Source organism: Streptomyces sp. NPDC049954 (genome assembly GCF_040656295.1).
In the GTDB taxonomy this organism is placed as follows: Bacteria; Actinomycetota; Actinomycetes; order Streptomycetales; family Streptomycetaceae; genus Streptomyces.
Map to the genome: position 1 here is coordinate 309,601 of NZ_JBFALS010000001.1, position 56,411 is coordinate 366,011.

Below are 56,411 nucleotides of genomic sequence, written 5' to 3' on the forward strand. Positions count from 1 at the left end.
GGACGAGGTGCGGTGAACGCTGGAGGACCTTCGTCTGCAGGGCCCACAGCTCCTGCCGGTCCTCGAAGGCGTCGAGTTCGGCGGCGATGGCCGCGTGGACGATGTCGAGCGGGGCCCGGTCGGTGGGGGCCGAGCGCACGAACCGCCTGATCCGGGCGCCGACCTCGTCGTCGATCATGATGAACGCGTCGTCGTGGCCGCTGAAGTAGTTGAAGAAGGTGCGCGGGGAGACGCCCGCGGCCTCACTGATGGCCTCGACCGTGACGTTCTCCGCCCCGTGCTCGGCGGCGAGCCGCACGGCGGCCTCGGCGATGGCATGGCGGGTGGCCTGCTTCTTGCGCTCCCGCAGCCCCGGCCGCGTCTCGGTGTTCGTCACGTGTTGCATCGTAGGCAAAAATGCATGTTCTGCAAACTTCACCTCGTCACGCCGCTGCGGGACGGCGCTGCGGGACGGCGCTGCGACACCGCCGCACAGCACCGGGTTCAGAGCGGGGCGGGTCCATTGCCCGTCGCGCGGGCCGAATCGCCGGTGTCGCCGCCGACCCAGTCGACGAGCACCTCGCCCTCGCCGCCGTCGGGCAGCCGGAGGAACAGGGCGCGGCCGGCCAGTCCCGACAGGGCGCCACTGCCCGTCGCGGACTCCAGGGTCGCGCTCCAGGGCTCCCCCTCGCCCTCCGCGCCGTCCAGCGGCTCCCGCACGGTGACCACGACGACGACGTCGATCTCGGTCGCGTCCGGACCGGCACCCTCCGCCACGAGCAGGGCGGGACCTTCGTACTGACGCATGGACCTCAACGCTCCCCTGGGCGTGCGCGCGAGGCGTACACCCTGATCCTCGCCCGCCGCGCGAACGCGTGCGGGGCCGGCCGCCCGGCCTGCACTGTCCAGGCTCCGCCGACGCGCCCGCGAGCGCATCCCGAGCGCGTCCCGGCGAGCCGCCGCACGGCCCGGGCCCGGCGCGGCGTACGGCTGTTCTCAGCGTTTGACATGGTTTCCACCGGTGAGAGGCTGGAGCGAGGCTCGAACAGCCACCCGCACGCCCACCGTGCGCACCCCCAGGAGGCCACCGATGTCCAAGCACCATCGCGAGCAGCCCCACACCAATGAGGGCACGCGCGGGATGCCGCCCAAGCCCGACGACGACCGCCTCGCCGAGCGCACCGAGGACGAGCGGGTCGTCGAGGGGCTCGACGCCTACAACCCCTCGCAGGTGCCGCCGGCCACCGATACGCGCCCCCGTACGCGCCTGACCGACAGCGAGCAGTACCGCGAGGAGAAGGCGGAGGTGGACAAGGAGGTCAGGAAGGGCGAGCTGACACCCGACCAGCTCCAGGCCCGCAAGGACCGTTCGCCCTACCCGCCCACGCACTACGACGAGTAGCCCGCCTGGCGGGCCGGGGAGCCGTGCGGCGCACACCGCACGGCTCCGCCGCGTCCCAGAGGCCACTGAAGAGCCCTCGCGCAGGGCGAGTTCGGCCCGGCGGCGAACCGGGACCCGTCGGGGGCGGGCGAGGTGCGGCACCGCGTAGCGACATCCCGGGGCGAGGGGCGAGGAGCACGTAGGCCCCGGGGACACACCGCAATGTCGGCCGGGACCTCCCGCGCCGCCAGGCGCGGGCGACGCACCCAGGCGCCGGCACCCCACCGCCTCGGCGGCCTTCACCACCAGGCGAACGGCTCCCCCGGGCGCGTGACCGAGCGGCGTCCGCCCGGCCCGCGAGCCCGCGAGCCAAGACTGTGTTGACGACGTCCGCCGAGTCGAGCAGGTGCCGCAGCACGGTGTGCTCCGGGCGCAGGCACATCCCCTTGACGTCGACTTGACGTCGACGCCGTAGCACCGGTCCAACTCGGCTTCTGGGAAAGCCTCGTGGGCCGCTTCGCGGGAGCGGGCCGGCCATCGAGGGCCCGTCCGGCAGTTGACGTCTGTGGTGCGGCGCCCTGCACGCACTCTCGTCGCACCGGCCCAGGCCCGAGTACGTCCAGCACGAGGCCCTGGAGCCGGCACGTCGAGGGCACACGCCCGGGGGCGTCTCCCGACCGAGGCCGAAGGAGCCGCACACCCCTCCGGGCAACGACGTGAAGGGCCGGACGGGCCCGAGCAAGACCCGCACGTCGCCGCGTCCGCGGCGCTCGGCGATGCCCCCCGGGGGCGGGGCGGACGGGAACCGTGCCGGTCACGTCGCGGGCCGCCGGGCTCCGCCCGCCCGGCGCGGGCGTGCACGGCGTGTTCCGGGGCCCGGCCACGCTGGGTCCGACCGGAGCGCCGGGGGCGAACCAGCGCCCCTCCCCTCCGACGGGCACGCGGTCCCGGCCCCACGCCCGTCGGCGGCCGCGCGTCCTTCAGGTGCGTCCACCCCTACGGACGCCTTGCGTCCCCGCACCCTCAACCCGTCGGTATCCGTTCGGGAGCCAGTCGATCGCCACCCCGAGGCGGGGAGGCGAAATCCGGCCGGGCGGGGCTCAAACCTCGTGGTCTATGCGCGTAGCGTGCCGCCCCGCGCGGACGAAGCGGAACAGCGGGGCAAGTGGGGGTCTTTTTTGTCGCGGGCGTATTGCAGGTTCATGTCATGACCCCCCAAGTCGGCGCACTTCGGGCGCCGGGTGGCGTGGACTCTTTCCCAAGTCTTTTCCCGACATGGGTCCGTATAGCGGTGGCCGGCGTTCGGGAGACGAACAGAATCCGCCAACCTTATGAAGCGCACCTGACAAGTACCTCGGCGGGCTGCCACTCTTCCCTCGGCCACGACGGGGGCCTTCGTCCCACTGCCCCGCTCGCGGCCTGGTCATCCCCCGCCGGCCGCTTGCCCGCGGCCCGTAGAAGGAGTCCTTCCTTGAGACGAACCTCCCCGAGACGCGCGGCCGCCACCGGTGGCGCCCTGCTCGCCGTCTCCGCCCTGCTCACCGCCGCCGTGCAGACAGGGGTCGCCTCGGCCGCCCCCGCGCCCGCCGCGCAGCCGGTGGCGGGCAAGGTCCACCCCGGCGCCCTGCCCGCGCAGCTGACGCCCGCCCAGCGTGCCCAACTGCTGCGCGAGGCCGGCTCGAAGACGGCGCAGACCGCCGACGGACTGGGCCTCGGTGCCAAGGAGAAGCTCGTCGTCCGCGACGTGGTCAAGGACCGCGACGGGACGCTGCACACCCGCTACGAGCGCACCTACGACGGTCTGCCGGTGCTCGGCGGCGACCTCGTGGTGGCCACCTCGCCGGCCGGGAGGACCGAGGCCGTCAGCCGCGCCTCGCGTGCCCGGCTGACCGGAGTGAACACCACGGCCGAGGTGAAGCCGGCCACCGCGCAGAAGCAGGCGCTGAGCGCCGCCACGTCGAAGGGCGCCGAGAAGGCGGTCACCGACCAGGCGCCCCGCAAGGTCGTCTGGCTGGCCGAGGGCACCCCGACCCTCGCCTACGAGACGGTCGTCGGCGGCCTCCAGGAGGACGGCACCCCCAACGAGCTGCACGTCGTGACGGACGCCGCGACCGGCAAGAAGCTCTGGGAGTACCAGGCCATCGAGAACGGCACCGGCAACACGCAGTACAGCGGTACCGTGACGCTCACCACGACGAAGTCCGGCTCGACGTACAACCTGACGGACGGCTCGCGCGGCAACCACAAGACGTACAACCTGGCCAACAAGACCTCGGGCACCGGGACCCTGTTCTCCGGGCCGGACGACGTCTGGGGCAACGGCGTCGGCACCAACGTGGAGACCGCGGCGGCCGACGCGGCCTACGGCGCCCAGGAGACCTGGGACTTCTACAAGAACACCTTCGGGCGCAGCGGTATCCGGGGCGACGGGGTGGCCGCGTACTCGCGGGTGCACTACGGCAACAACTACGTCAACGCGTTCTGGGACGACAGCTGCTTCTGCATGACGTACGGCGACGGTGCGGGCAACGCCGCGCCGCTGACGGCCCTGGACGTGGCCGGGCACGAGATGAGCCACGGCGTCACCTCCGAGACCGCCGGGCTCAACTACAGCGGGGAGTCCGGGGGCCTCAACGAGGCCACCTCCGACATCTTCGGCACGGGCGTGGAGTTCTACTCCAACACCACCACCGACCCGGGTGACTACCTGATCGGTGAGAAGATCAACATCAACGGCGACGGCACGCCGCTGCGTTACATGGACAAGCCGAGCAAGGACGGGGCCTCCAAGGACTCCTGGTCCTCCTCCCTCGGCGGGCTGGACGTGCACTACTCCTCCGGGCCGGCCAACCACTTCTTCTACCTGCTGTCCGAGGGCAGCGGCGCGAAGGTGGTCAACGGGGTCAGCTACAACTCGCCGACCTCCGACGGGCTCCCGGTCACCGGGATCGGCCGCGACAAGGCGCTCCAGATCTGGTACAAGGCGCTGACCACGCAGTTCACCTCGACCACCAACTACGCCTCGGCGCGCACCGGGACGCTCGCGGCGGCCTCCTCGCTCTACGGGGCGGCCTCCGCCGAGTACAAGGCCGTCCAGGACGCCTGGGCGGGCATCAACGTCGGGGCGCGTTCGGGCGGTGGCGGTGGTGGCACCGGCACGGTGTTCTCCAGCACCACCAAGGTCGCGGTGCCGGACGCGGGTGCGGCGGTCACCTCCTCGATAGCGGTCACCGGACGCACCGGCAACGCCCCCTCGAACCTCCAGGTCTCGGTGGACATCGCGCACACCTACCGGGGTGACCTGGTGGTCGACCTGGTCGCGCCGAACGGCACGAGCTACCGGCTGAAGAACTCCAGTTCCTCGGACTCGGCCGACAACGTCACCGGCACGTACACCGTGAACGCCTCGGCGGTCGCGGCGAACGGCACCTGGAAGCTCAAGGTCCAGGACGTCTACTCGGGCGACAAGGGCACGATCAACGGCTGGTCGCTGACCTTCCCGTAAACCCTCCCCCGGCGAGCCCTCACAGGCCGCCCCCGCCCGTGGCGCTCGCCGCGGACGGGGGCGGCCTCGCCGTGCGCTCCCCGGCGCCCCGGGGTTTGCTGGACTCGGCGTGGCGAGCGGTGCGGGAGGAGCGGACGATGTCGGTGTCGGTGCGCGAGGCGACCCTGGTGGACGTGCCCGTCGTGGTGCGGCTGCTGGCCGCGGAGACGGAGCGGCGCCGGGGCGGAACCCCCACCGAGGCCCATCAGAGCGCTCTACGGCTGCTTCTGGCCCATTACGCGCTGGAGGCGGGCATGGTGTGGATGGCGCGTGGGAGAGGCGGGGTGCCGCTCGGCGTCGCCGTGTGCCGTCCGCCGGGCGCGCGCCCGGACCGCGGTGCCCACCAGGGGCTGCTGCTGCGCGAGCTGGGGCATCTGCCGGCCCCCGGCGAGCAGGAGGCCCTGGACCGGGCCGCACTGCGCTCGGCCGTCCCCCGGGTGGAAGAGGTCTGGCTGCTCGTGCTGACGCTCGCCGAGGACGACGGCGGCCCCTCCCCCGTCCTGGCGCCTCTCCTGGAGGCGGCCCTGCGCGCGGCCTCCGGTGCGCCCGTGGTCACCGTGGTGGCCTCACCGGCGGAGCGGGACCGCCTCGCGCCGTTCGGCTTCCGGCCCCTGCACGAGCAGGTGCTGCCCTCGGGTGCCAGGGCCTGGACCGTCGTACGGGAGCCGGCGAACGCCTGACCTCCGCCCGGGCCGGGCACGGGCTCGGCCACCGGGGAGTTCCGGCCGACCGGCCGGAGCGGGTGACCGGGCGGGCGGCCGGAGCGGGTGACCGGGCGGCGCTCGGCGGGGGCCGGGCGTTCGCGAGGTGTCCGGCGGGAGCACGCCCCGCTCAGAGCAGGCCGAGTTCCCCGATCTCGCCCGGTTCCTTGGTGACGGCGCGCTGCCGTTCGGCGGGGCTGCCCCGGGTGAGCAGGTCCTCGGCCGCCGCCGTGACCCGTTCCCGGTCGCCCGCCGAGTCCAGGGCGGGCCCCACGTGGTCGAGCAGGGCGCGCACCACTTCGGCGGCGGGGACGGGGGTGCCGCTCACCGGGTGGACCAGCGGTCCGCCGAGACCGTAGCGGGCGGCGGTCCACAGGGACGCGGCCACCTCGTGGTCCGGCACCCGGGGCGCCCGTGTGCCGGCGGCCTCGGCCCGCAGGGCGGTCGTCACCAGGGCACGGACGAGGCCCGCCTGGAGGACGACCTCCTCGACCGTCGGCATGACGTCGGCGACCCGGATCTCCAGGGTCGGCACGTGCGAGGAGGGCCGGGCCAGCCAGTAGGCGTTGGTGGCGCGGACGGGCAGCACCCCGGTGCCGTACAGCGTCGCGTAGGTCGCGTCGTAGTGCTCCGCGGACTCGAAGTACGGCGGGATCTGGGTGGTGGGCCAGCGCGAGAGGACCATCGTGCGCCAGCTCGCGAAGCCGGTGTCGACGCCGTGTTCGTACGGCGAGTTGGCCGAGAGCGCGAGCAGGACGGGCAGCCAGGGACGCAGGTGGTTGAGCGCGGTGACGGCGGCGGAGCGGTCCACGACGCCGACGTGGACGTGGCAGCCGCAGGTCTCGGTTCCCCGGGCCAGCAGCCGGTACAGGTCGGCGACGTTGCGGTAGTGCGGCGCCTCGCTCTCGGGGCGCGGTGGGGCGGGGCGCGGGGAGGTGCCGTTGGCCAGTACGCGGGCCCCGGCCTTCTCGGCGGCCTCCACCAGGCGGGCCCGGGCCGCGGCGGTCTCGGCGCCCAGAGAGCGCAGATCCGGGCAGACCGGGGTGGTCGTCTCGATCATGCTGGTCAGCAGTTCGCGCTGCGGGGCGGTGGCCGCCTCGTCGGGGTGCAGTCTGCGGTGGGCGGTGAGCAGGTCGGCGGCGCCCTCGACCGGGACGAGGGTGTCCGGGTCCACGAGGAGGAACTCCTCCTCGACCCCTAGGGTCGGCGGCGCGTCGGCCGGGGCGCTCATCGCGGGCCGCCCGGGTGGCGGTGGAGCATGAACACTTCTTCACTGATCATGCGTGGTCCTCCGGGTGGGGAGCGGGTGGACGGGCCCGGGCGCGGGGCGCCGGGGCTGGGGGCGGGTTGCGGTCGCTGAACGGGACTGCGGTGCGGGCAGGGCGTACGCGGGGACGGTGCGGGGCGGCGGCCTCGTGCCGGTGTTCCGGGCCGGCTTCGTGCCGGGGGCCCGGGCGGCGCGGACAGTGCCTTCCACTGTCCCGCGCGCCGTGCGTGCGGGACAGAGCGCATCCCGGGCGCCCCGGCGCACGGAATCCTCACCTCCGGGCACCGGGTGCACGACCGGAAATCGCGTAGCGGCAGGGGCCGCGAGGCCGTGTCCGGGGTGGTCACGACGCCCCGGCCGTCCCACCCGTCCCACCGGCGGCCGTGGGTCAGGCGTTACGCTTGCCCGCGTACCGGACACGGGGTGCCCCGCTCGGGGGCTGAGATCACACCCGTCGAACCTGAACCAGCTCGTACTGGCGGAGGGATGTCTTTCATGTCGTTGCCGCACGTCTCCGACGGCTCCTCGCAGCAGCACACCACCGCGGAACGCTCCGTCTTCGACGGCCGGATGCCCTCCGCGCCGGGCGATCTGCGGATGGAGGCGCGCGGGATCACGCCGGTCCCCGAATCGCACCGCTACGGCGGGCCCGGCCGGCTGTTCACCGTGTGGTTCGCGCCCAATCTGACGATGACCGGGGTGTTCACCGGCACGCTGGGCGCGGTGCTCGGCCTCGACGTCGCCACCGCGCTGGCCGCCGTCGTGTTCGGCACCCTGCTCGGCGCGGTGCCCGCGGCCTGGCTCGGGACCTGGGGCAGCCGGACCGGGGCGGGTCAACTCCCCTTGTCGACGCTGGCCTTCGGGAAGGCGGTCGCCCTGCCCGGGATACTCCAGTGGCTGTCCTCGGTGGCCTGGGACGCCCTGATCGGCCTGTTCGGCGGTGACGCGCTCGCGCGGCTGCTGGGCTGGCCGTTCTGGATCGGGGTGCTGGTCATGATGGCGGGCCAGGGACTGGTCGGGGCGCTCGGGTACGAGGCGATCCACCGCCTCCAGAGAGTCATGTCCTTCGCGCTCGCGGTGGCCTTCGTGGTGCTCGCGGTGAAGCTGCTCGACGGGGCCGATCCGGTGACCACGAGCGGCGTGCACGGCATGGACCGCTTCGGGGCGATCGTGCTCACCTCGACGGTCGCGCTGAGCCTGTCCCTGTCCTGGGCGCCGTACGCGAGCGACTTCAGCCGCTACCTTCCGCGCGAGACCTCCCGGCCGCGCATGTTCTGGTTCACGCTGCTCGGGATCGGGCTGTCCTTCGTCGCGGTGCAGTCGCTCGGGCTGTGGGGTGCCTCGGTGTTCACCGACCAGACCGCGAAGGGCGTGGACGAACTGCTGGGCGGCGGCGCGCTCAGCGCTTTCGGGCTGCTCGCGGTGGCGCTCGCCGCGCTGTGCAGCAACGCGATGAACGACTACAGCGGTTCCCTCGCCCTCCAGACGGTGGGGGTGCGCATCCCGCGCCCGCTCGCGGCGGTCCTCGCGGCGGCGCTCGGGTTCCCGCTGGTGCTGTGGATGCACGCGGCGGACACGGCGGCCCGCTTCCAGAACGTCCTGCTGTTCGTCGGGTACTGGATTCCCGGCTTCGTCGCCGTCGTGGCCGTCGACTGGCTCGTCCGGGCGCGGGAACGCGGCGGCGCCCCGGTGGACCTGGCGGCCGAGACGGCGCGTCCGCAGCCGTCCTGGCCGGCCCCGCTGGCCTTCGTCGTGGCCTTCGCCGCCGCCGTCCCCTTCATGAACACCTCGCTGTACGTCGGTCCCGTCGCCGAGGCGCTGCACGGTGCGGACCTCGCCTACTACGTGGCCTTCGTCGTCGCCCTGCTCGTCTACGTGCCGCTGCGGTCGCGCCGCCCGGGCCGTGCCTGAACCACCGAACGACCGGAGAGTCCCCATGCCTTCGCCGAGCCCCGCCGACCTGCTCCCCTTCACCCGCGAGGCCCTCGACCGGGTGCGCGCCCGGGAGCCGCTCGTGCAGTGCCTGACCAACACGGTCGTCACCAACTTCACCGCCAACGCGCTGCTCGCGCTCGGCGCGGCGCCCGCGATGGTCGACATCCCGGTGGAGGCGGGGGCCTTCGCGCGGGTCGCCTCCGGTGTCCTCGTCAATCTCGGCACGGTCCACGCCGAGCAGCGCACGGCGATGACCGAGGCGGCGCACGCGGCGCGCGCGGCGGGTACGCCGTGGGTCCTGGACCCGGTCGCGATCGGCGCCCTGCCGGTGCGTACGGCGCTCGCGCACGAGCTGCTGGCCCTGCGGCCGGCCGTGGTGCGGGGCAACGCCTCGGAGATCATCGCGCTCGCCGGGGCGGGCGGGGGCGGGCGCGGCGTGGACTCGGCGCAGGACGTCGAGGCGGCGGCGGACGCGGCCCGTGAGCTGGCCCGTTCCTCGGGCGCGGTCGTCGCGGTGTCCGGGGCGGTGGACCTCGTCACCGACGGCGAGCGCACCGCCCGGGTGGCCAACGGCGACGCGTTGCTGACCCGGGTGACCGGTGGCGGCTGCGCGCTGGGCGCGGTGATGGCCGCGTACGCCTCGGTGGACGGGGACCGGTTCGCGACGACGGTCGCGGCGGTCGCCGCGTACACGGTGGCCGCCGAGATCGCGGTGCCCCGGTCGGCGGGCCCGGGTTCCTTCGCGGTGTCCTTCCTCGACGCCCTGGCGGGGCTGACCGGGGCGGACCTCGACCGCCGGGCGGAGCTGTCGTGACCGGGCCGGGCGGGGGCGTGGCAGGGCGGCCGCCGGTGGACCTCTCGGTGTATCTCGTGACGGACGCGGCGCAGTGCGCGGCCCGTGGCCGGAGTGTCGCCGCGACCGTGGCGCTCGCCGTGGCGGGCGGGGTGACGGCGGTGCAGGTCCGTGAGAAGAACGCGGCGGGGCGGGCGTTCCTCGACACCGTGCTGGCGGTCGCGGCCGTCCTGCCGGAGCGCGTCGCGCTGATCGTCAACGACCGTGTCGACGTGTTCCTCGCGGCGCGTGCGGCGGGCGCCCGGGTCACCGGCGTGCACGTCGGCCAGTCGGACCTGCCGCCCGAGTCGGTGCGGGCGCTGGTGGGCGAGGAGGCGGTGCTCGGGCTGAGCGCGGCGACCCCGGCGCAGCTGCGGGCCGCCGCCGCGAGTACGGCCGGTGTCGACCACGTGGGCGTCGGGGCGCTGCACGTGACCGCCACGAAGGCGGACGCGCCGCCCGCCCTCGGCCACGAGGGCTTCGCTCGGCTCGTGGCGCTCGGCGCACCGCCCGCCGTGGCCATCGGCGGTGTCCTCCCGGCCGATCTGCCGCCGCTGCGGGCGGCGGGGGCGGCGGGTGCGGCGGTGGTGTCGGGGATCTGCGCGGCAGCCGACCCGCGCGCCGCCGCCGAGGAGTACGCGCGGGCCTGGGCGTGCGGGACGGCGACGGGCGGCGGCTGAACGGGGGAACTCCGCGCGCCCCGCCCGTGCGGCCGGTGCGGGAGCGAGGTGTGGGCGGCCGGGCCGGGGGCACAGGGAGCGGAATGCGAAGGACTTCCGCTGTTCCCCTTTCCGGGACGTCCGCCGGTTCCCCTTCCTCCGGAAGGATCGCCGGGGCCGCGGGCGCGGTGGCGGCGACGGCTGTCGCGGGCTCGCTCGCGGTGGACACGGGCAGCGCCTGGTACCGCGGGCTGAGCCTGCCGGCCTGGCAGCCGCCGGGCCCCGTGTTCGGTGCCGTGTGGACGCCGCTGTACGCGTCCCTGGCCTGGTCCGTCTCCCGCGCCCTCGACCGCACGGAGCACGGGCGGGACAGAAGGCGGACCGCCGCGGCCTTCGGGGCGAACCTGGTGCTGAACGCCGGCTGGAACGTTCTCTTCTTCCGGGCGCACCGCCCGGTGGCGGCGACGGCGGGCGCCGGACTGCTCGCACTGTCCTCGGCGGATCTGGCGCGCCGCGCCCACCGGACCGATCCCGTCGCCGGGGCCGCCCTCGTGCCGTACGCCGCGTGGTGCGCCTTCGCCACGGCCCTGACGGCGCGGATCGCCCGGCTCAATCGTTGAGTCCCGTCCCGCTCCCCCACCGGTACGGGAGCGGGACGGGACTCGGCTGAGGGATGTCCGGCCGGTCCGGTGACGGCCCTAATCGGCGGCCGGGTCCGTGATTCCGGGGTCGGCGTTCTTCACGAGCATGGCGAACTGGTCGTGGAACCAGTGGCCGGCCAGCGGCGCGTCCGGCAGGGCACCGGTCTTGTTGCCGCCCGACTCGGGGTCGCTGTAGTCCGGATCGCACATCGGGTCGGGCTGCTTGCCCTCCTCGTTGTCGATGTCCTCGCTCGCCCCGTCGGACTCCCCGGGCGGTTTGCCCCAGACGTAGGCGTCGAGTCCGGCGGCGGGCGCGGCCTGCGGCGGGGCGCCGAGGCCGGCCCCGGACACGTTGCACCACAGCCCCCGGTGGGCGCGGCGGTCCGTCTTCGACTCGTCGACGTAGGTGTCGACGTCGGTGCTGGTGCTCTGCGCCGTCGGCCGGTCCTCCCCGTTCCAGCCGTTGCGTGAGGTGTCGATGAGCATGCCGGTGCTCTCCGGCCGGCCCTGGGCGAGGAGTTCGCGTCTGACGGCGGTGGTGAAGGTGGCCTCGTCGAAGTTCGGGTTGTACTCGTAGAACCGGCCGCCCTTGACCTGTTGGCCGCCCACTGTCGCGTCCGGGTCGGGGAGGAAGGGCTCGGTGGTGGGCGTGTAGTTGGAGACGTTCGTGACGAGTCCGTCGACGCTCGCGGGGCCGGACTCGGTCCCCCGCACCACGTCGGTGTACAGCTCCACGGTCTGCTGGAGGTTGTTGTCCCAGCCGAGCCAGCCGCGGGCAGTGCCTGGCCCGCGCCGCACAGGGCGAGCGCGGTCACCGCGGCGAGCAGGGCGGGGCGGGCGCGGAAAATGGGTAAGCCGCGCCGTCCTGTCGTCTCACGTGTCATCGGGCTTCCTCACGTCGTGGGGCTGGACGTGGTACGCGGGGCCCGGGGCGCGCGCCTGTCCGGGCGGGGCCGCGCGGCGGGGGCGCGGACTCAGTTCACGTCCACCGAGAAGGAGTTGGTCCGCAGCCCGGTGCCGCCCTGCCAGGGTTCGAAACCGGCCTGGACGCTGTTGAGGTACCACTCCCGCTGGATGGAGCCGCGAGCGGCGGCGTCATCGGCGAAGGCGCGCAGATCGAGACCGGTCACGCTGTCCGCGGGGCTGGTGCGGACATAACTGATCACGCTCCAGCCGATGTTGCCGGTCCACACGTCGTAGGTGGCGCCGCCGATCGCCACCCCCGAAGCGGTCTGCGTCCCGATCGGCTGGACGGGTCCCTGGTGCTTCTGCCAGATCATCAGCTCCCCGGCGTTCTGCCCGTCGGCCTGCGCGGTGGGGTCGAACCACAGGTCGTACGAGACGTTGTAACTGCCTTCGGCCGGGGAGGAGGTGGACCAGCTGCTGGTGACGGAGTTCATCGCGTCCACACGCAGCGGCAGTCCGCTGCCGGTGGTGCAGTTGCCGTAGTGGCAGCCGGCGTAGACGGAGGGATAGCCGGCCGGGGCGCCGTTGGTGGGGTTGGCGTGCTCGGCCCTCGTGACCTCGAAGGACGTACCGTCGACCGAGATGCACTGCGGGGTGGACGCGCCCCACACGTTGTTCTGCACGATGTAGCGGCCCCCGTCGACCTGTGTCGAGTCGAAGGTGCCGCACAGTTCGGTCGCCGCGGGGGCCGCGACGGCCGCGGGAGCACCGGCCGTGACGAGCCCGGCGCAGGCGAGGAGCGCCGCGAACGCCGTACGACGGGCTGCGGGGCGGCGCCCGGAGCGGGACGCGGCGGGAAGGGGCGTGGGGGGACGGACGGTCATGGGACCACCTCTCTGGGAGCGCTCCCAGACCGCACGGGGTGGGGCCCGTGCGGGGGAACGGGAAAAGGGTGCACCCGAACCCGGGCCGACCAGGCATCGGGCGCCGTACACCGGCCGTCGGGACCGGCGTTGCCGAAACCGTGGCAGCTTGTCATAGGCCTGTCAACGGTTTCGTTTATGTTTCGTTCTGATCGCCGATGATGGATTCCCGGGGCACGGATGCCGGGGCTCGTCACCTCACGCCCATGCCCTGCGAGAACTCGCGAGGCGGATCGGCTCGTCAAGTCGGCGCGCACGAGGAGTCGTAGCGAGGGAAGGGACTGCAACCGGAGTTCTCCCGGCCCCGGTTGACGTCTCCCGGATCCCACGGATCGTACGGATCCCACAGATCCCCCAGGCCCCCCAGGCCCCCCAGGCCTTACGGATCTCACGGATCTCACGGATCTCACGGAAAGCGAGTGACAGCTCGGCCCGCGGGGGCCAGGCTGACCGGCATGACCTCAAGGATCAGCCGCCTCAATCCGGATCAGTTGCACCCCACCCCCGGCTATCACCACGTCACCGTGGCGGAGAGCGGGCGCACGGCCTACCTGGCGGGCCAGTGCCCTCTCGACCGGGACGGTCGGCTGGTCGGTCCCGGAGCGCTGGAACTCCAGATCGACCAGGTGGTGGCGAACGCGCTCATCGCCCTGTCGGCGGTGAGCGCGCGGCCCGCTCAGGTGGTGCGCTCGGTGATCTATGTCCGCAGCGACACCACGGAGGTGCTGGGCACCGCGTGGCGCAGGCTCACCGGCTCGGCGCTGGGGCCGGCCTTCACCAGCGCCAGTACGCTCCTGGGCGTCGCGCAACTCGGCTTCGCCGGTCAGCTCGTCGAGGTGGACCTCACGGTCGCGCTGCCGGACTGAGGAGGAGAGAGCGGACCTCCCGGCGGAGGCGTGCCGACGCGCCCTCAGGAGCCCTGCGGGAACGCCGGGTACGTCTCCGCTCCAGGGGCGCGGGGGCGGGCGCCCGGGCGGAACGGTCGGCCTGCCCGGGCGTGGGGGGGGTGACGTGCGGACGGCCCTCACGGAGGCGGTGCCGGGGGATGCCCGGCACCGCGCCCCGATCACTTGCCGAGCGGCGTGGGCGGCGCGACGCCGCCGGTCCGGCCGTACGCGGTGCCGCCGTCCACCGCGACCGGTCCGCCGACGGCGGGCGGGGTGCCCGCGCGGGTGGCGCGAGGGGCCCACAGCCCGCCCAGCGAGAGCGCCCCGGGGCCGGTGAACACCAGCAGGAGCAGCGCCCAGCAGAACATCACCGAGGGCTCTCCGCCGTTCTGCAACGGCAGCAGGGCGTGCGGCTGGTGCACGTGGAAGTACGCGAAGGCCATGGAGCCGGAGGCGATGAACGCGGCGGTCCGGGTGCCGAGGCCCGTCAGCACCAGGAGGCCGCCGACGAGCTGGATGACGGCCGCGTACCAGCCGGGCCATTCGCCCAGCGGGACGGTCCCGGCCCCCTCCCGGCCGCCGGGGAAGCCGAACAGCGAGGCGCTTCCGTGACAGGCGAAGAGGAGACCGACGACGATTCTGAACAGCCCGAGGGCGTAGGGCTGGGCGCGGTGCAGCGGATGCGGGGGCATGGGGGGTGCTCCTCCGGGTGGGGGACCGAACGGAGATCACAACTTAGGCACGCCTAAATAGTGCTTGCAAGTTCAACATTCAGCCATGGGATGCACCGCCCGGCCCCTCGTACGTCGCCCTCGTCGGCCGTCGTCCGCCCTCGGGCCGGGACGCGCCTGGCCACCGCCCTGTCCGTCGCTTCCCGGCAGCACGGGGAGGGCGGAGGCGGCGCGGCGCGCACTGTCCGGGTCACCCAGCCTTTTCGGCCGGATCACGTGGACGCCGCGCGCCGGCCACCCGGGCGTTCGTGGTCCTCAGCCCCTCGGGCGGTCGAGGTCTTTGCCGTTCACCGCGTCGGCCGCCCGGCTGTGCCTGTTGGCGGGAACGGGCAGACCGAGGTTGCCGCGCAGGGTGTCCGCCTCGTACTCGGTGCGGAACAGGCCGCGCTTGCGCAGGAGCGGCACGACACCCTCGACGAAGCGGCCGAGGTCCTCGTCGTTGCGGAAGGCGAGGTTGAGACCGTCGAAGGCGCCGGCACCGAACCACTCCTCGATGGTGTCGGCCACGGTCTGCGGCGCTCCGACGAACGGCGACCGGCGCGACTCGCCTGCCAGTGCGGCGACTTGGCGCAAGGTCAGCCCCTCCGCCCGGGCGCGTTCGACGATCTTCGCGGCGCCGGTCCTGCCGCCCTTCTCGGCCAGGTGCCCGACCTCGGGAAAGGGGGCGTCCAGATCGTGCTCACTGAAGTCGTAGGCTCCGAAGGACCGGCCGAGGAGGGCGAGGTCGCGCTCGAAGTCCCGGTCCTCCTCGCGGATCTCCTGTTCGCGACGCCCGGCCTTCTCGTCGGTCGGGCGCACGATCGGGTCGGCGTGGACGAAGATCTTGATGTGCTCGGGATCTCGCCCGTGGGAGGCGGTGCGCCGCTTGATGTCGGCGTAGTACTCACGCGCCTGCCGCAACGAGCCTCCGGGGGCGTAGACGCCCTCGGCGACCCGGGCGGCGAGGGCGCGCCCCTCCTCGGAGACCCCGGCCTGGAAGATCACGGGCCGGCCCTGCGGGGAGCGGGAGAGGTTGAGCGGGCCCGCGACGCGGAAGTGCTCGCCGACGTGGTCGAGGGTGTGCAGTCTGGTGGGGTCGAGGAAGACGCCGCGCTCGACGTCGGCCGGGAACGCGTCGTCCTCGTAGGAGTCCCACAATCCGCGGGCCACCTCAACGAATTCGAGGGCCCGGCCGTAGCGGGTGGCGTAGTCGAGGTGGGCGTCCAGACCGAAGTTCCCGGCTGTTCCGGTGTCGAAGCTGGTGACGACGTTCCAGCCGGCCCGGCCCGCGCTGATGTGGTCGAGCGAGGCGAGGCGACGGGCGAGGTTGAAGGGCGAGTTGTACGTCGAACTGGCCGTGGCCACCAGGCCGATGCGGCGGGTGTGGGTGGCGACGGCGGACAACAGGGTGAGGGGTTCGAGGCGGTTGAGGTAGTGGGCCGGGTAGGTGGCGTTGATGAACTGGCTGTCGACGATGAAGAAGGCGTCGAACAGGGCTTGTTCGGCCGCCTGCGCCTGACCGATGTAGTAGTTGATGTCGACGCCGGCGTTCTTCGCGACCGTCGGGTCCTTCCAGAGACCGTGCTGGCCGGGGCCGCCGACACCGTACGGGTGCAGAGCGAGGTGGAGCTTGCGGGGCATGGGTGTCCTCTCGGCGACGGGTTGACGAGGAGCGGCGACGCCCCTTCGGCCCACCGCCCATGGGCGCGCCCGGGCGGGCGCGGTCCGGTCCGCACGGCGAGACGGGGCGGGAGCGGCCGGACGGCGGCCGGTGCGACCCGGACGACCGGTGCCGCAGGACGCCGGGCCACGACCGGTCCCGGCGGTCGCCGCCTCCGCGAGGCCCGGTCGCGGCCTTCGCGAGGCCCAGTCGTGTCCTCCGCGAGGTCAGCGACAGCGGGTGCTGGAGGTGCGGCGCGGGCCGACGTGAGGGCACACCACTGCGGAAGGCGTCGTGAGCATGGGCACATCCTGGGGGCCGGAAAGAAGGCCTGTCAATGGACACCTGTCAGTGTCTTATGTGGGGGACACCCCTCAGGGCCCGCGTTGCGGGAACATTGCCGCAGGTGAACGGGAATGGACACCTCTTGACACCCTTTCCGGGACCAGCCTAGCGTCGCCGTCATGAGCGAGCAGTTGACGACGCCCGGCGAGGGCTTCCACCCCCACCTCCACGGCGCCCCGGCCGGTGGTGCGGTACCACTGCGCAACCGTCTGCACCACGTCCGCTCGGACGCACTGGACGGCGATACGGCGCAGACGGGCGGCATGCGCCGGTTCGCCGCGATCAGCGGCAGGACGGTGGGCTCGGAGAAGCTGTGGATGGGCCAGACCCACGTCGCCCCGCTGACCTCCTCCTCGGACCACCACCACGGTGCGTCGGAGACCGCCATCTACGTGGTGAGCGGGCACCCCGAGTTCGTCTTCCTGGACGACTCCGGGGAGGTGTCCGAGGAGATCCGCCTGCGTACCTCCCCCGGCGACTACGTCTTCGTCCCGCCGTTCGTCCCGCACCGCGAGGAGAACCCGCACGCCGACGAGGAGGCCGTCGTGGTGATCGGCCGCAGCACTCAGGAGGCGATCGTGGTCAACCTGCCGGGCCTGTACGCCTTGCCGGCCGACGTGGACTGACATCCATCCGGAGGCCGCGGCCCCGGCGGACGAGGTCCGGCGCTCTCGCCGCGCACGGCGGCCCGGCGGCCCGTCGCCGCCGGGCGGCTCACCACTCGCTCTGCGACGGGTGGGCGGCCAGGTGGCGTTCGGCGTCGAGGGCCGCCGCGCAGCCGCTGGCCGCGGCGGTGACGGCCTGCCGGTAGGTGTGGTCGACGGCGTCGCCGGCGGCGAAGACGCCGGGCACACCGGTACGGGTGGTGGGGGCGGCGACCTTGATGTAACCGGCGTCGTCCAGGTCGAGCTGGCCCTTGACCAGCTCGGTGCGCGGATCGTGGCCGATCGCGACGAACAGGCCCGTGACCGCGAGGGGGCGCGGTTTTCCCGTCCGGGTGTCGCGGAGGGTCAGTCCGCTCAGGCGGTCCTCCCCGTGGATCTCGGCGACCTCGCTGTGCCAGGCGAAGGTGATCTTCGGGTCGTTGACGGCGCGCGCCTCCATGGCCTTGGAGGCGCGCAGGCTGCCGCGGCGGTGCACGATCGTGACCGAGCGGGCGAAGCGCGTGAGGAAGGTCGCCTCCTCCATCGCGGTGTCACCGCCGCCGACGACGGCGATGTCCCGGTCCTTGAAGAAGAAGCCGTCGCAGGTGGCGCAGGAGGAGACGCCCCGGCCGCCGAGTTCGTCCTCGCCGGGCAGGTGCAGCTTGCGGTGCTGCGAGCCGGTGGCGACGATCACGGTGCGGGCCCGGTGGACGGCGCCGGTGGTGTCGGTGACGGTCTTCACCTCGCCGGTGAGATCGACGGCGGTGACGTCGTCGTCGACGAGGTCGGCGCCGAACCGCTCGGCCTGTTCCCGCATCCGGTCCATCAGATCGGGGCCCGGCACGCCCTCGGGGAAGCCGGGGAAGTTCTCGACCTCGGTGGTGGTGGTCAGGGCCCCGCCGACCAGGAGGGAACCGGCGAAGACGAGCGGGGAGAGCTGGGCGCGGGCGGTGTAGAGGGCGGCGGTGTAGCCGGCCGGGCCGGAGCCGATGACGATGACGTCGTGCACGTGGTCGCCGGTGCGGGTCACGGGAGGTCCTTCGGGTCTGGGGGCGCGGGTCAGTCGACGGACTGGGCGAAGCGGAAGAAGCGGGCGGGATCGTAGGCGCGCTTGACGGCCCGCAGGCGGCGGAGGTTGCGGCCGTAGTACGCCCGGCGCCAGTCGGCCAGGGCCGGGTCCATGTAGTTCTGGTAGGACTCGTGGCTGGAGTGGGCGTCCATGGTGGTGTGGGCGGCGTCGACCCAGGCGCGGGCGTGGTCGCGGTCCTCGCCGGCGGGGTCGGCCGTGGGCAGGGTGACGGAGTAGCCGGCGTTGAACACCGCGTCGCGGTGGACGAAGGCGGTGGCGGTGGGGTCCACCTCGTTGATCCGGCCGCCGTACGGGAAGAGCCCGAGGAAGCGGAACTGGCCGGGCCGGGGGTCGGCGGTGAGGGCGTCCAGGGCGCTCTGGACGGCGGCGGACGTCCAGGGCCGGGAGAAGTACAGGTTGCGCTGGGTGGTGTGGGCGTCGCGCGGCAGCTGGGCCTCGGGGGTGAAGCCGATGCGGTGGCACTCGCCGACGGTCAGGTCGCCGCAGCCGTAGACCTGCGCCATGGCCCGGTCGTACGGGAGTTCGCTGCTGGTGCGGCTGGTGCCCGGGTGGCCGACGGCGCTGGTGAGGCGGTCCAGGAGCCGGTCGCAGTCGGCCTTCGCGCCCTGGAGGGCGCCGGTGAGGACGACGGTGGGCTCGGTGCCCGCGGGGGCGTCGGTCGAGTGCAGGAACATCAGCTCGCAGCCGAGTTCACGCGGTGCGGCGGCGATCCAGTCCTGCCAGGCGAGGATCAGCTGACGGGCGTCGCCGTAGCGGAAGTTGAGGTTGAAGAGGGTCAGCCGCGGAACGCTCACGGGGGTGACCTCGTAGGCGGTGACCACGCCGAAGTTGCCGCCACCCCCGCCGCGCAGCGCCCAGAACAGGTCGGGGTGCTCGGTGGCGCTCGCACGGACGGCGCGGCCGTCGGCGAGGACGACCCGGGCGGAGACGAGGCGGTCGGAGCCCATGCCGTACTTGCGGGCCGAGTAGCCGAAGCCACCGCCCTGGACCCAGCCGCCCATGGCCACGGTGGGACACGTGCCGCCGGCGATCTGGACACCTCGCGCGGCCAGGGCGTTCACGGCGTCGGCGCCCTGGGTGCCGGGGCCGAGGTGGACGGTGGCGCCGTCGGTGCTCACGGCGGCCAGGCGGGAGACGTCGATGACCAGGCCCGGGGTGGTGGAGTAGCCGGCGGCGCTGTGGCCGCCGCTGCGGACCGCGGTGGCCAGGCCGTTGTCCTGGGCGAAGCGGACGCAGGCGGCGACGTCGCTCTCGGTGGCGCAGTAGGCGAGGGCCTGGGGGTGGACGGCGTCGAACTGGGCGAGCTGGAGCTGCCGGGCGGTGTCGTAGGCCGGGTCGGCGGGCAGGACGAGGCGGCCGGTGAGGCCGTCGCCGAGAGTGCCCCAGGGGACGGCGGCCGGTGCGGCGGCGAGGACGAGGCCGCCGGCGCCGGCGGTCAGGGCGGCCGCGGCGCCGGTGGCGGCCGTGGCGCGTATCAGTGAGCGTCTGCTGAGCATGTCGGTTCAACTCTCCGTCGCGGGAAGGATCGAGGGCGGGAAACGGGTGACGTCCGTGGCGGCGGCGGCCCCGGGGGCCGCCGTGTCGCGCAGGACGAGGGAGTGGGCGGGGATGCGGCAGCCGTCGCCGACGGTGACCGGTCCGAGGACGGAGGCGCCGGTGCCGATCAGCACCCGGTCGCCGAGGACGGGGTGCCTGCGGGTGCCGTCGGCGCCGTCGCGCAGCCAGCCCCGGGAGCCGAGGGTGACCCCGTGGTAGAGCGTCACGTCGTCGCCGATCACCGCGGTCGCGCCGATGACGACGCCGAAGCCGTGGTCGATGAAGGCGCGCCGTCCGACGCGGGCGCCGGGGTGGATCTCCATGCCGGTCAGCAGACGGGCGAGGCGGGTGAGGAGAGCGCCTCGCAGCCGGTGTCCGCGCGTGTGGTGGCGGTGGGCGAGCCGGTACAGCGCCAGTCCCTGCCAGCCGGCGTGCAGCAGCGCCTCCCGGCGTCCGGAGCAGGAGGGGTCGCGGTCGAGGACGGCGTGCAGGTCCTCCCGCACCAGGCGCAGCAGCGACGGGCCGCCGGACGGCGCGGGCGGCGGCCCGACCGGCTCGGCCCGGGTGTGCGGGGCGCCCTGCGCGCGGGCCGCCGGACGGGGGCCGAGCACGTGTCCGGGACAGTGGGCACGGGCGGTCGTGCCCTTCGGCGCCCGGACGGGCGAGGGGCGGGCCTCGGAGCCGTTCACCGGGCCGGAGCCGTTCACCGGGCCGGAGCCGTTCACCGGGCCGGAGCCGTTCATCGGGCCGGGACCGCGGCCGGCGGGGCGTCCAGGCGGCGGATGCGGTACATGGTGCGCTGGAACAGTTCGTCGGCGGTCAGGGTCGCGAACCGCTGCGGTCCCTCCTCGGCGCCGGGCACCCGCAGCGGCGTGAGGGTCGTCCAGGGCGCCGGGTGGCAGAACTGGACGATGGACAGGCGCCCTTCGTGCTGGCCGGGGCGGGCCACCACGCGGTGCACGGCCGCCCGGGCCAGCCCGTTGGTGAGCCGGTCGAGCACCATCCCGACGTTGACGACGGCGTGGCCGGGCGGCGCGTCGACGGCCACCCACTCGCCGTCGACCAGTACCTCCAGACCGCCGGCCGTCGCCCGGGGCAGGGCGGTGATCAGGTCGAAGTCCTGGTGCTCCACGGCCCACACGTGACGTGCGGAGGGGGCCTGGTCCATCGGCGGGTACCAGGTGGCGCGGTTGACGACGGGGCCGTCCTCCAGCAGGTCGGTGAAGTAGTCGGGGTGCACGCCGATGGCTTCGGCGAGCGTGCCCACGACCTCGTGCTGGAAGCGCAGCATGCGGGTGTGCAGCTCACGCAGGGCCGATCCGATGCCGGGTACCAGGTGGTCGGGGAAAACGGGGTCGGGGTAGCGGGCGGGGTACCGGCGGCGCAGCGGGTGGTGGGCGGGCAGGGGCGCGCCCCAGTGGAAGAGTTCCTTCCAGTCCGGGACGGCGCCCTTCTCGGCGTGCTCCACCAGCGGCGGGGTGTAGCCGGACTGCCCGTTGCTGCCGGGTACGCGGCACGCCTGCTTGGCGTCGGCGTCCAGGGCGAAGAAGGCGCGCAGGAACCCGTAGGCCTCGTCCAGCAGACTCTCGGGCACGGTGTTGCGGACGAGGAAGAACCCGTCGTGCAGTGCGGCCCGCAGGTGTGCGTGGCTGCCTGGCCGGTCCAGGTCGATGTCCTTGAACATGAGTGGTCCCTTCACGGGTGACGGCGTCTCATCCGTCGGTCTTGCGGAAGGAGAGCGCCAGGTAGGAGAGCCGGTGGCCGCGGTACTCGAAGTCCCGGTCGATCACCAGGCGCTCGCGGCGGACGAGTCCGGCCCCGGCGTACAGATCGGTGACGGCGTGTTCGGTGAGCCACCAGTTCAGCCGGCCGTCCTCCAGCGGGAGGTCGGTGATCGCGCCGTCCGGGCTGAGGAACACGCTGACGACGAGGACGCCGCCGGGGCGCAGCAGCCGCGCTCCGTGGGCCGCCCAGGCGGGCCAGTCGGCGCGGCGCTGGTGGTGCAGGCAGCCGTTGTCGACCAGGAGGTCGACCGGGGCGCCCTCGGCCCCGGTGGCGCCGTACTCCAGGAAGTCGGTGAGCCGCACCCGGGCGCTGCCGCGGGCGGGCGGCGGGGCGTCCCACACGTCGACCAGGTCGAGCCCCGTGGCCTCGGCGTCGAGCCGCTCGGCCAGCGCGACGGTCTGGTGTCCTCGCCCGCAGCCGACGTCCAGGAGACGGCGGCGCGCTCCGGGTCCCGCCGCCGAGGCCTGCTCGCACACGAAGGCGGTGACCCGGTCGTTGGTGCCGGCCCCGGTCCAGGAGTCGCGTCCCCCGGCGTACCAGGTGCGGAAGGAGTCGGCGACCACGCTCCGGTAGGCGGTGTAGTCCGGGGTGGTGTCAGGGATGGTGGTGTCAGTGGTCGGCGGCATCGGCCCACTCCTCCGTGGTTCCGCGGCCCGCGGCGACGGCCACGGCGTGGCGGCCGCGCGGGCCCTCGTCGAGAGCGCGGGAGGCGGTCAGCCAGGCGCCGGCGGCGCTGCTGGAGACCGCGACCCGCTGGGTGCGGCGCAGCAGCCGCATCGCGTCCAGGGCCTGCGGGTAGGTCACGTCGGCGAAGGCGAAGTCGGCCTCGTAGGGGACGAGCAGCGGTTGCCGCAGGCCGTGGCCGAGGCCGCCGGTGCCGTTCATCCGGGGGGCGCCGGTGGGTGCCCCGGGGTCGCCGTAGGGGGCCTCGGCCGGGAAGACGGCGTACGCCGCGCAGTCGGGCCGGCGCAGGCGCAGGGCCTGGGCGACGCCGACGAGGGTGCCGGCGGAGCCGACCGACGCGGCGAACACGTCCGGCCGTACGTGTTCGCGGGCGAGGCGGGTGGTGATCTCCGCGCCGGTGCGCTCGCGGTGGACGGCGACGGCCTCGGGGGCGCAGTGCTGGAGCAGCAGGTACCGGTCCTCGTCCTCGGCGATCCGGGCGGCCTCGTCCATCGCGCCGAGGAAGCCGGTGCCCTCGCGGCCCCGGGTGACGCGGGCTCCGTCGTGGCGCAGTGCGGCCACGAGCCGGTCGGGCGCGCCGTGCGGGACGGCGAGGTGCAGGTCGAGCCCGAGGGTCGCGCACAGGTGCGCGAGGGCGACGGCGAGGGAGCCGCCCGAGTACTCCACGAGCCGGACGCGCGCGGTGCCGGCCCGCGCCACCGCGGCGCAGAGCAGGGCGTAGGCGGTACGGGCCTTGACGGTGCCGGTGAGGTTGGCGGCCTCGGCCTTGAGCCACACCGTGCCGCGTCCGGCGCGGCTGGGCACCGGCACGAGCGGGGTGTCCCCGAGGGCCGGCCGCAGCGCGGCGAGGCCGGGCAGCAGGTCGTGGGCGGTCCGTTCCAGCGGGGCGAACGGCGCGTCGACGGCCTCGCGTGCGGGCCGGCGGTCCGCCATCGCCCGTTCGATGTGCGGCAGCAGGTGGGCGGAGGGGGCCGTGTCGTCGGCCGGCGCCGGGGCGAGGCCGGCGGGCGAGGGCGTCATGACGGACGCTCGCTGGTGGCGAGGCGCAGACCCACGGGGTAGAGCGGTCCGGGGAAGGGGCCGTGGCGGCGGCGGGTGCGGGTGAGGTCGCCGAAGCGGGCGAAGCTGCCGCCGCGGGCGACGCGGTAGCCGCCCATCGTCTGGGTGAGGTGGTCGTCCACGGCGACGCCGCCCGGGTAGGGGGCGTAGTCGTCGGCGGTGAACTCCTCGACGTTGCCGCCCATGTCGTGGACGCCGAACGGGGACCGCCCGCCGGGGAAGGCGCCCACCGGGGTGGTGGTGTGCACGCCCGACTCCCGGGTGTTGGCGGCGTCCGGGTCGAAGCCGCCCGCCCACGGATAGGGGCGGCCTTCCGGGCCCTTGGCGGCGTACTCCCACTCCGCCTCGGTGGGCAGCCGCCAGGGGTGCCCGGTGCGGTCGCCGAGCCAGCGCGCGTAGTGGTCGGCGTGCTCGGCGCGGACACCGGCGACGGGGTGGTTGGAGCGGTCCCACGGATAGGCGCCGAGGTACCAGGTGCTCGGCCGGGCGTCGAGGCCGGTGTCGGCGAGGAAGTCGCGCCACTCCCCGTTGGTGACCGGGTAGCGGGCGATCCAGAAGTCCTCGACGCGCACGGGGTGTTCGGGTGTCTCCTTGACGATCCAGGACTCCTCCACACCCTTGTCGGCCCAGTACCGGGTGACCTGGGCGACCTCCTCGGCGGGCAGGCCGACGGGGAGCGTGGCGCCGGGGACGAAGCAGGTGGCGGGCACGGTCGTCAGGCGCGGGTCGCCGAGCAGGGCCAGCATGACCCCGGCGGCGAGCCGTTCGGCCAGGGGCAGCGCCGGGTCCTCGACCGCGGCGGCCAGCCGGTGCCGGTCGGCGGTCGCGGGCCGCGGCCCCGGTGCCGGATGTACCCGGGCGGGGTCGGTGAGTTCCGCCTGTTCCCTGAAGTGCGGGGAGCGGGCGACGTCGTCGAGGTTCATGCGGTCGTCTCCCTCTGCAGAGTCAGGGTGTGGCCGCTGCCCGCTTTGGCGGCCAGATAACGGGCGTTGTGCTCGGTCAGGTGGACGCCGGTGGGCACGACGGCGTCGACCTGGATGCCGAGGTCACGCAACTGGGCGACCTTGTCGGGGTTGTTGGTGAGCAGCCGGATGCGGGTGAGGCCGAGGGCGCGGAGCATCGCGGCGGCGGCCCGGTAGTCGCGCTCGTCCTCGCCGCGGCCGATGATCCGGTTGGCCCGGAAGGTGTCGATGTCCTGGTCCTGGAGGACGTAGGTGTCGAGCTTGTTGAACAGCCCGATGCCGCGCCCCTCCTGGCGGAGGTAGAGCAGGACCCCGCCCTGTTCGGCCATGGCGGCGAGCGCCTCGTCGAGCTGGGGCCCGCAGTCGCAGCGGGCGGAGCCGAACACGTCGCCGGTCATGCACTCGCTGTGCAGCCGTACCAGGGGCACGGTCTGCGGGGCGTACGGCAGGACGCAGGCGAGGTGTTCGAGGGCGTCGGGCAGGTCGTGGAAGGTGACGAGCTGAGCGGTGCGGCCGGCCGCCCGGTCGAGGGTGACGGGGACGCGGGCACGGACGGAGGCGGTGCGCTGCGGTGCGGCGAGGGTGTTCATGCGGCTCTGCTTTCCGTCGTGGCGGCGGCCGGGGCGGCGGCCGTGAGGGCGGCGGGCGTGAGGGCGGCGGGCGTGTTGTCCGCCGAGGGGGCCGCCGTCAGGTCGGCCAGGTGCCAGGAGCGCCGCACGACGGGCCGGCCGGCCGCGTCGAGGCCGACCTGGAGGAGGCGGCCGTCCCAGCCGGCGACGGCGACCGTGCCGTCGGCGAGGCCGGCCATGCAGGACAGGCCCTGGTCGAACTCGGCGAGCAGCCGGCCCGAGGCGAGGGTGGCGGCGGAGTCGTCCCAGTCGACCTGCCAGGCGTAGAGGCCGAAGTCGTAGGAACCGGCCAGGACGACGGGGCCTTCGGCGCTGCCCAGCAGGGCCACGCATTTGACGGACTCGTCGGGGCCGAGGAGGGTCTGCACGTCCTCGGCGTGCCAGGTACCGTCGGGCAGGCGGGTGAGCCGGCCGGCCTTGACCGTATGGTCGCGCGAGGCGCTGGCGGCGGCCCCGGTGCCGAGCGCGGCGACGGCGTTGACGAGGTTGCCGTGCTCCCACAGCGTGTCGCGGGCGCGCGTCCCGCCGGCCCGTACGGTGCGGTCGGTGGCGGCCGACAGGAAGCCTCCGGTGACGGTGGAGAGCGACTTCACGGAACCGTCGTGGGCGGCGATCCGCTCCCGCTCCTCCAGGGTGCGCGGGTCGAGGACGAGGAACTCGCCGTTGTACGTACCGGCGACGAGGGCGCCGTCGTGGACGGTGAGGGAGGGCACGGGGGCGCCGAGGGACGCGCTGGTGGTCACCGTGCGGCCGTCGTGGCGCAGCACCTGACCGGAGTACGTCCCGGCGTAGAGGGTGTCGCCGTCGCTCGCCAGGGACAGGATCGGTCCGTCGGTCAGGGCGACCGGGGGGCGGACGGGCGCGGCGCCCGAGCCGTCCGTGGCTCCGGGGACGGCGACGACGAGGCCGGAGTCGGTGCCGACGAGGAGTTCGCCGCGGTGCTCGACCAGCGCGTTGGGGCCGTGGGTGGCGTGCTCGGGGGCGGCGACGGGCCGGGCGGTGGTCAGGTCGTACAGGTGGGGGCCGTTCCAGAAGCTGCCCGCGGCGACGAGGCCGTGGGCGACGGAGACCGAGCGGGGCCACACGCGGCGGTCCTCGACGCGGTGCAGGCGGGTGCCGGCCAGGTCGAACCAGTGCAGGGCGCCGTCGTAGGCGCCGACGACGAAGGAGGAGTCGTCCTCGGCCCAGGCCACCGCGCGCGCCGCGGAGGTGGACACGGGGACGGTGCGGACGATGTCGAGGCCGGCGGTGAGCAGGTCGACGGCTCCGTCGTCCCGGGCGACGGCGAGGAGCCGGCCGGAGTGCGACCAGGCGCAGCCCTCGATGGAGGAGTCGTAGCGCCGGGTGGCGGGCGCTGTCGTGCCGTCGGGGTCGGTGACGGCGACCAGCCCGTCCTCGCCGACGGTGGCGACGAGGCCGTGGGCGCCGACCGACACCATCATGCAGTGCGCCTCGTGCGCGCCGATCTCGGCGAGGAAGGTGCCGTCGACGGCCGACCACAGGGTGGCGCGGCCGTCCTCGGAGACGCAGATCAGCCGTTCGCCGTCGGGCAGCCAGGCCACGGAGTTGATGTCGTCGGTGTGCCGGGCGAGCACGGTGTGCAGGTGGCTGCGGCCCTTCTCGGTCACCCGCCAGATCGCCACCGTCTTGTCGGCGGACGCGGTGGCCAGCACCTCGGGGTCGGCCGGGTTCCAGGCGGAGGCGTTGACCAGGCGGCGGTGGCGCAGCCGGGCGAGCGGCAGGGGACGGGCCGGGTCGCCGGTGTCCCAGACGATCACCGTGCCGTCGTACGAACAGCTGGCCAGACGCTTTCCGTCGGGCCTGAATCCCACGTGGGTGAGGGGAGCTGAATGGCCTGGGCCCCAGGCCGGGAGGTCGATGGTTCGCACGCCGTCTCGTCCTTTTCTCGTGCCGGTGAAGTCCGCTTCTCGCGCCGACGAGGTCCGCGGACTTCCCGCGGTCTCCTGTCAGTGCGCCGAAATTAGGCGGGCGGCGCGCCCGGAGGCGAGCGGACGACAGCAATCTGGCAACTCGTGGAATTACTCGCCACGGGGTTGACGGCGGCGGAAGAAGCTCCCCGACTCCCCTGCCCGGTGGGCTACTTGACCCATTTCGCCAAGGTTCCTTGAGGTGTCCGGCCGCCGGGCGGACGCTGACGCGGACGACAGACCGACCGGGCCGGGGAGCTGAACGACGTGCACATAGTTCTGGTGGAGACCACGTCCGTCCGCGGATTCGACATGGTCGCCGAGATGGCGGACTCGGGGATCGAGGTGAGCTTCGTGACCGGGAACCTGGACGCCTATCGGGGAAAGCCCGGCTTCGAGCTGTCCTCGCGGGCCGCGCGCGTCGTCGAGGTGGATTCCCCGGGCGCCGGGCACCTCGCCGAGCGGCTGCGCGGCAGGCTCGGCCCCCGCCGGCCCGACGGGGTGATCGGCCGCGACGAGGTGTACCCCTTCGCCGTCGCCGAACTCGCCCGCGACCTGGGGCTGCCCCACGAGTCGGTGGCGGCGGCCCGCATTCTGGGCGACAAGGGCGCCGTACGCGCCCGCCTGAGCGAACACGGGGTCGGCTCGCTGCGCTGGCGGGTGGCCACCACCGAGGCCGAGGGGCTGGCGGCGGTGGCGGAGATCGGGCTGCCCGTCGTGGTGAAGCCCACGGCGGGCGGCTGGTCGGTCGGGGTCACCGTCGCCTGGACCCACGAGCAGGCGGCGCACGCGCTGTCGCAGCTGCTGCGCGGTCCGGCCGGGCGTGACGCGGCGCCGCCGCGCGCGCTGGTCGAGGAGTACGCGGTGGGCCGGCACGTCAGCGCGGAGCTGCTCGTGCAGGGCGAACGCGTGGTGCTGCTGGGCTTCGCGGAGCGGCTCGCGGCGCCGCCCGGTCAGGCCGCCGAGCTGGGCGGCCACTTCCCGGCCCGCCTCGACCAGGAGGGCGCGGCCCGCGCCTTCGTCCTGGACACCGTACGCGCCCTCGGCCTGCGCGCCTCGGCCGTCCACGCCGAGCTGCTGCTGACCCCGGCGGGGCCCGAGCTGATCGAGGTGAACGGGCGGGTCGCCGGGCATGTGGTGACGCGTCAGATGTCGCTGGCGCTGGGGCGTTCCCTCACCCGGGACCTGGTGGACCTCGCGCTCGGGCGCGAGGTGGAGGAGGCCGCGCCGCCCGAGACGGTCGTCGCGCTGCACCAGCTCCACAGCCCCGTGCCCGCGGTGGTGCGCGGCGTGAAACCGGCCGAGGTGCTCGGCCCGGACGTGATCGAGTCCCGCCTCACCGTCGGGGCCGGTGACCGGGTGCGGGCGCTGCGCACCAATCACGACCGGTTCGGCTACGTGCTGGCGCGTGGTGCCACGGGAGCGGACGCCGCGCGTACCGCCGCGGCGGCGGCCGGGCGGCTGCTCTCCTCCCTGGAACTGGAACCCGAGCCCGAGCCCGAGCCGCGTGCCGTGCCGGCCCCGGCCGACTCCCCCGGCGGCGAGCACCTGCTCGTGCTGCTCGGCGCGGGAGATCCGGTGGAGCGGCTGCTGACGGGCGTGGGCGCGGTGACCTCACGGGTCAGCGTGGTGTGGACCTCAGGCCCTGACGGTGAGGCCGGGGCGCGGGAGCTGTGGGCGCGGCACTGCCTCGGACAGTGGCACGGCGCCACCGGCGGACCCGGGGTCCGGGCCGCCGCCCGCCTCGTGCACGCCACCGATCCGGTGCGTGGTGTCCTGACCTTCTCCCCGGCCTCCTTCACCCGGCGACTGCACGAGGACGGTACGGATCCGGCCGAGACCGAGGCCGTACCCGCGGCGCCCGGGCACACGGTCGTGGTGACGGTCCGGCGCGGCGAAGTGCGGGCGCTCGCGGTACTCGACGAGGAGGCCGGCGCCCGGCTGTGCCCCTCGGCACTGGACGGTGAGCACGGTGCGCGCCTGGCCGAGCGGGCCGGGCGGGCGGTGCGCGAGTCCGGGGCCGAGGGTGTGGTGCGCTGCTTCTTCCCCTCCGGCGCGCAGCGCACCGCCGCTCCCGTGCTGCTGCCGGGTCTCGACACGGCGACCGTCGACCTGTACGACGCCGTGCACACCCGCGGCCTCGTCGCGGCGACCGCCGAGGCCGCGCTTGGCCGCACGCCGCGCGGCAGGGCCCGCCCCGTGGTCGCCGTGCAGCGCGCGCTGCCGCTGCCCGGCGGTCCGCTGCGCGTGGTGGAGGCCACCGGCGCGGCCGAACTGGCCTCCCGGCCCGAGGTGTTCCGGGCGCAGGTGTTCGCGAGCGCCGGGGACGTCGTCGACGGCTTCGGGCCGGAGGGGTGGCTGCGCTGCACGGTGGTCGCCGCCGACCGGTCGGGGGCGCGGGCCGCCGCCGACCGGCTGACGGACTCGCTCGTACTGCGCACCGCGCCCCGGGACCGCACCCACGTTCTGCTGCTCGACCGGCTCGGCTCCGCCGTCTGGACCCTCCCGGACGGCCCCTCCCCCGTGCTGCCCGCCGACCGCTTCCGGCTGAGCGTGCTGACCTCGGCCGAGGACGCGTCCGGCCCCGCCGACCTCGCCGTGCGCACCGACGTGTACGACGACTTCGCGGTGGAGCGGCTGGCCCGGGCCGTCCACGCGGCGCACCCCGTGCACCGTGTGGCCGCCCTGTCGGAGCGGCTGCTGGAGCCCGCCGCACGCCTGCGGCGCGCGCTGAACACCACCGGCGAGGGCCCCGAGGAGGTGCGGCGTTTCCTCGACAAGGCCGTGATGAAGCGCCTCGCCCGCCGCGCGGGTGTCCGCCACGCCGCCGGGCTCCTCGCGCAGAGCGCCGACGACGTGACGACGGCCTTCCGCCGCCACGGCAGGATCGTCGTCAAACCGCGGGCCGCCTCCGGCTCCCAGGGGGTGGCCGTCCTGTCCGCACGGCAGGACGTGGAGCGCTGGCTGCGTGCGGAGTTCGTCCCCGGCGCGTGGCTGTGCGAGGAGTTCGTCGACGCCCCGATGTGCCACATCGACGCCGTCGTGCACGAGGGCGAACCGGTGTGGAACGTCTCGGCCTACGTCCGCGACACCATGGCCCTGCGGCGCGGCCGGCCGCTGTCCTCGGCGACCGTGGCCGACCCCGTGGTGCGCGCGGCGGCCGGGCGGCTGCTGGGGCGGGTCGTGGACGCCTGGCGGGTGCGCTCCGGGGTGCTGCACCTGGAGGCCTTCCTCACCGAGGGGGAGCTGACGTTCTGCGAGGTGGCGGCGCGTCCCGGCGGCGGCGGGATCGTCGACGCGTTCCGGGCCACCGACGGCGTGGACCTGCGGCACGCGAAGATCCTGGCCGACGCGGGCGAGAACCCCCTCGCGGGCCGTCGCGAGCCCGTCGCCGCGTACTCCGGGTGGACCGTCCACTACTGCGCGGGCGGACGGCTCCTCGACTACGACGACTCGTCGGTCGCGCCGCTCGCCCACGCCCGCACGGTCCGGGCCCGCGTCGGTGACCTCGTCCCCGCGTCGACGTTCTCGGGTACGGGGATCAGCACGCATGTCTTCGCCCACGACGCGCCCGGCGCGGTGGCGGCGCTGGTGGACCGCGCCGAGCGCGAGGTGCGGATCGTGACGGGCCCGGCGGACGGGGCGGAGCGGTGAGGGTTCTCGGCTTTCTCGGCAGCGCGGGCAAGGACTCGGTGACCCGGGAGATCCTGCTGCGGGCCGGTGAGCGCCTCGGCGGCCTGGGAGCGCGCTTCGAACTGGTCGACCTGGCGGTGGAGTTTCCCGAGCCGCACCGGCTCCAGGAGTACGAGGACCCGCCGCCCGGCAGCCAGACGGCGCTGCTGCGCGCCCTCGCCGCGCGCGCCGACGCGGCGGTACTGGCCACCCCCGTCTACCACGGCTCCTACAGCGCGCTGCTGAAGAACGCCCTGGACCACCTCAAGGGCGACGCGCTGGCCGGGCGCCCGGTCGGGCTGATCGCGGCGGGCGGGGGCCCGCGCGGGGCGGGCACGGCCTGCGACCAGTTGCGCACCGTGGTGCGGGCACTGGGCGGATGGGCCGCGCCCACCCACGTCGCCACCACCGCGGCGGACCTGGTGCCCGGCCCGGCCCTGGACTTCCTCGACCGGCGGCTGGCCGGTCTGGCCGCCGAACTGATGTCCTTCCCCGTCCGCTCGCGGGGCGCGCCGTGACCCGCCCCCGTCGGGGTGCTGCGGCCCGCCCGGTCGCGCCCTCGCCGGCTCCCCCGTCCCGCTCTTTCGTCCTCCTTCCGGAAAGGTCCTCCCATGGGCTCCTCCCACCTGCTGCTTCTCGCCGGGATCGGCGGCCACGCCCCCGACGAGGCCCTTGCCTCACTGTCCACACTGACCGACACGGTCAGCGTCGTCCACGTCTCCGCCTGGCGGCCCGCGGATCCGCTGCGGGCGGCGTGGGAACAGAGGGGCCTGCGTGGCGAGTTCTTGGAGGCCGCCGACCTGCGGGACGCCGTCGAGGTCGTGGCGGCTCTGCACGAGCGGCTGCCGCTGGACGGCGTGGTGACCTACTCCGAGCTGCTGCTGCGCCCGCAGGCGGAGATCACTGCCCGGCTGGGACTGCCGGGCAACACGCCCGAGGCGGTGGCCGTCGCCCAGTCCAAGGCGCGCCAGCGTCTGGTCTTCGCCGAACACGGCGTCCCCTCCCCCGGGTTCGAGGTGATCACCAGCGAGCGGGACCTTCCGGCGGCCGCGGCCCGGGTGGGGCTGCCGGGGGTGTTCAAGCCCTCGCTGGGCGCGGGCAGCCAGAGCGTCCGGCTGGTGTCGACGTACGCCGAACTGATCCGCGCCTTCACGGCGGCGCGTGCCGAGAAGACCCCCTTCCTCCAGTACGACGAGGCGTATCTGCTGGAGGAGCGGATGGAGCTGGAGGCGGACGGCGACAGCGGATACGCCTCCTACTGCAGCGTGGAGTCGCTGCTGGTGTCCGGGACGGCGTACCACCTGGCGCTCTCCGACCGGCTCCCCCTGGAACACGGATACGCCGAGGAGGGCGCGGCCCTGCCCAGCCGGCTGGACCCCGCGAGGGCGGCGGCCGTGACCGAGGCCGCCGACCGGGCGATCCGGGCGATCGGGCTGAGTTCGGGCGCGGTGCACACCGAGGTGGCGCTGACCGCGGACGGGCCGAAGATCATCGAGGTCAACGCGCGGGCGGGCGGCCCGATGCCGGTCATGTTCAAGGCCGCCGCCGGGTACGACTACGCCGCCCAGATCGGCCGCGCCGCGCTCGGGCTGCACCCGGCCGGGCCGCCGGAGTTCACCGGTGTCGCCCTGCTGCGCTTCCTGCCGATCCCGCAGGGCGTGTGGCGGGTGGCCGGGCAGACGCCCGTCGAGCAGGTGCTGCGCGCCTTCCCCGAACTCGTCTACGTCTCACCGAGGTTCGCGCCGGGGCAGCGGGTGAGCCGGCAGGGCACCCTGCACCTGGCCAGTTTCCTCGTGCGGGCCCCTGACGCCGACACGGCCCGTGCGGTCGCCCGGCGGGTCGAACGGGCGCTGGACATCCGGCTGGTGCCGGGCTTCGACGCGCCGACAGGAGCGGACCGTGACTGACACCGCCGCCCCGCCCGCGGCGCCGGTGACCGGACCGGGCCGCCGGTTCTACGCGGTCGGGCTGTCCGACGCGGTCGGGCTCGGCATGTACCTCTCGCTGTCGGTGCTCTTCCTCGACCAGGCGGCCGGGCTCTCCAACCACCAGGTCGGCGTCGTGCTCGGCACCTCGGGGGTCACCTCGCTGCTGGGCGTGATGCCCATCGCCCGGGCCGCCGAGCGGTTCGGTGTCCGCACCGTGCTCACCGTGCTGTTCGCGATCCGCTGCGCCGCCTTCCTGGGGCTGTCGGCGGTCGGCTCCTTCGGGCAGGCGCTGCTCGCCGCGGCGGTGGCCGGGTTGCTCAGCCGGGGCATCGGCCCACTGATCGAGTCGGGGCTGATCAGCCGGGTGCCGGACGGACAGGCCGTGGGCGCCCTGGCCCGGATGCGGACCCTGCGCAACGCCGGGATGGCGGCCGGTGCCGTGCCCTCGGGCGCCGCCATCGCGGGCGGCGAGGGGTGGGCGTACCGCTCGGTGCTGCTGGCGTCGGCGGTGCTGTTCCTGTGCTGCGCGGTGATCTGCCGCGGTTTCCCCGCCGACGCGGTGGCACCGGCGGGAAAGGCGCGCCCCCGGCGGGCCGGCATCCTGCGCAACCGGCCCTTCCTCTTCCTCACCGCCCTGTACGGGGCGTTCACGCTGTCGGCGCTGCTGCTGGGGATCGGGATGCCGCTGTGGATCGTGCAGCGCACGCAGGCACCGGCGTGGAGCGTGACGGTGGTCCAGTTGCTGAACACGGTGCTGGTGGTGGCGCTCCAAGTGCGTCTGAGCCGGGGGACGGAGCGGCTGCCCCGGGCGCGGACACTGATGTTCCGCGGCGGTCTGCTGGCCGCTCTGGGCGCGGCGGTCGTTCCGCTGACCGCGCTGGGCGGCGGGGGGCCGGACCTGGTGGTCGTGGTCGCGGCGGCGGTACTGCTGTCGCTGGGCGAACTGCTGATCGTCGCCGGGTGCACGGGGGCGGCGCTGCTGCACATCCCGAAGGGACAGGAGACCGGCCATCTCGCGGCCTTCAACATGGGGTTCGCGGTGACGACGGTGGTGGGCCCCTCCCTCATCGGCGCGGGCGTGGACCGGGCCTGGGCGGGCTGGACGGGCTGGGCGCTGTTCTTCGCCGCCCTCGGCCTGATCGCCCTGCGCGTCCCGGCCCCGCGAACACCGGAGCGGCGGCTCGGACCGGAGGAGTCACCGACGGCCTCGGCGGCGGTCGCGGGCTGAGCGGGGCGGCCGGGCGTCGGCGCCGGCCCTGAGCGCGTACCCCGGTTGTGGAGGCCGGGGCACGTGAAGTGGCCCGCGCCGTCCGGTACGGGGTCGGGACGGCGCGGGCCGGGCGGGAACACGAGATCAGTCGAAGACCGGGCCCTGCGTACGGCTCCGTTTGAGCTCGTGGAAGCCCGGCGTGGCTGCGAGGAGCAGCAGCCCGTCCCACAGCCTCGTGGCCGCCTCGCCCCTGGGGGCCGGGGTGACGACGGGGCCGAAGAAGGCGGTCCGGGTGCCCTCCGGCCCCGGCAGCGCGATCACCGGGGTACCGACCTCCTCGCCGACGAGGTCGATGGCCTCCCGGTGGCCGGCGCGCACCGCGTGGTCCCAGGTGTCGTGACCGGTCTCGTCGAGCAGGTCCGCGGGCAGCCCCGTCTCCGCGAGCGCCCCCGTGAGGGCCTCGTGTCCCGGTCCGAGTCCCTGGCGGTGGATGCGGGTGCCCAGCGCGGTGTAGAGCGGTCCGACGACGTCCTCGCCGTATTTGTGCCGCGCGGCGACGACCAGCCGTACCGGCGCCCATCCCTCGGTGAGCAGACGCCGGTAGCGCTCGGGCAGGTCCGCGCGGCCCTCGTTCAGCACCGCCAGGCTCATGACGTGCCAGCGGATGTCCAGGGGGCGGGTCTCGGACACCTCCAGCAGCCAGCGGGACGTCATCCACGCCCACGGGCAGACGGGGTCGAACCACAGGTCGACGGTGGTGCGTTCAGCTGCGGACACGAGCGTCGGGTCCTTCCTCCGCGAGACGTTCGAGCAGGGCGCGGGCGGTGTCCCCGGCCGGACCGGCTGCGGACTCGGGGTCCTGCGCCACGGCGAGCAGTTGCGTGAACAGCCGTGCCAGACGGCCCTCACCGGCCTGGGTCAGGGCGACGTGTCCCTCCCAGGCCACGGCGCGGACGCGGTCCGCGGTCAGTTCGCCGTCCCCCGCCGCCCCGACGAGCAGGAGCCGGGCGAGCCGGCGTTCGAGGGGGCCGGGGCGCCAGGTGCCGGCGGCGAGGTCCCGCGCCAGGGTGTCCGTGAGCGCGGCGAGGCCCTCGGCGGCCGGGGTCCGAAGCCGGGAGGGGGCGGTGTGCGTGTCGGTCATCAGAGGTCGTTTCCTCTTCCTTGTCGTCGTGTCCGGACCGCGCGGGCGCGGCGAGACGGGCGACGCGTGGTGGGTCGTTCCCCAAGATCGACGCGACGGGTCGACGGCCGGTCAAGGCTCGACCAAGGCGGCCCGGCCGAAGCTCACTCCCCCGTGACGCCCCCGCTGACGTCCAAGGCGAAGTGCAGCGCCGCGATGCCCATGCGGCGGGCGTGGTAGAAGCGGTGCGCGGCGTGGTTGGTGACGCCGGAGTCGAGTTCCACGCGGTCGCAGTGCGCGGCCCGGGCCCGTTCGGTGAGATGGGCGAGCAGCAGGGCGCCGACCCCGCCGGAGCGGCGAGCGGGGTCGGTGACCAGGTCGTCGACGAAGAGGATCCGGCCGCGGCTGGTGGCCAGGACGCGGTGGGTGGCCACGGCCAGGCAGTGACCGTGTTCGTCGTGGACGGCGGTGAACACCAGGCCCTGCGCGTGCGCCTCGGCGGCGAACCGGTCGAACCCGGCGTCGGTCAGCGCGGGCCGCAGTGCGCGGATCAGCGGCCGCACCTGGGCGGACATGCGGCGGTCGCCGGGCGGTACGTCGGTCGTCGCGAGGCCGGCGGACCCGGTCGGTGCGTGCGGGGGCGCGGCCGGCCCGGTCCCGGCGAGCGACGGGCCGGCGGGCGCGGTCTCGTGGTGCTCGGTGGCGGCGGCGTGCGTCGTCTCGGTCCGCGCGGCGTGCGTCGTCGTGGCCTCGGTGGGCGAGTGGGACATGGACGGCAGCGTATGTCGGCCCGCCCGTACGCGAGACCCGAGGTGACATACCTGTGGCTCGGGGAGACGTACGAGACAGCCGAGTTGACCCATGACCGGGCCGACCTGACGTATCGAGGCCCGCGTTCGCCGCCGGTCCGGCCGTACGGCCGGGCAGGTGCCAGACTCGCTGACCATGCGTGCCGCCTACATCACCCAGCTCGGCTCCCCCGACCTCATACGGCACGGGGAGCTGCCGCCACCCGAGCCCGGCCCGCACGACGTGCTGGTCGACATCGAGGTGAGCGCCGTCAACCATGTCGACACCTTCGTGCGTTCGGGCGCCTGGCGCACCCCCGTGGAGTTCCCCTTCGTCATCGGCCGCGACCTGGTCGGGACGGTGGCCGCGGCCGGCGTGGCCGCCACCGGTTTCCGTGTCGGTGACCGGGTCTGGTGCAACAGCCTCGGTCACGACGGCCGGCAGGGAGCCGCCGCCGAGCAGGCGGTCGTCCCCGTGGACCGGCTCTACCACCTGCCCGACGGTGTCGCCCCGGTCGACGCGGTGGCGCTGGCCCACCCCGCCGCGACCGCGCACCTGGCGTTGTTCACGCACGGCTGTCTGCGGGCGGGCGAGACCGTCGCCGTGCTCGGCGCGGCCGGCAACGTGGGCAGCGCCCTGGTGGTGATGGCCTCCCGGGCCGGCGCCCGGGTGATCGCCGTCGCCTCCGGCCGCGACGCCCAGTACGTCCGGGGCCTCGGCGCCGACCACGTCGTGGACTACCGCTCGAAGGACGTCGCCGGACAGATCCGCGCGGCCGCCCCGCAGGGCGTGGACGTCCATGTGGACACCGCCGGGCGCAACGACCTGGAGACCGCGGTGGACCTGCTGGCCGGCCGGGGACGGCTCGTGGTGCTGGCCGGTCTGCGCACCCGCCCGGTGCTGCCCGTCGGCGCGCTGTACCTGCGGGACCGTTCGGTGCGCGGGTTCGCGATCTCGCACGCCGACACCGCGCAGCTCGCGGACGCGGCACGGGGCGTCAACGGACTGCTGGCGGCGGGCCGGTTGCGCCCGCGCGCCACCGAGGTGCTGCCGCTGAGCGAGGCGGGCGAGGCGCACCGCAGGCTGGAGGAGGGCAAGGTGAGCGGCAAACTGGTGCTGCGCGTGCGCGACTGAGCACGACCGCCTTCCCGTCACCGCGGCCGAACGCCCCCGGCCGTCGCCTCCGTTCACCGCCTGCGCTCTCCGCCTCCGTTCACCGCCGCCCGAGGGCACCGCGATCCGTCGCGGTGCCCTCTCGACTTCCCGCGAGCGGCAGTGCGCTCTCTCATCCGGAAATGACTGCATCAACTCCCTTTCACGGGGCGGAAATTGAACTTGACGGACCCCGAACCGCTTGATTGCCCGGCTTCCCGGCGCGTCGGCAGTATGGCCGCCATGACAGCGAACACAGAGACCGTCATCGACAATTCCCCGCTCTTCGAACTCGATGCCCGCATTCGCGTTTCGGCGTCCCCGACGAAGATCTACTCCGTGGTCAGCGACCTGACCCGCAGCAAGGAGTGGAGCCCCGAGTGCATGGGCGGCGAGTGGACCCAGGGCGAGCCCTCGGCCGTCGGCTCGGTCTTCCGCGGCGAGAACCTGCGCGGCGAGGACGTCGTCGGCTGGGCGCCACTGGTGCGCGGCACCTGGTACACCGAGGCCCGCGTGGTGGCCGCCGAGCCCGGCCGCACCTTCCGCTGGATGATGCTCACGCACGCCCAGGAGGACCAGGAGTCGGTCTGGGGCTTCGACATCGAGGCCGTCGAGGGCACGGAGGACGGCTCCTCCTGGCTCATCCACCACTTCCGGATGGGCAAGGCCACCGCCGGTATCCACAAGATCGTCGAGAACCTCGACGAGGACGGCCGGAAGCGGTTCGTCCAGGACTGGACGACCAAGCTCGGACAGGACCTCGACGACACGCTGGCCCGTATCAAGGACGTCGTCGAGAACGACTGAGCCGGTCCCCTACAACCGGGCCGCCCGCCGCGCGCACCCGTGAAGTCCCCGCAGTTCCGCACCCCCAGGCACCTCCCCCAGGATTCCGCAGCCATGGACGAGAGATCGGTTACATGTTTCTCCAGCGAATAGGAAGCAAGGGAATTCGGCTCGGCACGCTTTTCGACCGGGCGGCCGCCAGGCACCCGGCGAACTTCGTGATCCTCGACCACGACCTCGACATCGCCCCGGACCTCGGCCGGCGTGCGACCCTGACCGAACTGGCCGATCTCATCGACGACTTCGCCTCCAGGCTGTGGTCGGTCAAGGTCCGCCCCGGCGACCACGTCGTGGTCCACAAGAGCGACGGCTTCGACATCTCCCTCCTCGCCTGTGCCATCGCCCGCACCGGCGCCGTCCCGGTCCTGCTCTCCCCGAAGCTCGACGGCGAGACCGTCGCCGAGCTGCTGCGCAGGGTCGGCCGGCCGTTCCTCGTCACCGACCGGGACAAGCTCGACCACCACCTGCCCGCCGAGGTCTTCGACCTCTCCCGCGAGGTGCTCCTGGCCTCCGGCGAGCACGAGAGGGCCACCTCGTTCGCCTCGCTGGCGGGCGTGGAGCGGGTGCCCGCGGTGTCGATGCCCATCGACCACCCCACGCTCATCACCCACACCTCGGGCACCACCGGCACACCGAAGCTCGCCGTGCACACCGGTCTCAGCTTCCAGGCCCGCTACCGCCCGCAGGCCACCGTCGTGAAGAGCGCGGTGCGGCGCAGCGAACCCATCGCGGTGCACGTGTCGTTCGTGCACTCGCGCATGTTCACGGCGATGCCCATCTCGATCCTCCAGGGGCATCCGCTCATCATCCTGCGCGACGACGACCCGCGGACGGTGGGCGACCTGTTCGCGCAGGTCCCGCCGGGCTTCATCGAGGCCCACCCCAACACCTTCCTGCGCTGGGAGGTGCTGGCCGAGGACCCGCGCGGTCCGCTGGCCAACGTGAAGTACTTCTCCAGCACCTTCGACGCGATCCACCCGCGCACCGTCCACACCCTGCTCAAGGGCTCGCGCCGCAAGGGCCGGCGGTTCGCCCAGGCGTACGGCCAGAGCGAGGTCGGCCCGATCGCCGCGCGCACCTACTCGCTCAAGGACGGCGCCGACTTCAACGGCCGCTGCGTCGGCGTGCCCTTCCCCGGCATGACGGGGGTGCGGGTGGTCAGCCGCAACGGCTCCCCCGTCTCCAAGGAGAACCCCGGCTTCATCGAGGTGCGCAGCGACGGACGGATCGTCACCTACCTGGACGAGCACGAGCGCTGGCAGAAGCAGGTCAACGACGGCTGGTGGCGCATGGGCGACCTCGGCTACCGCACCAGGTTCGGCTGCCTGCACCTGCTGGACCGCGAGGTCGACGAGATCCCCGGGGTGCAGTCCACCCTGGCGATCGAGGACAAGCTGTTCACCCGGCTGCCCGAGCTGGTCGAGGTCATCATCATCCCCGGTCCGGACGGCCGCGCGGTGCCGGTGGTGTGCACCCAGGACGACGCCCCGCTGGACGAGATGGCCTGGAAGACGGCCGTGGTGGACCTGCCGGCTCTCGGCGCCCCCGTCCAGTGGCGGCTGAAGGACCTGCCCCAGACGGCCACCACGAAGATCAAGCGCCTGGAGCTGGCCCGTCTGATCGCGACCGCGCCCGCCGACTGAGGCACGGCGGCTCCTGCCGCGCCGGTGCTCGTCCCACCACAGTTCCCCTCCCCCTCAGGGGGTGTCCGGCGGCCGGTCCCTGCCCGGCCGCCGGTCCCCCCTGCCCAGAAACGGAGTCCCCGCAATGAACAGAACCCTTGAGGTCTGCATCATCGGTGCCGGCCCTCGCGGACTGTCGGTACTGGAGCGGCTGCTGGCCAACGAGCGCCGCGCCCCCGCCCACACCGCGGTCACGGTGCACGTCGTCGACCCCTCGGCGCCGGGCGCGGGCACCGTGTGGCGCCCGGAGCAGTCGCAGTACCTGCTGATGAACACCGTGGCCTCGCAGATCACCGTCTTCACCGACGACAGCGCCGCGATCGAGGGCCCGATCGAGCCAGGACCGAGCCTCTACGAGTGGGCGCAGTCCCTGGCCCTGCTGGGTGATCCGGAGCAGCTGGACGCCGCCGTCCTGGCCGAGGCGAGGCGCCTGGGCCCCGACTCCTATCCCACGCGCGCCTTCTACGGCCGCTACCTGAAGGACTGCTTCGAGCGCATCACCGCGTCGGCGCCCGGCCACGTCGAGGTCCTGGTGCACCGCTCGCGCGCGGTCGCCGCGGCCGACACCCACGGCGTGCCCGGCGGCCCGCAGGGCATCCGTCTGGAGAACGGCACGCGCCTCAACGACCTGGACGCCATCGTCATGGCGCAGGGGCACGTCCCGGCGCGGCTGTCGGCGCGCGAGGCGCGTACCGCGAGCCTGTCCCGCATCCACCACCTCACGTACGTCGCGCCGGCCAACCCGGCCGACCTGGACCTGAGCGACATCGAGCCGGGCCGCAACGTGCTGCTGCGGGGTCTTGGCCTCAACTTCTTCGACCACATGGCGCTGTTCACGCTGGGCCGCGGCGGCCGGTTCGAGCGGGTCGAGGGGCGGCTCGTCTACCGCCGCTCGGGCAGCGAGCCGAAGCTGTTCGCCTTCTCGCGGCGCGGCATCCCGTACCACGCGCGCGGCGAGAACGAGAAGGGCTCCACCGGCCGTTACTTCCCCCGGCTGCTGACGGCGCAGTACATCGCGACCCTGCGGGAGCGTTCCGCCGCCGGGCAGCCGGTCAACTTCGGCGCGGACCTGTGGCCGCTGATCTCCCGTGAGGTGGAGAGCGTCTACTACCGTGCGCTGCTGACCTCCCGGGGCGAGAGCGGGCGCGGCGAGGAGCTGGCCGGCCGGTTCCTCGCGGCGGACGGCGACACGGCGGAGCTGCTCGACGCCTACGGGGTGGCGGCGGAGGAGCGCTGGGACTGGGAGCGCCTGTCCCGCCCGTACGGCGACCGGGTCTTCACCGACCGCGCGGACTTCACGGGCTGGCTGCTCGACTACCTGCGCCAGGACGTCGCCGAGTCCCGCCGGGGCAATGTCAGCGGTCCGCTGAAGGCCGCCCTGGACGTGCTGCGCGATCTGCGCAACGAGATCCGGCTCGCGGTCGACCACGGCGGCCTGGAGGGCGCCTCGCACCGCGACGACCTGGAGGGCTGGTACACGCCGCTCAACGCGTTCCTGTCGATCGGCCCGCCGGCCTCCCGGATCGAGGAGATGGTCGCCCTGATCGAGGCGGGCGTGCTGACCGTGACCGGACCGGGCACGCAGGTCAGGATCGACACCACGGCGCAGACGTACGTGGCGCACTCGGCGACGGTGCCCGGGGAGCCGGTGCGGGCCACCGCGCTCGTCGAGGCCCGGCTGCCCGAGCCCGACCTGCGCCGCACCGACGACCCGCTGCTGCGGCATCTGCTCGACACCGACCAGGCGGCGCCGTACCGGATCGCGGGCGCGGGCGGCGCCGGGTACGAGACGGGCGGACTGGCCGTCACCGAGCGCCCCTACCGGCTGCTCGACGGGCGGGGCCGGGCGCACCCGAGGCGGTTCGCCTACGGGGTGCCCACCGAGTCGGTGCACTGGGTGACCGCGGCCGGGATCCGGCCCGGGGTGGACTCGGTGACCCTCGGCGACTCGGACGCGATCGCGCGTACCGTGCTGACGCTGCCTCCGGTGGCCCGGGTGCCCGACGGGGTCCGCCCCGTGGACGCCGACAACGACCTGTCCGGGGTGATCGTGTGACCTGGTCCCACGCCCCCTTCGTGGACGCGGGACTGCTGTCGCCGGTGCGGGCCGGTACGCCGGTGGAGGCGGCCACCGGCGACCGGGCGTGGCTGCAGGCCATGCTCGACGCCGAGTCCGCGCTGGCCCGGGCGCAGGCGTCGCTGGGGACGGTTCCGAAGGAGGCCGCGGCGGTCATCACCAGGGCGGCCGACGCCGACCGGCTCGACCTGCGGGCGCTGGCGCTCGCGGCCAGGGAGACCGCCAACCCGGTGGTGGGCCTGGTGCAGGCGTTCACCGCGGTGGTGGCGCAGGAGGACCCGCGGGCCGCCGAGTACGTGCACCGGGGGTCCACGAGCCAGGACGTCCTGGACACCGGCGCCATGCTGGTGGCCGCCCGTGCGCTCGGCATCGTCCGGGCCGATCTCACCCGTACGGCGCGGGCGCTGGCCGTGCTCGCCGCCCGGCACCGGGACACGGTGGCCGTCGCCCGCACCTTGTCCCTGCACGCGGTGCCGACGACGTTCGGGCTGAGGGCGGCGGGCTGGCGGGCGCTGGTGCTGGACGCCGAGGCGCGGCTGGCCCGCGTCCACGAGGGCGGGCTGCCCGTCTCCCTGGGCGGGGCGGCCGGCACGCTGGCCGGGTACTTGGAGTACGCGGCCGTCGAGGGGCACGGGGAGCGTCCGGACCCCGAGGGCTACGCCGGCCGGCTGGTCGACGCCTACGCGGCCGAGACGGGGCTGGCCCGCCCGGTGCTGCCCTGGCACGCGCTGCGCACGCCCGTCGCCGACCTCGCGGCGGCGCTCGCCTTCACGGCAGGGGCGCTCGGCAAGATCGCGCTCGACGTGCAGTCCCTCGCCCGGACCGAGGTCGGCGAGGTCGCCGAGCCCGGCGGGCCGGGTCGCGGCGGCTCCTCGGCCATGCCGCACAAGCGCAACCCGGTGCTCGCCACCCTGCTGCGCGGCGCGGCCCTCCAGGTGCCGGCACTCTCCGGCGTCCTGACCCAGTGCCTGATGAGCGAGGACGAGCGCTCCGCCGGGGCCTGGCACGCCGAGTGGCAGGTGCTGCGCGAGTGTCTGCGGCTGTCGGGCGGCGCGGCCCACGCGGCGGCGGAACTCTCCGAAGGGCTTGAGGTCAGGCCGGAACGGATGCGCGCCAACCTGGACATGACGGGCAGTCAGGTCGTCTCGGAGCGGGTGGCCGCGCGGCTCGCCCCGGCGCTCGGGAAGGCCCGCGCCCGCGCGCTGCTGACCGGGGCCACGCAGGAGGCCGAGACCTCCGGCCGTCCGCTGGCCGAGGTGCTCGGCGCCCTGCCGGGGCTGCCGCCCGGGATCGCGGACGAGCTGACGGACCTGTGCGACCCGGCCGAGTACACCGGCGCCGCGGCCCTACTCGTGGACGAGGCCCTGACCTCCTGACCCCCGACGGCTGCCCCGCCGTGGCCCGGTCCTGCGGGGCCACGGCCCGAGGTGGCCGGGCACGGCAGGACGGGCGGCCAGCTGGCTGGTCGAGGAGGTCCTCACCCGTGACCGGAGGAGCGGTGGCGGGTCCCCGTACTCGGTGAGGGGCCGCGCGCCGCCTACGACCGGTGGCGGTCGCCGGTTTCGGCGACGCGCCCGCGCCGGACGCCCGGGGCGGTGGAGTACGTGCGCGAGGACCGGCGCACCGGCACGTACGCCAAGGTGGTGCTCGCCGCCGACGTCCGTACCGTGCGCGGCGGCGGGCCGGCCGACGACACGTCCGTCTGCACGACGCCGCGCCCCGACCGGTCGGGAACTGCCCGCTCTGATCGCGGAGTTGTCGACGGGGAGGCCGTGACCTCCACGGCCGGCACCCACGGCCGGGCGGGCCGCCGCCGTTTCCGGCGTGGCCCGTCCGGCCGTGGGTGTGATGTGGCGGTCCGGTGATCCGTCAGCGTACTGCCGGGCGGCGCGGTGGGGTGTTCGCGCCCGCGGTCCGGGGGTGGTCGGTCCTCCACGGGCCCGCGCACGGGATGTGGCGCGAGGCGGAGGGCGGCGTGGGCCTGGGCGGCCGGCACCCGGGGGTGGTGGGTGCGGCGCGCGGGCGGCCCGGGAGCGGGCCGGTGGTCAGTTGTCGTACGGGCGGACGCGCTTGGCCTCCTTGGTGGCCAGGGCCCACCAGGTCAGCTTGTCCCACAGGACCTTCGCCGCCGCCTCGGCGTCGGCCGGCTCGATGAGGTCGCCCTCCGCGTCGAACTGTCCCCACGGGCCGTGGAAGCTGACGGCGTCGCGGACCGTGACGGCGTGCAGTTCGTTGAAGATGTGGCGCAGCTGCTGGACGGCGCGCAGGCCGCCGGCGAGGCCTCCGTACCCGACGAAGCCCACGGGCTTGGCGTGCCACTCGTTCTGCGTCCAGTCCAGGGCCGCCTTGAGGGAGGCCGGGAAGCTGTGGTTGTACTCCGGGGTCACCACCACGAAGCCGTCCGCCCGGGTCAGACGCGCCGAGAACGCGGCGAGCAGCTCCGCCACCTCGGGCGAGGGCTCGTCGGTCAGCGCCGTGGGCAGCGGGAAGTCCGCGAGGTCGACGAGGTCGATCTCGATGTCGTCGCGCTGGCCGGCGGTGCCGACGAGCCAGTTCGCGATCGTCGGGCCGAAACGGCCCTTGCGTACGCTCGTCAGGATCACAGCCACACGGATGTGGTCAGTCGACATGTCAGGCCCTTTCACCAACGGTCGGTCCGTCCTTCCCCAAGAAGAACAAACCCGCATGCGGGTTTCCAAGCCGTATCGAAAAACTCGATGCGACACACGTCTGCCGGACCCGCTCGGGAGCGGGTCCGGCAGGGCCGTGGGTGGGGCGGGACCGTCGCGCGGCCGGGTGACGGCTGATCAGCGGCCGGCGGTCGCGGGGACCTCCTCGGCGGCCCCGGGCGCGGCCTCGGCGGCCGGCCGGGAGGCGGTGGGCTCCTCCGCGAGCTGCCGGGCCAGCTCCAGCCGCTTGATCTTCGCGGTGGCGGTGCGCGGCAGCTCGGACAGACGGCGCTGGACGGGCTCGCCCAACGCGGGCTGGTCGGCGACCGCGGTCCGCCAGCGCTCCAGGTCGAGCGGCTTGTCCCCGCGCGTGCACACCACAGGCACCGGCCGCCTGTCCGGGCCGGGCACGACGACCAGTTCGGTCAGCTCGTCCAGGCGGTGCAGGACCGCGTCCTCGACCTCCAGGGTGGAGTCGATGCCGGGGATGACGTCGACCTCGCGGTCCAGCAGGTGCAGGCAGCCCCACTTGGTGCGGTAGCCGACGTCGCCCCCGCGCCACCACTCCCCCACGACCTGCTTGTCGAAGCGCTCCTGCTCGCCGTAGTAGGACAGCGCCCGGCCCGCGGTCGCGACGTCGATGTAGCCGGGGTTCTCCTTCGTCGGCCGCTGCCCGCCGCGCGCGACCAGGCGGTACTTGGTCATGAACGGCGTGGGGTAGCCCTGGCAGCGGCCGTCGGCCTTGAGGGCGTTGCGGCGCCGGTAGGTGCGGGCGGCCAGCGGACCGCACTCGCTCTGCCCGTACACCTGGAGGAACACCGGGCTGCGGCGGTCCGAGGCGTGCATGAACTTGTGCATGGTGCTGGGGTGGATGGCGTCGAAGGTGCTGTTGAAGTACTTGACGGTGGAGACCGGCCGGCGCGGGTCGTCCAGCATCTCCTCCCATTCCAGGTAGGAGTTGGGGTGCGTCTCCAGGACGCCCGGGCGGTGTTCGGTCAGGATGTCGGCGACGTGCGCGGGGCTGGCGTCGTTCATGAAGACCATCGGCATGCCGCGGGACTGGAGCACGGCGAGGCCGAGGTACATCCGCGAGTGCACGTAGGAGACGTGCATCGCGACGGTCTCCCGCTTGCGGATGAACGACACCACCTTGTCCTGCCAGTTGCCCCGGGCACCCAGCGAACGGGCCGAGTGCACCACGAGTTTGGGTACGCCGGTGGTCCCCGAGGTGTGGGTCATCAGGGCGGGCTGGTCGGGGTCGAGCAACACCGGCCGGCGCACCGGCCCCGCGAGGTCGGCCAGGGCGACGGCGTCCGGGTGGGAGCCGGTCGCGGTGACCACCCGCGCGGTCAGCTCGCCCAGCGCCAGTCCGGCCAGCGAACCGGTCAGCTTGACCTCGTCGGTGAGCAGGGTGGGCCGCTCCAGCCGCTCCAGCAGCTTGCCGACGCTCTCCCCGTCCAGGTGCGGGGAGAGCATCGCCGGCACGGCGCCGATCCGGGCCACCGCGCACGCCAGCACGGTGATGTCGAAGCTCGACGTCTTGTGGACCGCCACGTGTTCACTGGGACGCACTCCGGCCGCCCACAGCCGGTCGGCGGTGGCGGCCACGAGCGCGGCGAACTCCGCGACGGTGAAGGTGCGTCCCGCCCCGGGAAAGGCGTCCATGTCGTGGTCGAGCGTGATCGGGGTGTTTCCGTACTTCTGCGCCGCCTGCTCGGAGACCACTCCGAGATAGAGGAACTTCTTACTTTTCGGAACCTTATACATCAGGACTCTTCCTCCGAGAACCGATACACGGGACAGGAATTCCTCCGTACAAGTTCGCATGACGCCTGACCGGCGGAAAGGAGCGCCCGGGGAATGCGTCATATCGGATTTCCGGGTTCCTGGATTCCCCGGGATTCCTGGATTCCCGGGGGTTCCTGGATTCCCGGGGGTTCCTGGATTTCCGAAGGCGGTTTTCCGTACCCCGGGGGGACACATGGGAAAGGGGCCGGACCGCGCCTTTCGGCGCGGTCCGGCCCCTTGGACGGTCGGTCAGTCCCGGGCCAGTCCCTTCTTGAGGGCCTCGGCCACCTTCAGGGTGCGGACCGTCTGGTAGCCGACGGCCGCGAGGTTGTCGTCGGTGACGTTCTGCGCGAGGTGGCCGGGGATGGCCTGCAGGCCGGAGGTCGCGCTCACCCCGTAGGGGTTGCCGTTGCTCGGCGTGAGCAGGATGTCGTCGGTCACGCCGGGCGGCACGATGACGGCGCCCCAGTGGTAGAAGACGTTGCTCAGCGAAAGGAGCGTCGACTCCTGGCCCCCGTGCTGGGTGCCCGTCGAGGTGAACGCGGACATGGCCTTGTTCATCAGGCCGCGCCGGGCGTGCAGTTCGAAGGTCTGGTCGATGAAGTGCTTGAGCGGGCCGGCCAGCAGTCCGTAGCGGCCCGGGGTGCCCCAGACCACGGCGTCCGCCCAGTCCAGGTCGTCGATGGCGGCCGTGGCCACGTCCCGGCTGGCGGCTACGTGCTCGTGGTTGGCCTGGGACCACTCGGCGTAGTGGGGCGCGAGCGGCTCCTCGGTGATCTCCGCGACGCGGCGCAGCCGGACCTCGGCGCCCGCCTTCTGAGCCGCCTCGGCCGCGGCGACCGCCAGCTTGTGGATGTTCCCGGTGGCCGAGTAATAGACGATGGCGACATTGGTCATGGCCGTACTGCTCCCTTGTCGATGGGGGTGCCTGGGTGCCGTTGCGCGGCGTGCGTCGCCCATCCTGGCGCGGACGGGCGCCCGGGAGCCACGGGAACGCGTTAGTCCGTCAAGTAGCCCCCGGTTCCGGTCCGCTCGCGGGCGGACGGGCGGGTGGCCGGTCTCACTGACCGGCCTTCTCGACGCCCGGCGGGTTGTCGATGATGTAGCGCCACAGTCCGTCCGGGCCGCGTCGGGCCACGTCGGTGGCGGTGCCCTCGATGTGCACGCGCTCGCCGTCCGGCCGGGTGCCGTCGATGACGAAGTCGCCGATCAGCAGGGCCGTGTCCTCGTAGACGTAGCTGTGGCGCAGGCTGATGTCGATCGGGACGCCGAGCGCCAGGAAGCTGCTGGTCGCGTGCCTGCGGCCGTCGCCGGTGACCACCTCGCCGGGCCGCAGCACCCGCACCGCCGCGGGCTCGAAGAGCCGGTCGATGGCGGTGAGGTCCTTGGCGTTGAAGGCGGCCACGAACGTCGCGGGCAGCTGGGCCGGGTCACTGACTGCCATGGGGATACTCCCTCCTCACGTGGTCCGCCCGGGTCAGGCGGCGGCCGGGGCCGCCGAGCGGGCCGCCTTCAGCGCGGCGGCGACATGGATGGTGCGGCGGGTCTGGTAGGCGATGGCGCCGGCGTTCTCCTCGTGGATGAAGCCGGCCCGGTTGCCCGCGACGGTGCTCGCGCCGTACGGGTTGCCGTTGTTCTTCTCGTACAGCACCGGGTCGGCCGAGCCGGTGGCGACGAGGACCGCGCCCCAGTGGCAGACGGCGTTGTGCAGGGCGAGGATCGTCGTCACCTGGCCGCCGTGCTCGGCGGAGCCGGAGGCGAAGGCGGAGACGGCCTTGTCGAGCAGCTCGCCGCGGATCGACAGCGGCGAGGTGGTGTTGATCCACTGCATCAACTGCGGTGCGGCCAGGCCGAAGTGGACCGGGGAGCCGAGCAGTACGGCGTCCGCCCACTGGAGGTCCTCCAGCGTCGCCTCCGGTATCCGCGCGGCTTCGGCGGCGTGCTCCTGGGAGCCGGGCCGCCCGGTGGCGGCGATCTCGGGCACCCGGCGCAGCCGCACCTCGGCACCCTCCTGGACGGCGGCCGCAGCGGCGGCCTCGGCGAGGCGGTGGGTCGAACCGGTGGAGGAGTAGTAGATGACGGCGACGTTCGTCATGGTCGGGCGCTCCCTGGGCGTACGGGTGTGAGGAACACGTGGCTGTCGGAAAGGGGTGTCGGTTGACTGTCCGCATCGTGGTCGGCGGGGCCGGGGCGCGACAACGCGTGGCCGGCGAGTGCGTCAGGTCGCGCGTCCGCGGCGGACGACGCCCAGCGTGGCCAGGGCCAGGGCGAGCGCGAGGAACAGGGCGAGGTGGCCGAACCGGTCGAAGAGGGGCGCGAGTTGCGCGCCGGCTCCGGCCCCGACGTTGAGCGTGAAGCCGTACAGCGCGATCGCGGTGGTCTGGGCGGCGGCGCCGACCCGGGCGCCGACCGACTGGATGAGGGCGGGGCCGAGGGTGGAGAAGCCCGCCATGAAGGCGAACAGCGCGGCCCCCAGGGCGACGGCGTCGTCGCCGCCCAGCGCGGCGGCCAGCATCGCCGCGGTGGTCACCACGAGCGCCCCCGCGGCCCTGCGGGAGGCCGGGACACGGGCCAGGGCCGGGGCGATCAGGACGGCGCCCAGCAGTGCCGGCAGGGCACTGGCCCGCAGCGCCAGCAGGGGCGCGCCACCGCTCGCCACGTCGGGCGGACCGTAGAGCTGGACCCCGGTGTACACGGCGGTGAGGCTGCCCGCGCCGACGAGGATGACGAGGTACAGCGGGATCACCCGGGCGCTCAGCGCGGCTCGCGCTCCGGCCGGTGCCGGCCGGCCGGAGGGGGCGGCCCGCGGCCGTTCCTCGGGCAGCAGCACCCGCCAGGACACCGCGGCGCCCAGGAGCAGCAGGGGTACGGTCCCCCAGAACACCCAGACCCAGCCGGCCACCGCGGCCACCACCTGGGCCTCGACCTGGCCGATGACCACGGTGGCCCCCATGCAGGCGGAGACCACGGTCAGCGCCAGTGAGGCGCGGCGCGGCGCGAAGCGGGCGTTCAGGTAGGCGTACGCCATGGGGATGAACGAGCCCGCGAACAGCCCCTGGAGGGCGCGCAGGGTCACCCCGGGGGTCAGGGAGCCCACGAGGGGCAGTACGGCGGTGACGACGGCCATGGCGAGGACGTTGACCACCATGACCGCCCGCCGCCCCCAGCGGTTGGAGAGCGGTCCGCTGACGAGCGAGCCGACCGCGTGGGCGAAGGCGAAGGCCGTGGTCGAGGCGGCCGCCGAGCCGGCCGGGACCCCCCAGGCGTCCGCGAGCTGCGGCATGAGCGGGATGGTCACGTACATCTGGCCCACCACGAGCACGCCCATCACGGACACCGTCGCGACGGTGGCGGCGAACGGCGCGTTCGGGGACCTGACCGAGGGCACCTCGGCCACTTGGGTTTTCGACATGTGCCGAGCCTGCGAGCGGAGCACGGCGAGGGCCAAGCCGATCACGGGCAAAGCATCAAGTCGTTTTACGGTGCGGTCACTTGACGGCACAGCGGGGCCGGGCATGCCGGAACCCCCGCGCCGGGCGGGGGAACGTACGACGCGGGGGTCCGGCGACCGGCGCGCCCCTGGGGGCGCGCCGGAGTGCGGATCAGACCTGGACGGTCTGCGGCTCCTCGACCGAGGAGGCGGTGGTGTCCGCCTCGGCGACGGCCTGGGGCTTGCCCGGCTTCCGCAGGCCGAGGGCGACCAGCGCGGTCACCGCGATACCGGCCGCGGCGATGAACACGGCGGTGCGCAGCCCGTCGGTGGTGGCCGAGCGCAGCGCCTCGCCCCGCACACCGTCGAGGCCGGAGTTGGCGACGGCGACCAGGATGGCGAGGCCGACCGCGCCTCCGATCTGCTGGGTGGTGGAGGCCCAGCCGGAGGCGATGCCCTGCTCGCTCGGGTCCACGCCGATGGTGGCGGCGCCGAACATCAGGGTGTAGCCGGCGCCCTGGCCGAGGCCCATGACGACCATGCCGGGGATCAGCGCCACGTAGGAGGCGTCGGTGGCCAGGGTGAGGCCCACGACGACGGTGCCGACGAAGCCCACCAGCAGGCTGGCGATCATGATGGCGCGCAGTCCGTACTTGGTGGCCAGCCGGCCGGCCGTCTGGGCGCCGATGGAGATGGCGACCATGGGGACGAGGAAGGCGAGGCCGGTCTCCAGCGCGCTGTAGCCGTGCACGCCCTGGAAGTAGACGGTGAGGAAGTACAGCAGGGTGCCGAAGGTGGCCATGTAGAAGAAGGTGACCCCGGCGCCGGTGCTCAGGTTCCGGTTGCGGAACAGGCGCAGCGGCATCAGCGGGTCGCTGCTGCGCTTCTCGATCTGCAGGAAGGCGACCAGCAGCGCCGCGCCGAAGAGGAAGGCGCCGACGATCAGGCCCGAGCCCCAGCCCGACTCCGGTCCCTGCACGAGGGCGAAGACCACGGAGGTGGTGCCGACCGTGGAGGTCAGCGCTCCGGCCAGGTCGAAGGAGCGGCGGGAGCCGCCCAGCTGGTCGGGGGCGATCAGCGGGAAGGCGAAGGCGATGGCGACGACGGCGAGCGGGACGTTGACGTAGAACACCGACTCCCAGCCGAAGGCCTGGGTGAGGACGCCGCCGAGCAGCGAACCGAGGATCATTCCGGAGCCGCCCGCGGTGCCCCACACGGCGAAGGCGCGGTTGCGCTCCTTGCCCTCGGCGAACTTGGTGGAGACCAGGGTCAGGGTGGCCGGGAAGAGGAAGGCACCGCCGACGCCCTGCACCGCGCGGGCGGCGATCAGCACGCCCGGTTCGGTGGCCAGGCCGCCGACCAGTGAGGACACCCCGTACAGCGCGATGCCCAGGACGAAGATGCGGCGCGGTCCGAACAGGTCGCAGGCCCGGCCGCCGAGCAGCAGGAACCCGCCGAAGGCCACCGCGTAGGCGCTGACCACCCACTGCAGGCTCTGGGCGGAGAAGCCGAGTCCGCTGCCGATCTCCGGCAGGGCGACGTAGACGATGTTGTAGTCGATGGAGATGATCAGCTGGGCGAACGCCAGCAGCGCCAAGAGGAGTCCGGTGCGCCGGCGGGGCGCGTCCGTGACGGCGCCTGTGGCCGAAGACGGCATGGCTGAGCCTTTCACTACGGGGTCGGAAGGTCGGGGCGCACACCGCCGGTGTTGCCGGTGGGGGGACGGCCCCGGGCGCACAGCGGGTGCGCCGAGGACGGGCTCTGGGTGGTGCGGGGTGGTGCGGGGTGGTCCGGGGTGGTGCGGGCCGGGCCGGGGCGTTCAGTTCTCCTCGAACCAGCGGCGTACCTGGTCGGGGGCCGTGGGGTTGGCCCGCCGTACCGTGTCGGCCAGCTCGGCGATCGTGTGATCGGCGAGCCGGCGCCGCCAGGCCAGTTCAGCCGTGGAGAAGGCCTGGGCCACGGTGCAGGTGGTGCGGTGGGCGGCGGCCGGCCCGGAGATGCGTCCGGCCGGGCCGTGGTGGCGGATGCCCGTGCACAGGAAGGCCTGTGCCGAACCGTCGATGGCCGCCGCCACGTCCATCAGGCTGATGGACTCCGGCTCCCGGTTGAGACGGAATCCGCCGCGGGGACCGGAGCGGGAGGCGACGATGCCGACGCTTCCCAGGGCGTTCAGCTGCTTGTTGAGGTAAGCCGTGGGCAGGTCGTGGAACGCGGCCAGTCTGGCTGCCGGCACCGCCCTGTCCGGGGAGATCCAGGACAGGTTGATGCAGCAGTGCACCGCCCACTCCACGCCCTCTCTCAGCTTCATGTCCCGGACATTACGCATCCGGGATGTCCGCCAGAAGGGCTCACCCGTTTTTACGTCAAGTCGCCCTGGGCGGCGATGTCAGCGCAGCTCGGAGGCGGTTGTGGAACAGTCACGGGCCCTGCGGCCCCGGTTCGAGCGCGACACCCAGCTCCGCCTCCAGACGATCCAGATCGCCCTGGTGGCCGTGTGCGGCGATGTGCCCGTCCGGGCGCACCAGCCAGTAGCCGGCGCTGCGGCAGCCGGTGGCGAAGGCGCTCTCGCGGCGCCGCAGCGCCACGGTGCGCAGCCGCTGCCCGTACCGGGCGGCGACGTGCCCGGCCTCGGCGGCCCACGGCTCCGAGGGCGGAGCGAGGACCAGGGTCCAGGCGCGCGGGTCGGCGTCGGGTCCGCTGACGCCGTGGGCGAGCGCGGCGCGTCGGGGGAAGACCGCGCCCTCCTTGAGGCCGCCGGGGACCCGGCCGCGCAGTCGGCAGCCGGCGAGTCCGGAGGGCCGCTGGGTCTCGCGCGGCGGCGGGTAGGCCAGGCGCCGTCCGGCCATCACGGGGGTGTAGAACCGCGAGACGGCGCCGGTGCGGTCGAGCAGCTTGAAGGCGGCGTCCCGGGCCGCCACCTTGGCCCGGGACTTCGCCACCCAGGCACGGGTCTGCAGGTCGGTGTCCCGCACGATCTGCCGGGTGGCCTCCGAACGCTCGGTCCCGTAGGTGGCGAGCAGCGTCGCGGGAGAGGTGTTGTGGATGACGGCGGCCAGCTTCCAGGCCAGGTTCTGGGCGTCCTGGAGTCCGTTGTTCATGCCCTGGCCGCCCGCCGGGCTGTGCACGTGGGCGGCGTCGCCGGCGAGGAAGACCCGGCCGACCGCGAAGTCGGAGGCGTGCCGGGCGTGGACCCGGAAGACCGCCTGCCACACCGCCTCGGTCAGCCGTACGCCGCGCGGCCCGCGCTCGTCGACGATCTCCCGCATCAGGTCCAGGGAGACCTCGCGGCGGCCCTGCGGCATGATCGACAGGAAGCGGTAGACGCCTCCGGGCATGGGCACCACGACGAGGGCCCCGCTGGGCGCCTGGTAGAACAGGCACTCGTTGTCCGGGAGTTGACCCTCGATCCGGGCGTCGACCAGGGCGAAGGCCAGCTCGTAGGTACTGCCTTGGAAGCCGATGCCGAGCTGTCCGCGGACCGCGCTGCCCGCGCCGTCGGCGCCGACCACGTAGGGGGCCCGGATGCGGTCGAGGCCGCCTTCTGCCGTCTCGACCACGGCGGTGACGTCCTGGCCCGAGCCGACGCCGCCCGCGAAGTCGACGCCTTCGAGGGCCAGCAGCCGCACCCCGCGCTCGACCTTGCCGCCCAGCTCGGCCAGGCGTTCGGTGAGCAGCCGTTCGGTGACGTGCTGGGGCAGCACCCGGCAGGCGGTGTCCTCGGTCAGCGCGAAGGAGGCCAGTGGGGTGCGTTCGGAGAAGTAGCTGAGCCGGTCGATCCGCGCGGACTCGCGCCGGACGCCGTCCGCGAGTCCGGCGTCCTCCAGGATATCCAGGGCACGGGGCCACACGGAAAGGGCCTTGGGCGTGGTCGACGGTTCCGCGGCGCGGTCGATCACCCGCACCCGTACGCCGCGGCGCATCAGCTCGACCGCGGTCAGCAGTCCGGTGGGGCCGGAGCCGACGACGAGTACGTCGATGCCGGCGCCGCTGAGGTTCTCGCTCATCGTCCTCACTCCGTCCGCACGCCGGCGGTGACGCCTCCGGCGGGCTCCTCGGGCAGCGTCTCCAGGCTGATGCCGAAGTACTTCTTGTAGGCCTCGAACGCCTCGGCCTCGGTCTCCAGGGTCTGCTTGGCGCGCTCCTGGCCGGCGACGCTGCTCATGCGGTAGTTGCCCTTGAGCGTGACCAGTCCGTCGGGGGTGCGGATGGAGCAGAACAGGGCCTGCAGGAACGAGGAGTCGGGCGAGGTGCGGTACCACCACAGGGTCGGCGCGAAGTCCTCGACGCGCACCGGCCGGTCGGCGACCCGGTAGAGGGGCTTGCCGGCGAGGTACACGTCGATGGCGCCGTCGCCCGCGTCCTGGATCCGGTACTCGCCGTGCGGGTCCTGCTGCGCCTCGCGCGAGGAGAGGTCCAGCGGGAAGCGGCTGTTGCGGCCGAAGCCGACGTCGACGAGCCAGTCGCGCCCGTCCGCCTTGACGCGCAGCGCCAGGTGGCCGAGGAACGGGCCGAGGCCGTCGGGCCGGTGCACCCAGCCGGGCAGGATGTCGACCTCGTAGCCGAGCGAGGTCAGCAGGAACGAGAGGGCGGGGTTGACCTCGTAGCAGCCGCCGCCGCGGTGGCGGCGGACGATCTTCTCCAGGACCCGTTCGTCCATGAAGATGTCCTCGCCCTGGTGGTAGTCGAGGTTCTCGAAGGGCACCGAGAGAAGGTGCCGCTCCATCACGTGGCGGAGCCCCTTGAGGTCCGGTCGCTCGGGGCGGGTCGCGCCGATCCGGGCCAGGTAGTCGTCCATGATGCCGTCCTGCATCGCCGTCTCCTCAGCTGCGGGGGGTGGTGGGTGCGTAGGTGGTGTGGGTGGGTACGGGGTGCTGCCAGCGCAGCAGCGACAGGCCCATGGCCATGCCGCCGCCGAAAGCGGCCATCAGCACCAGGTCGCCGTCGGACAGTCGCCCGGTGCGGAACGCGTGGTCGAGGGTGATGGGGACCGAGGCGGACCCGGTGTTGCCGTACTCCTCGTAGGTGGTGCGGGTGTGGCCGGCGCCGATGCCGAGCGTGGCCGACAGGTCGTCGAGCATCCGTCCGTTGGCCTGGTGGGGCACGAACTGGTCGATGTCGGCGGCCGTGTAGCCCGCCTCGCGGACGAAGGCGGTGATGGCGGGGGCGACGGTCCCGGTGACGAAATCGCGCACCCCCCGGCCGTTCATGGTGAAGTAGTGCAGCCCGGCCGCGAGGGTTTCGGGGGTCGCGGGCAGCCGGCTGCCGCCCGCGGGCACCTCGATCAGGTCGCGTTCGGCGCCGAAGCCCGCCAGCCGTCCGGCCAGCAGTCCGCGCCCGGGGCGGGCCGGGCCGAGGACGACCGCGCCGGCGCCGTCCCCGAAGAGGATGGCGGTCCGCCGGTCGGCGGGGTCGAGGATGCGGGAGTAGACGTCCGCGCCGATGACGAGCGCGTACGGGGAGTCCGAACCGGCCAGGATGTGCTGCGCGGTGTTGAGCGCGAACACGAAGCCGCTGCACACGGCGTTGACGTCGAAGGCGGCGGCGCCGTGTCCCGCGCCGAGGCCGTCGGCGACGATGCTGGCGGTGGGCGGCTGCGGCTGGTCGGGCGTCGAGGTGGCGACGACGACCAGCGAGAGGTCGGCGGCGGTGATGCCCGCGGCCTCCATGGCGGCCCGTCCGGCGGCGACGGCGAGGTCGGAGGTGGCCTCGTCGGGCTTGGCCCGGCGCCTGGAGCGTATGGCGGTCTTGTGTCTGATCCACTCGTCGGTGACTCCGGCCGCGGCTCCCACCTCGTCGTTGCCGACGACGTGGGAGGGCAGGCAGGAGCCCGTCCCCAGGATGGCGATGCCACCGGCCGTCCGGCCGGCTCTGGCCGTACCCGTGCTGATCATGGTCGTGACCCTTCCGTGAGCGTCTCGGGCCTCCCCCGCGCAGGGCCGATGCTCCCGAGGGCGCCCGGCCGGCGGCAAAGACCGCCGGCCGAACCCGTCAGGTCGCCGGGGAGTACGTCAGATGGCGGCCGGGCCGGTACGTGGTGGACCGGACCGGCCGCCGGGATGTCATACGGCCGGCGCGAGCGGGGCGGCGGCCAGCAGTCCGCGGACCAGGCCGCCGGTGATGCCCACGCCGTTCTGCGTGAGCACGGACTCGGGGTGGAACTGCAGGGAGGCGAAGTGGGCGCCGCGCAGGGCGTGCACCTCCCGGCTGTCGGGATCGCGGGCGATCTCGACGATCCCGGCCCCGGTCTCCGCCTTGTCCTCGCCGCTCGCGGCGGCGAACGTGTTGTAGAAGCCGACGCGTTCCCTGCGGCCGAACAGGTCGATGTCCCGCTGGACCCCCTGGTTGGGCCGGGGGCGGCGCACCAGGTCCAGGCCGAGACGGCGGCTGAGGACCTGGTGGCTGAGGCAGATCGCCAGGAACGGCAGCCGGTCGCGCAGCAGCCGTCCGATCGTCGCGTCCAGGTGGGCGATCTTGGCGTGCGACAGGTCACGCGGATCGCCCGGCCCCGGCCCCATCACGACCAGGTCGTGGTCGGTGACGGTGTACGGCTCGTCGAAGCGCCGTACCGTCACCTCCAGCCCCAGAGAAGCGAGTTGGTGGCCGATCATCGAGGTGAAGGTGTCCTCGGCGTCCACCACGAGGACCCGGCGGCCCGGCGGCAGGGACGGCTGTCCGGCGGGCGGCACCTGCGGGGTGTCCGCGAGCCAGAATCCGGCGATGGTGTCGTTGCGGCTGCGCAGCGCCCGGCACACCTCGGGGTGGGCCGCGAACCGTGTCGCGCCCTCGCCCTCCAGCGCGGCGAGCAGACCGGCGGCCTTGGCGCGGGTCTCGGCCACCTCCGAGAGCGGGTCGGAGTGGCGCACCAGGGTGGCGCCGACCCCGATGCGCACGCGGCCGGTCCGGTCGATGTCCGCGGTGCGGATGCAGATGGCGGAGTCCAGCGCGGCGCCTCCGTGGGCGTCGCGGCCGATCAGGGCGAGGACACCGCTGTAGTAGCCGCGGCCCTCCTGCTCGTAGCGGCCGATGACCCGGCAGGCGCTCTCCAGCGGGGAGCCGGTGACGGTCGGCGCGAACAGGGTCTCGCGCAGGATCTCGCGCGGGTCGCCGGTGGTTCGCCCCTCGATGAAGTACTCGGTGTGCGCGAGGCGCGCCATCTCCTTGAGGAAGGGTCCGGTGACCCGGCCGCCGCCCGGGCAGATCCGGGCCATCATCTTCAGTTCCTCGTCGACCACCATGTACAGCTCGTCGGCCTCCTTGCGGTCGGCGAGGAAGTCCATCACCTCCGGGAGGGTGGGTCCGGTGGCCGGGTAGCGGTAGGTGCCGGAGATCGGGTTCATCACCGCCGTGCCCTCGTCCACGCT

At 73.9% G+C, this 56,411-nt stretch carries 49 protein-coding genes and 1 riboswitch (2 of these 50 only partly in view); of the genes, 18 read left to right on the plus strand and 31 right to left on the minus strand.

The annotated features are described in order from the left end of the window. On the minus strand, window positions 1-385 hold the 5' portion of the coding sequence (locus tag AB0J21_RS01325) for a TetR/AcrR family transcriptional regulator (RefSeq protein ID WP_363143674.1). The gene continues 341 nt to the left of window position 1, outside the view; only the first 385 of its 726 coding nucleotides appear in the window; its start codon is at window positions 383-385; the stop codon falls past the left edge of the window. A gap of 98 nt (window positions 386-483) precedes the next feature. Then, window positions 484-786, minus strand: a complete 303-nt coding sequence (locus AB0J21_RS01330; RefSeq protein WP_363143675.1) for a hypothetical protein — start codon at window positions 784-786, stop codon at window positions 484-486. Window positions 787-1,069: 283 nt separating this feature from the next. Between AB0J21_RS01330 and AB0J21_RS01335 the strand changes: the two genes are divergently transcribed. The 3 genes from AB0J21_RS01335 to AB0J21_RS01345 all read left to right on the plus strand — a co-directional run bounded on the left by AB0J21_RS01335 (window position 1,070) and on the right by AB0J21_RS01345 (window position 5,584). Next, window positions 1,070-1,381, plus strand: a complete 312-nt coding sequence (locus tag AB0J21_RS01335; protein ID WP_363143676.1) for a DEAD/DEAH box helicase — start codon at window positions 1,070-1,072, stop codon at window positions 1,379-1,381. 1,450 nt (window positions 1,382-2,831) lie between these two features. Continuing rightward, window positions 2,832-4,865, plus strand: a complete 2,034-nt coding sequence (locus AB0J21_RS01340; protein ID WP_363143677.1) for a M4 family metallopeptidase — start codon at window positions 2,832-2,834, stop codon at window positions 4,863-4,865. Window positions 4,866-5,002: 137 nt separating this feature from the next. Continuing rightward, window positions 5,003-5,584, plus strand: a complete 582-nt coding sequence (locus AB0J21_RS01345) for a hypothetical protein (protein ID WP_363143678.1) — start codon at window positions 5,003-5,005, stop codon at window positions 5,582-5,584. A gap of 151 nt (window positions 5,585-5,735) precedes the next feature. Here AB0J21_RS01345 and AB0J21_RS01350 read toward each other — a convergent pair whose 3' ends face one another. After that, window positions 5,736-6,836, minus strand: a complete 1,101-nt coding sequence (locus AB0J21_RS01350; protein ID WP_363143679.1) for a glutamate--cysteine ligase — start codon at window positions 6,834-6,836, stop codon at window positions 5,736-5,738. Between the two features lie 445 nt (window positions 6,837-7,281). Further along, window positions 7,282-7,376, plus strand: a riboswitch (TPP riboswitch). Here AB0J21_RS01350 and AB0J21_RS01355 point away from each other — a divergent pair. The 4 genes from AB0J21_RS01355 to AB0J21_RS01370 all read left to right on the plus strand — a co-directional run bounded on the left by AB0J21_RS01355 (window position 7,368) and on the right by AB0J21_RS01370 (window position 10,918). Further along, the gene (locus AB0J21_RS01355) at window positions 7,368-8,783 is read left to right on the plus strand and encodes a cytosine permease (RefSeq protein WP_363143680.1); all 1,416 of its coding nucleotides are present in this window, start codon (window positions 7,368-7,370) and stop codon (window positions 8,781-8,783) included. Its footprint overlaps the riboswitch before it by 9 nt. 25 nt (window positions 8,784-8,808) lie before the next feature. Further along, window positions 8,809-9,621, plus strand: coding sequence for a hydroxyethylthiazole kinase (thiM, locus tag AB0J21_RS01360; protein WP_363143681.1), 813 nt, complete (start codon window positions 8,809-8,811; stop codon window positions 9,619-9,621). A gap of 47 nt (window positions 9,622-9,668) precedes the next feature. Then, window positions 9,669-10,319, plus strand: coding sequence for a thiamine phosphate synthase (gene thiE / locus AB0J21_RS01365; RefSeq protein ID WP_363143682.1), 651 nt, complete (start codon window positions 9,669-9,671; stop codon window positions 10,317-10,319). Between the two features lie 83 nt (window positions 10,320-10,402). Next, window positions 10,403-10,918 carry a TspO/MBR family protein gene (locus tag AB0J21_RS01370; RefSeq protein ID WP_363143683.1) on the plus strand — a complete coding sequence of 172 codons (516 nt, stop codon included), beginning with the start codon at window positions 10,403-10,405 and terminating at the stop codon, window positions 10,916-10,918. A 78-nt stretch (window positions 10,919-10,996) separates the two neighbouring features. Here the strand turns inward: AB0J21_RS01370 and AB0J21_RS01375 are convergent, their stop codons facing one another. Continuing rightward, on the minus strand, window positions 10,997-11,737 hold the full coding sequence (locus AB0J21_RS01375; RefSeq protein WP_363143684.1) for a glycoside hydrolase family 6 protein: 741 nt from the start codon (window positions 11,735-11,737) through the stop codon (window positions 10,997-10,999). 176 nt (window positions 11,738-11,913) lie between these two features. Further along, complete coding sequence (locus AB0J21_RS01380) at window positions 11,914-12,729, minus strand: hypothetical protein (RefSeq protein ID WP_363143685.1); 816 nt, start codon at window positions 12,727-12,729, stop codon at window positions 11,914-11,916. A gap of 494 nt (window positions 12,730-13,223) precedes the next feature. On the opposite strand from AB0J21_RS01380, the gene AB0J21_RS01385 reads away from it, so the two are divergent. Continuing rightward, window positions 13,224-13,634 carry a RidA family protein gene (locus tag AB0J21_RS01385; RefSeq protein WP_363143686.1) on the plus strand — a complete coding sequence of 137 codons (411 nt, stop codon included), beginning with the start codon at window positions 13,224-13,226 and terminating at the stop codon, window positions 13,632-13,634. 200 nt (window positions 13,635-13,834) lie between these two features. On the opposite strand, the gene AB0J21_RS01390 is transcribed toward AB0J21_RS01385, so the two are convergent. Then, the gene (locus AB0J21_RS01390; protein WP_363143687.1) at window positions 13,835-14,347 is read right to left on the minus strand and encodes a DoxX family protein; all 513 of its coding nucleotides are present in this window, start codon (window positions 14,345-14,347) and stop codon (window positions 13,835-13,837) included. Window positions 14,348-14,641: 294 nt separating this feature from the next. After that, the gene (locus AB0J21_RS01395; protein WP_363143688.1) at window positions 14,642-16,006 is read right to left on the minus strand and encodes an NtaA/DmoA family FMN-dependent monooxygenase; all 1,365 of its coding nucleotides are present in this window, start codon (window positions 16,004-16,006) and stop codon (window positions 14,642-14,644) included. 483 nt (window positions 16,007-16,489) lie between these two features. Between AB0J21_RS01395 and AB0J21_RS01400 the strand changes: the two genes are divergently transcribed. After that, complete coding sequence (locus tag AB0J21_RS01400) at window positions 16,490-16,996, plus strand: cupin domain-containing protein (protein ID WP_363143689.1); 507 nt, start codon at window positions 16,490-16,492, stop codon at window positions 16,994-16,996. Between the two features lie 88 nt (window positions 16,997-17,084). On the opposite strand, the gene trxB is transcribed toward AB0J21_RS01400, so the two are convergent. The 9 genes from trxB to AB0J21_RS01445 are packed head-to-tail and all read right to left on the minus strand — an operon-like array spanning window position 17,085 to window position 26,648. Next, window positions 17,085-18,044, minus strand: coding sequence for a thioredoxin-disulfide reductase (trxB, locus tag AB0J21_RS01405; protein ID WP_363143690.1), 960 nt, complete (start codon window positions 18,042-18,044; stop codon window positions 17,085-17,087). A 29-nt stretch (window positions 18,045-18,073) separates the two neighbouring features. Next, complete coding sequence (locus tag AB0J21_RS01410; RefSeq protein ID WP_363143691.1) at window positions 18,074-19,600, minus strand: FAD-binding oxidoreductase; 1,527 nt, start codon at window positions 19,598-19,600, stop codon at window positions 18,074-18,076. A 6-nt stretch (window positions 19,601-19,606) separates the two neighbouring features. Continuing rightward, the gene (locus tag AB0J21_RS01415) at window positions 19,607-20,383 is read right to left on the minus strand and encodes a serine O-acetyltransferase (protein ID WP_363143692.1); all 777 of its coding nucleotides are present in this window, start codon (window positions 20,381-20,383) and stop codon (window positions 19,607-19,609) included. Then, entirely contained in the window at window positions 20,380-21,324 is a 945-nt protein-coding gene (locus AB0J21_RS01420) for a 2-oxoglutarate and iron-dependent oxygenase domain-containing protein (protein ID WP_363143693.1), read from the minus strand. The genes AB0J21_RS01415 and AB0J21_RS01420 overlap by 4 nt, the downstream gene beginning before the upstream one ends. 28 nt (window positions 21,325-21,352) lie before the next feature. Continuing rightward, on the minus strand, window positions 21,353-22,051 hold the full coding sequence (locus tag AB0J21_RS01425) for a methyltransferase domain-containing protein (protein WP_363143694.1): 699 nt from the start codon (window positions 22,049-22,051) through the stop codon (window positions 21,353-21,355). Beyond that, window positions 22,035-23,129 (minus strand): pyridoxal-phosphate dependent enzyme, encoded by a 1,095-nt coding sequence (locus tag AB0J21_RS01430; protein ID WP_363143695.1) that lies wholly within the window; start codon window positions 23,127-23,129, stop codon window positions 22,035-22,037. Before AB0J21_RS01430 ends, AB0J21_RS01425 begins: the two co-directional genes overlap by 17 nt. Next, window positions 23,126-24,091 (minus strand): SUMF1/EgtB/PvdO family nonheme iron enzyme, encoded by a 966-nt coding sequence (locus tag AB0J21_RS01435; RefSeq protein ID WP_363143696.1) that lies wholly within the window; start codon window positions 24,089-24,091, stop codon window positions 23,126-23,128. The genes AB0J21_RS01430 and AB0J21_RS01435 overlap by 4 nt, the downstream gene beginning before the upstream one ends. Then, window positions 24,088-24,720, minus strand: coding sequence for a GTP cyclohydrolase II RibA (gene ribA, locus AB0J21_RS01440; RefSeq protein WP_363143697.1), 633 nt, complete (start codon window positions 24,718-24,720; stop codon window positions 24,088-24,090). Before ribA ends, AB0J21_RS01435 begins: the two co-directional genes overlap by 4 nt. After that, the gene (locus tag AB0J21_RS01445) at window positions 24,717-26,648 is read right to left on the minus strand and encodes a repetative protein (RefSeq protein ID WP_363143698.1); all 1,932 of its coding nucleotides are present in this window, start codon (window positions 26,646-26,648) and stop codon (window positions 24,717-24,719) included. The genes ribA and AB0J21_RS01445 overlap by 4 nt, the downstream gene beginning before the upstream one ends. 306 nt (window positions 26,649-26,954) lie before the next feature. On the opposite strand from AB0J21_RS01445, the gene AB0J21_RS01450 reads away from it, so the two are divergent. The 4 genes from AB0J21_RS01450 (at window position 26,955) to AB0J21_RS01465 (ending at window position 33,515) form a co-directional block, all read left to right on the plus strand. Next, complete coding sequence (locus AB0J21_RS01450) at window positions 26,955-30,341, plus strand: ATP-grasp domain-containing protein (RefSeq protein WP_363143699.1); 3,387 nt, start codon at window positions 26,955-26,957, stop codon at window positions 30,339-30,341. Beyond that, window positions 30,338-30,877 (plus strand): NAD(P)H-dependent oxidoreductase, encoded by a 540-nt coding sequence (locus AB0J21_RS01455; RefSeq protein WP_363143700.1) that lies wholly within the window; start codon window positions 30,338-30,340, stop codon window positions 30,875-30,877. Before AB0J21_RS01450 ends, AB0J21_RS01455 begins: the two co-directional genes overlap by 4 nt. Window positions 30,878-30,970: 93 nt before the next feature. Next, the gene (locus AB0J21_RS01460; RefSeq protein ID WP_363143701.1) at window positions 30,971-32,266 is read left to right on the plus strand and encodes an ATP-grasp domain-containing protein; all 1,296 of its coding nucleotides are present in this window, start codon (window positions 30,971-30,973) and stop codon (window positions 32,264-32,266) included. Then, window positions 32,259-33,515 (plus strand): MFS transporter, encoded by a 1,257-nt coding sequence (locus AB0J21_RS01465; protein WP_363143702.1) that lies wholly within the window; start codon window positions 32,259-32,261, stop codon window positions 33,513-33,515. Before AB0J21_RS01460 ends, AB0J21_RS01465 begins: the two co-directional genes overlap by 8 nt. 126 nt (window positions 33,516-33,641) lie before the next feature. On the opposite strand, the gene AB0J21_RS01470 is transcribed toward AB0J21_RS01465, so the two are convergent. From AB0J21_RS01470 to AB0J21_RS01480, 3 genes are all read right to left on the minus strand, one after another. Further along, window positions 33,642-34,211, minus strand: coding sequence for a disulfide bond formation protein DsbA (locus tag AB0J21_RS01470; protein ID WP_363144070.1), 570 nt, complete (start codon window positions 34,209-34,211; stop codon window positions 33,642-33,644). 49 nt (window positions 34,212-34,260) lie between these two features. Then, on the minus strand, window positions 34,261-34,638 hold the full coding sequence (locus tag AB0J21_RS01475; protein ID WP_363143703.1) for a hypothetical protein: 378 nt from the start codon (window positions 34,636-34,638) through the stop codon (window positions 34,261-34,263). A gap of 143 nt (window positions 34,639-34,781) precedes the next feature. Beyond that, window positions 34,782-35,387 carry a GNAT family N-acetyltransferase gene (locus tag AB0J21_RS01480; RefSeq protein WP_363143704.1) on the minus strand — a complete coding sequence of 202 codons (606 nt, stop codon included), beginning with the start codon at window positions 35,385-35,387 and terminating at the stop codon, window positions 34,782-34,784. Between the two features lie 175 nt (window positions 35,388-35,562). On the opposite strand from AB0J21_RS01480, the gene AB0J21_RS01485 reads away from it, so the two are divergent. The 5 genes from AB0J21_RS01485 (at window position 35,563) to pcaB (ending at window position 42,539) form a co-directional block, all read left to right on the plus strand. Continuing rightward, complete coding sequence (locus AB0J21_RS01485; protein WP_363143705.1) at window positions 35,563-36,540, plus strand: NADPH:quinone reductase; 978 nt, start codon at window positions 35,563-35,565, stop codon at window positions 36,538-36,540. Window positions 36,541-36,801: 261 nt separating this feature from the next. Then, complete coding sequence (locus AB0J21_RS01490) at window positions 36,802-37,365, plus strand: SRPBCC family protein (protein ID WP_363143706.1); 564 nt, start codon at window positions 36,802-36,804, stop codon at window positions 37,363-37,365. 113 nt (window positions 37,366-37,478) lie between these two features. Then, the gene (locus AB0J21_RS01495) at window positions 37,479-39,047 is read left to right on the plus strand and encodes a class I adenylate-forming enzyme family protein (RefSeq protein ID WP_363143708.1); all 1,569 of its coding nucleotides are present in this window, start codon (window positions 37,479-37,481) and stop codon (window positions 39,045-39,047) included. A 124-nt stretch (window positions 39,048-39,171) separates the two neighbouring features. Beyond that, window positions 39,172-41,142, plus strand: coding sequence for an FAD/NAD(P)-binding protein (locus tag AB0J21_RS01500; protein WP_363143709.1), 1,971 nt, complete (start codon window positions 39,172-39,174; stop codon window positions 41,140-41,142). After that, window positions 41,139-42,539 (plus strand): 3-carboxy-cis,cis-muconate cycloisomerase, encoded by a 1,401-nt coding sequence (gene pcaB / locus AB0J21_RS01505; RefSeq protein ID WP_363143710.1) that lies wholly within the window; start codon window positions 41,139-41,141, stop codon window positions 42,537-42,539. The genes AB0J21_RS01500 and pcaB overlap by 4 nt, the downstream gene beginning before the upstream one ends. 669 nt (window positions 42,540-43,208) lie before the next feature. On the opposite strand, the gene AB0J21_RS01510 is transcribed toward pcaB, so the two are convergent. The 12 genes from AB0J21_RS01510 to AB0J21_RS01565 form a co-directional block, all read right to left on the minus strand. Beyond that, entirely contained in the window at window positions 43,209-43,793 is a 585-nt protein-coding gene (locus tag AB0J21_RS01510) for an NAD(P)H-dependent oxidoreductase (protein ID WP_363143711.1), read from the minus strand. A gap of 177 nt (window positions 43,794-43,970) precedes the next feature. Beyond that, window positions 43,971-45,599: an AMP-binding protein gene (locus tag AB0J21_RS01515; RefSeq protein WP_363143712.1), complete on the minus strand. Its 1,629-nt coding sequence runs from the start codon at window positions 45,597-45,599 to the stop codon at window positions 43,971-43,973. A gap of 270 nt (window positions 45,600-45,869) precedes the next feature. Next, window positions 45,870-46,517, minus strand: coding sequence for an NAD(P)H-dependent oxidoreductase (locus tag AB0J21_RS01520; protein ID WP_363143714.1), 648 nt, complete (start codon window positions 46,515-46,517; stop codon window positions 45,870-45,872). A gap of 163 nt (window positions 46,518-46,680) precedes the next feature. Next, on the minus strand, window positions 46,681-47,064 hold the full coding sequence (locus tag AB0J21_RS01525; protein WP_363143715.1) for a DUF4440 domain-containing protein: 384 nt from the start codon (window positions 47,062-47,064) through the stop codon (window positions 46,681-46,683). A gap of 33 nt (window positions 47,065-47,097) precedes the next feature. Next, window positions 47,098-47,715 carry an NAD(P)H-dependent oxidoreductase gene (locus AB0J21_RS01530; RefSeq protein ID WP_363143716.1) on the minus strand — a complete coding sequence of 206 codons (618 nt, stop codon included), beginning with the start codon at window positions 47,713-47,715 and terminating at the stop codon, window positions 47,098-47,100. Window positions 47,716-47,838: 123 nt separating this feature from the next. Beyond that, complete coding sequence (locus AB0J21_RS01535) at window positions 47,839-49,032, minus strand: MFS transporter (protein ID WP_363143717.1); 1,194 nt, start codon at window positions 49,030-49,032, stop codon at window positions 47,839-47,841. 190 nt (window positions 49,033-49,222) lie between these two features. Then, window positions 49,223-50,707: an MFS transporter gene (locus AB0J21_RS01540; protein ID WP_363143718.1), complete on the minus strand. Its 1,485-nt coding sequence runs from the start codon at window positions 50,705-50,707 to the stop codon at window positions 49,223-49,225. A gap of 162 nt (window positions 50,708-50,869) precedes the next feature. Beyond that, a complete protein-coding gene (locus AB0J21_RS01545; protein ID WP_363143719.1) occupies window positions 50,870-51,358 on the minus strand; it encodes an Rrf2 family transcriptional regulator in 489 nt (162 codons plus the stop codon). Window positions 51,359-51,467: 109 nt separating this feature from the next. Next, window positions 51,468-53,054 (minus strand): FAD-dependent monooxygenase, encoded by a 1,587-nt coding sequence (locus tag AB0J21_RS01550; protein WP_363143720.1) that lies wholly within the window; start codon window positions 53,052-53,054, stop codon window positions 51,468-51,470. A gap of 5 nt (window positions 53,055-53,059) precedes the next feature. Beyond that, entirely contained in the window at window positions 53,060-53,860 is an 801-nt protein-coding gene (locus tag AB0J21_RS01555) for an arylamine N-acetyltransferase (protein WP_363143721.1), read from the minus strand. A 10-nt stretch (window positions 53,861-53,870) separates the two neighbouring features. Further along, window positions 53,871-54,941: a ketoacyl-ACP synthase III gene (locus AB0J21_RS01560; RefSeq protein WP_363143722.1), complete on the minus strand. Its 1,071-nt coding sequence runs from the start codon at window positions 54,939-54,941 to the stop codon at window positions 53,871-53,873. Between the two features lie 168 nt (window positions 54,942-55,109). Beyond that, a protein-coding gene (locus tag AB0J21_RS01565; protein WP_363143723.1) for an anthranilate synthase family protein crosses the window boundary here: on the minus strand, window positions 55,110-56,411 show its 3' portion. 633 nt of this gene lie beyond the right edge of the window; the window shows 1,302 of its 1,935 coding nt (coding positions 634-1,935); its start codon lies off the right edge, out of view; it ends in the stop codon at window positions 55,110-55,112.

Coding starts and splice junctions, on each gene's coding strand:
- AB0J21_RS01520 (WP_363143714.1), bottom strand. CDS start 46,517: ATGACCAATGTCGCCATCGTCTATTACTCGGCCACCGGGAACATCCAC.
- AB0J21_RS01395 (WP_363143688.1), bottom strand. CDS start 16,006: ATGCCCCGCAAGCTCCACCTCGCTCTGCACCCGTACGGTGTCGGCGGC.
- AB0J21_RS01525 (WP_363143715.1), bottom strand. CDS start 47,064: ATGGCAGTCAGTGACCCGGCCCAGCTGCCCGCGACGTTCGTGGCCGCC.
- AB0J21_RS01535 (WP_363143717.1), bottom strand. CDS start 49,032: ATGTCGAAAACCCAAGTGGCCGAGGTGCCCTCGGTCAGGTCCCCGAAC.
- AB0J21_RS01490 (WP_363143706.1), top strand. CDS start 36,802: ATGACAGCGAACACAGAGACCGTCATCGACAATTCCCCGCTCTTCGAA.
- AB0J21_RS01540 (WP_363143718.1), bottom strand. CDS start 50,707: ATGCCGTCTTCGGCCACAGGCGCCGTCACGGACGCGCCCCGCCGGCGC.
- AB0J21_RS01385 (WP_363143686.1), top strand. CDS start 13,224: ATGACCTCAAGGATCAGCCGCCTCAATCCGGATCAGTTGCACCCCACC.
- AB0J21_RS01500 (WP_363143709.1), top strand. CDS start 39,172: ATGAACAGAACCCTTGAGGTCTGCATCATCGGTGCCGGCCCTCGCGGA.
- AB0J21_RS01460 (WP_363143701.1), top strand. CDS start 30,971: ATGGGCTCCTCCCACCTGCTGCTTCTCGCCGGGATCGGCGGCCACGCC.
- AB0J21_RS01480 (WP_363143704.1), bottom strand. CDS start 35,387: ATGTCCCACTCGCCCACCGAGGCCACGACGACGCACGCCGCGCGGACC.
- AB0J21_RS01550 (WP_363143720.1), bottom strand. CDS start 53,054: ATGAGCGAGAACCTCAGCGGCGCCGGCATCGACGTACTCGTCGTCGGC.
- AB0J21_RS01555 (WP_363143721.1), bottom strand. CDS start 53,860: ATGCAGGACGGCATCATGGACGACTACCTGGCCCGGATCGGCGCGACC.
- AB0J21_RS01435 (WP_363143696.1), bottom strand. CDS start 24,091: ATGAACCTCGACGACGTCGCCCGCTCCCCGCACTTCAGGGAACAGGCG.
- AB0J21_RS01495 (WP_363143708.1), top strand. CDS start 37,479: ATGTTTCTCCAGCGAATAGGAAGCAAGGGAATTCGGCTCGGCACGCTT.
- AB0J21_RS01485 (WP_363143705.1), top strand. CDS start 35,563: ATGCGTGCCGCCTACATCACCCAGCTCGGCTCCCCCGACCTCATACGG.
- AB0J21_RS01355 (WP_363143680.1), top strand. CDS start 7,368: ATGTCGTTGCCGCACGTCTCCGACGGCTCCTCGCAGCAGCACACCACC.
- AB0J21_RS01370 (WP_363143683.1), top strand. CDS start 10,403: ATGCGAAGGACTTCCGCTGTTCCCCTTTCCGGGACGTCCGCCGGTTCC.
- AB0J21_RS01330 (WP_363143675.1), bottom strand. CDS start 786: ATGCGTCAGTACGAAGGTCCCGCCCTGCTCGTGGCGGAGGGTGCCGGT.
- thiM (WP_363143681.1), top strand. CDS start 8,809: ATGCCTTCGCCGAGCCCCGCCGACCTGCTCCCCTTCACCCGCGAGGCC.
- AB0J21_RS01400 (WP_363143689.1), top strand. CDS start 16,490: ATGAGCGAGCAGTTGACGACGCCCGGCGAGGGCTTCCACCCCCACCTC.
- AB0J21_RS01390 (WP_363143687.1), bottom strand. CDS start 14,347: ATGCCCCCGCATCCGCTGCACCGCGCCCAGCCCTACGCCCTCGGGCTG.
- AB0J21_RS01345 (WP_363143678.1), top strand. CDS start 5,003: ATGTCGGTGTCGGTGCGCGAGGCGACCCTGGTGGACGTGCCCGTCGTG.
- AB0J21_RS01510 (WP_363143711.1), bottom strand. CDS start 43,793: ATGTCGACTGACCACATCCGTGTGGCTGTGATCCTGACGAGCGTACGC.
- AB0J21_RS01470 (WP_363144070.1), bottom strand. CDS start 34,211: ATGACGTCCCGCTGGCTGCTGGAGGTGTCCGAGACCCGCCCCCTGGAC.
- AB0J21_RS01350 (WP_363143679.1), bottom strand. CDS start 6,836: ATGAGCGCCCCGGCCGACGCGCCGCCGACCCTAGGGGTCGAGGAGGAG.
- AB0J21_RS01515 (WP_363143712.1), bottom strand. CDS start 45,599: ATGTATAAGGTTCCGAAAAGTAAGAAGTTCCTCTATCTCGGAGTGGTC.
- AB0J21_RS01530 (WP_363143716.1), bottom strand. CDS start 47,715: ATGACGAACGTCGCCGTCATCTACTACTCCTCCACCGGTTCGACCCAC.
- AB0J21_RS01545 (WP_363143719.1), bottom strand. CDS start 51,358: ATGAAGCTGAGAGAGGGCGTGGAGTGGGCGGTGCACTGCTGCATCAAC.
- AB0J21_RS01335 (WP_363143676.1), top strand. CDS start 1,070: ATGTCCAAGCACCATCGCGAGCAGCCCCACACCAATGAGGGCACGCGC.
- AB0J21_RS01380 (WP_363143685.1), bottom strand. CDS start 12,729: ATGACCGTCCGTCCCCCCACGCCCCTTCCCGCCGCGTCCCGCTCCGGG.
- AB0J21_RS01425 (WP_363143694.1), bottom strand. CDS start 22,051: ATGCCGCCGACCACTGACACCACCATCCCTGACACCACCCCGGACTAC.
- AB0J21_RS01410 (WP_363143691.1), bottom strand. CDS start 19,600: ATGCTCAGCAGACGCTCACTGATACGCGCCACGGCCGCCACCGGCGCC.
- ribA (WP_363143697.1), bottom strand. CDS start 24,720: ATGAACACCCTCGCCGCACCGCAGCGCACCGCCTCCGTCCGTGCCCGC.
- AB0J21_RS01415 (WP_363143692.1), bottom strand. CDS start 20,383: ATGAACGGCTCCGGCCCGGTGAACGGCTCCGGCCCGGTGAACGGCTCC.
- AB0J21_RS01420 (WP_363143693.1), bottom strand. CDS start 21,324: ATGTTCAAGGACATCGACCTGGACCGGCCAGGCAGCCACGCACACCTG.
- AB0J21_RS01475 (WP_363143703.1), bottom strand. CDS start 34,638: ATGACCGACACGCACACCGCCCCCTCCCGGCTTCGGACCCCGGCCGCC.
- AB0J21_RS01430 (WP_363143695.1), bottom strand. CDS start 23,129: ATGACGCCCTCGCCCGCCGGCCTCGCCCCGGCGCCGGCCGACGACACG.
- AB0J21_RS01560 (WP_363143722.1), bottom strand. CDS start 54,941: ATGATCAGCACGGGTACGGCCAGAGCCGGCCGGACGGCCGGTGGCATC.